This window comes from Streptomyces canus, assembly GCF_001514145.1.
Classification (GTDB): Bacteria; Actinomycetota; Actinomycetes; order Streptomycetales; family Streptomycetaceae; genus Streptomyces; species Streptomyces canus.
The window spans coordinates 195,701-250,424 of sequence record NZ_KQ948672.1 but is presented as its reverse complement, the minus strand read 5'-3'; the positions used below and the strand labels follow the sequence as shown (position 1 = coordinate 250,424).

Sequence of the window (54,724 nt, the reverse complement as noted above, 5' to 3'; positions counted from 1 at the left end):
CTAAGTGCTACACGACATGGGAAGACAGAATCACTACTGTCTTTCACGTGAGGCACCGGTCCTGACGAGCGAAGCCGCGTTCAGAGACGGTCGGCGTCGACCACGGCCTGGGCGAAGACGCTCGGCGCTTCCTGCGGCAGGTTGTGACCGATGTCCGCGATGGTGCGGTGCTCGTAGGCGCCGGTGAAGTGTCCCCGGTACGTGGAGCCGTCGCCGGGCGGCGTGAAGGGGTCCAGGGCCGCGTCGAGGGTGATCGTGGGAACGCCGATGGAGGGCTGTGCCGCCAGCAGCTTCTCGTAGCGGTCGTAGCGGGGTTCACCTTCGAGGAGGCCGATGCGCCAACGGTAGTTGTAGAGCACGACTGCGGCGTAGTCCGGGTTCTTGAATGCCTCGGCGGTACGCGCGAAGGTGGCGTCGTCGAAGTTCCAGTTGGGGGAGACGAGGGTCCACACGTAGCGGCACAGCGCGATGCGCTTGTCGACGTCCTCCATCGTTTCCTTGCCTCGCTCGGTCGCGAAGTACCACTGGTACCACCAGTTGTGCTCCACGGCCGGAATCGCGGGCATCAGCTGTGCCTTGCGGTCGGTGATGAGGTAACCGCTGCTGGAAACAAGGGACTTGACGCGCTCGGGCCACAGTGCGGCGATGATGTCCGCGGTGCGTGAGCCCCAGTCGAAGCCGGCGAGGCCGGCCTTGTGGATCTTCAGGGCGTCCATCAGGGCGACGATGTCCAGCGCGATGGCCGACTGCTCGGCGGTGCGCGGGGTGTGCCGGGACAGGAAGCGCGTGCTGCCGTGGCCGCGCAGGTAGGGAACGATGACGCGGTAGCCCTGGTCGGCGAGCAGCGGTGCGACGTCGGCGAAGCTGTGAATGTCGTACGGCCATCCGTGCAGGAGGAGCACGACCGGGCCGTGGGCGGGGCCGGCCTCGGCGTAACCGATGTTCAGCAGCCCCGCGTTGACCTGCTTGATCGCGCCGAACCCGGTATGGGTGCCCGGGGTGACGGTGGGCACGGTGGCGCTGCTCGGCTCAGCCGAGCCGGTCGCGGCAGAAGCGTTGGTCTGCAGGGCGGACAGCGAGACCGCGGCCGCGCCGGTGCTCAGGCCGACAGCCCTGGTGAAGGTGCGCCGGTTGATCATGTGAAGCCCTCCGTCGTGTGTTTCCGGTGACCACTGAACGCTTTCGACGCGATGACCTTCCCATCGCGTTCGTCACCTGTCAAACCGGTGACGCTCGGGATGGGTGAGGGGTTGGTGGTCGGTCCAGGTCCGCGAGGGCGACGGGTGCTCGCTGAGCTTTTGGCGACCGTGCAGGGACACAGGCCGGGTGAGGACAGAACCGCGGCCCCCGTGCGCGTCCTCGCGGGCCCGGCGGGGGAGAATGAGGGCCGTACCCAACGGTCGACCCTGCGGAGGAGCCGGGAAATGCAGAACGCGCGAGCGGGGCAGGTGGCCGGGCCCGAGGACCTCATCGATGTGGCCCGTCTGGTCACGGCGTACTACACGCTGCACCCCGACCCGGCCGAACCGGGACAGCGGGTGGCTTTCGGCACCTCGGGACACCGCGGTTCGTCCCTGGCGGCGGCGTTCAACGAGGACCACATCGCGGCCACCAGCCAGGCCATCTGCGAGTACCGTGCCGTCCAGGGCACCGACGGGCCCCTCTTCCTCGGCGCCGACACCCACGCCCTGTCCGAGCCCGCCCGGGCCACGGCGCTGGAGGTGTTCGCGGCCAACGACGTGACCGTCCTCATCGACCAGGCCGACGGCTACACGCCCACCCCGGCCGTCTCGCACGCCATCCTCACTCACAACCGGCACCGGACGTCGGCGCTCGCCGACGGAGTCGTCGTCACCCCCTCGCACAATCCGCCCGCCGACGGCGGCTTCAAGTACAACCCGCCGAGCGGCGGCCCCGCCGGATCCGAGGCGACCTCCTGGATCCAGGACCGCGCCAACGAGATCATCACCGGCGGCCTGAAAGACGTACGGCGCATCCCCTACGCCCGTGCCCTGGCCGCGCCCGGCACCGGCCGCCACGACTTCCTCGGGGCCTATGTCGCCGACCTGCCGAACGTGCTGGACCTGGAGGCGATCCGGTCCGCCGGAGTGCGCATCGGCGCCGATCCGCTGGGCGGCGCCTCGGTCGCCTACTGGGGCCGGATCGCCGAGGAACACCGGCTCGACCTGACGGTGGTCAATCCGCTCACCGATCCCACCTGGCGTTTCATGACGCTCGACTGGGACGGCAGGATCCGCATGGACTGCTCGTCGCCGTACGCCATGGCCTCGCTCATCGAGCAGCGCGACCGGTTCGACATCGCCACCGGCAACGACGCCGACTCCGACCGGCACGGCATCGTCACGCCGGACGCGGGCCTGATGAACCCCAACCACTATCTGGCCGTGGCGATCTCGTACCTGTTCTCGCACCGGGACCAGTGGCCCGCGGGGGCCGGGATCGGCAAGACCCTGGTGTCGTCGAGCATGATCGACCGGGTCGCGGCGGACCTCGGCCGGACGCTCGTCGAAGTACCCGTCGGCTTCAAGTGGTTCGTGGACGGCCTGTCCGACGGCACGATCGGCTTCGGCGGCGAGGAGTCGGCCGGCGCGTCCTTCCTGCGCCGCGACGGCTCGGTGTGGACCACCGACAAGGACGGCATCATCCTGGCCCTGCTCGCCTCCGAGATCACGGCGGTCACCGGCAAGAGCCCCTCGCAGCACTACGCCGAGCTCACCCAGCGCTTCGGTGCCCCCGCCTACGCGCGCGTCGACGCCCCGGCCTCCCGCGAGGAGAAGGCCCTGCTCGCGAAGCTGTCCCCGCGCCAGGTCACCGCCGACACCCTCGCCGGAGAGCCGGTCACCCAGGTCCTCACCGAGGCGCCCGGCAACGGCGCCGCCCTCGGCGGTATCAAGGTGGCCACCGCCAACGCATGGTTCGCGGCCCGCCCCTCGGGCACCGAGGACGTCTACAAGATCTACGGGGAGTCGTTCCTCGGCCCGGACCATCTGAGCCGGGTCCAGGAGGAGGCCAGGTCCGTGGTGCTGGCGGCGCTGGGCGCCTGACCCACATGAACGATCGCGACGTGGCGTCGAACGAGGAGGCCGACGAGATCCGCCGCTTCTGGGGCGGGCTCGGTCTGCCGGGCCTGATCGACGTCCACACCCACTTCATGCCCGAGCGGGTCCTGCACAAGGTCTGGGACTACTTCGACACCAACGGGCCGCTGCTCGGCGGGCTGGGATGGCCGATCACCTACCGGAAGGAGGAGGCGGAGAGAACGGCCCTGCTGCGGGGGTTCGGGGTCAGGGCCTTCACCGCCATGCTCTACCCCCACAAGCCCGGTATGGCCAGGTGGTTGAACGCATGGGCGGCCGACTTCGCCCACCGCACCCCCGACTGTCTGCACACCGCCACCCTCCACCCCGAGCCGGACGTCGAGACCTACGTCCGCGAGGCCGTCGAAGCGGGGGCGCGGGTGTTCAAGGCGCACGTCCAGGTGGGCGCGTACGACCCCGCCGACGAGCGCCTCCAACCGGCCTGGGGACTGTTGGCCGAGGCAGGCGTCCCGGTGGTGATCCACTGCGGCTCCGGGCCCGCGCCCGGCAAGCACACCGGCCCCGAACCCATCGCGCGGGTGCTGGCACGGCACCCGCGGCTGCGGCTGATCGTCGCGCACATGGGCATGCCCGAGTACGAGGAGTTCCTCGACCTCGCCGAGCGGTACGACCAGGTGCGGCTGGACACGACGATGGCGTTCACCGACTTCACCGAGGGGTTCATGCCGTTCCCGCGCCGGGCCCTGCCCCGGCTCGCCGCACTGGGCGACCGCATCCTGCTCGGCTCCGACTTCCCCAGCATCCCCTACGCCTACCTGCACCAGCTCCACGCCCTGGAACGGCTGGACCTCGGACCGGAGTGGCTGCGGGCCGTGTGCCATGACAACGCGAGAAGTCTGTTCGACGTATAAGACCGCCACACATGTATGAGTGGGGGAAGGGCCGCCTCGACCTCCCCAGGTGTGACGGCCCTTCCCCCGGGCAAGCATCGTCTCTGCTACCCGGAAGATCGGGACTCATTCCCGGCTGTCAGTGCCTCGCCCTCTCCGGCTCGCGTGAAGATGCTGTCCGGAGGGGTTGACGGGTACGCATGAGGCGGTCACGTTGAACAACGCGAGGGGTGTGGGAGCGCTCCCGTGCCGTACGGAAAGGCCCGGGGCCCGGCAGCGCGTCCCGCGATCCCGTGTCCCGCTCCGACCGTCCCCACTTCCGAAGGATGGCCCCATGCAGCCCCCTCCGCCCCGTCACTTATCCCGCAGAACGCTGGTGACCGCCACCGCTGCCGGCCTGGTCGCCGCCGTCGCCGCTCCCTCGCGGGCGTCCACCGCTGCCCCGACCCGGTTCCACACGGTGGGCAGGGTCAAAGCGGCTACCGACGGGTTCGTGCACTACAGCTGGCCCGGCATCTACTTCGAGGGCCGGTTCCGCGGTACCGGCGTCGGGGTCGTCCTCGACGACTCCGTCAACGACTACGACGTCCAGATAGACGGCAGGACCACGGCCACCCTCGTGACCCCGGGCCGAACCACCGCCTGGGTCAAGGGACTTACCGACACCGAGCACCGCGTGCGGCTCGTCAAGCGGACGGAATGCCCTTGGGCCGAGGGCCGGTTCGGCGGCTTCGTCGCCGCTCCGGGAGGCGCGATCCTCGCCAGGCCGTCCGCGCGGCGCAGGCAGATCGAGTTCATCGGCGATTCCTACACCGCGGGCTACGGCAACGTCTCCGGCACGCGTGACTGTTCGAACAACGGGGGAGTCGACCGGAACACCGACTCCGACCTCTCCTTCGGTGCCCTCACCGCCCGGCGCCTCGGCGCCGACTACCAGATCAACGCCTTCTCCGGCCGCGGCATGGTCCGCAACTACAACGGCAGCAGCCCCGGCACCGACTACCGCACCTACTACGACCGGGCCCTGCTGAACGTGGAGGGCGACGTCTGGCAGAAGCCGGCCGGCTGGCGGCCGCAGGTCGTCGTCATCGGACTGGGTCTCAACGACTTCTCGACACCGCTCAATCCGGGCGAGCGGTGGAGCACGGAGGCCGAACTGGTCGCCGCCTACGAGTCCGCCTACCACGGCTTCCTCGACAAGCTGCGCGCCCGCTACGGCCCCAGGGCGTTCCTCGTCGTCAGCGCCACCAACCTGGCCTCCAGCCCGTTCGCCCAGACCGCCGAACGCATCGTCCGGACCCGCAACGCGCAGGGCGACGAACGGGTGGGCCACTGGTACTACGACGACCCCGCCCTGGACCACCTGGGCTGCGACTGGCATCCCTCCGCGCAGGACCACCGGATCATCTCCGGCCTGCTCGACGACCACCTCACCGCGCTGCCGCTGCGCTGGTAGCCGACGAGCCGTCAGCACACCCTCGCACCGGTCCGGGGTTCAGTTGATGCAGAGCAGGTTGAGCACGCACAGCCCGGACGGATCGGTGGCAGAGGACGAGGAAGTCGACTGCGAGGTCTGCGAGTTGTTGCCGCTCGTGCCCGTGTTCGTGGTCGTCGTGGTGTCCGTGGCCGTGGACGAAGGGGTCTGTTCCGTCGTCGTGGCGGTGGTGCCGGTCGAGCTCGTCGTGTCGCCGGTGCCGGCGCCCGCCGCGACCGACGTCGAGAGCGCGGTCTTCGACTGCGACTGCGAGGCGGTCGTCGCCGTGGGCGTGGGGGTGGCGGCGGAGTCCGTGTGGACCGATGACCGGGTCGTGGTGGACGCCGCATTGCCCGTGCGCCGGTGCGAGGCGACCGACTTGGAGGGCGTGGTCGTGGACTCCTGCTGTGCCTTGGCGGGCGTCGACGCCGGGAGCGCGTCGTCCGAGGTCGGCAACTCCGCCACGCCCATGGACCGGTTGTCCGGCGACGTGGCCGCCTGGGTGCGGACGTTGGACTGCTGGTTCATCGCGGAGACGGTCAGGCCACCACCGACGAGGGCGACGGCGGTCGCGACCACCGCCTTGCGCTGGTTCTTCCGCCAGCGGGCCCGCTGACGTCGGCGCGCTGCCCGGCCCTCCGCCGACACCGGCGCGTCCGTCACGTCGTCGGACGGCACCTCGGCCGGGTCGGACCCGGTCGAGGGCTCCTCGTGGAGACCCGTGTCGTGCCACGTGGGTGCTTCGTCCCATGCCGTTGCCGCCACGCCCGTCGTCGCGTAGAGGTGGGCGGGGGGAGCGATGTCCGGGGCGTAGGCGCCGCATCCGGGACATGCCAGGGCGCCGTTGAGATGCCGACGGCACGAGGAGCAGTAGTCCATCTGGTCTTCCTGAGTCGACTGCACCATCGGCCCAGTGGCCGTGGCCGGTCTCGTTCGCACGGAGGATCGAGCCGGAGGCAAAAGTAGCGAGGCTTTCGAAAGGCGGTGTGCAGCCTGTGTGATGCTCCTGCGCAGATGTCCGAGGGGTGCGGTGGGCAGGAGGGCCGTACGTCGTATTCGCGCCCCTTGTTCCTCGGTCGAGCGGCATCTGCGGGGAGTGCGTCCAGCGGGGCGGACCGGGAAAGCACCAGCTGACGCGGTGTCATACGGCGTCGAGGCCGCGTTCAGCCGCGGCGGACGGCCCAGGGGGTGGCGTGGTGGACGGCGTGGGGAGCGGAGGGTTCGGCCGGGGGCGGCCCTCGTGGCGGTCGACATCGGACGCCGTGGAGTGGACGCCGCCGACGACGGGCAGGAGCGTGAACTCGCCGGTGTCGACCCGGTAGACGCAGCCGAAGGAGCCGGGGTTGGTGTCGCCGACGGCGAACTTTCCGGCCACGCCGTTGATCTAGGTCCAGCCAGGCCCGGGGTCGAAGGGCGACAGCGTCTTGGCGCGCAGGTCGTAGGCGTGTGTGCGATCTTGGCGTTGTGACCGTCCGGCCCCTCCGGTCAACCGCCGCCCCACGGAACGTACGGAAGAACTCATCCGGGTGACGAACCCCCTGTGGACGCCCGGCGCGCCGGTGCACGGGCTGCCAGCGCCTCCAGCAGCAGGTCCACCGCCTCCTCGAACGAGCCGTCCGCCATGCCCGGCAACTCGCGCCGTACCGCGGTGAGCGCCGGGTACGCCACCGGGTCCAGGTCCTGGTAGACGTCCCGCCACGCCCGATGGTCGGCCTCGCGCTGCTGCCGGGGGAGTGCCTGGAACGCCGCGTCGGTGGCCGCGTGGCTGAGCACGGTGTCGATGAAGGCCAGATACAGGCGCGCGGCGGCGGCCCGCTCGAAGCCCGCGGAGAGCAGCAGGCCGATCCCCGTGTCCACCGCCTGGATCTCGCTCCTGCGCCGGGTCACCCGGTGCGCGGCCATGGCCGCCGCCCTCGGATGGGCGAGGTATCCGGCACGGACCCGCAGGGCCATCTCGCGCAGCGAGGCCACCCAGTCCTCCCCGGGGACGAATCCCGCCATCGCGTCACCGATGATCCGGTCCGCGATGGCGAGCACGAGGTCGTCGGTGTCGTGGAAGTAGCGGTAGAGGGCGGTCGGGTCGCAGCCCAGCGCCGCGCCGAGCCGACGCACGCTCAGCGCCTCGGGACCGTGCTCGCCGATCAGCCGCAGGGCCGTCTGCACGATGAGGTCCTCGGACAGCAGGACTCCGGAGCGGGTGGGCCGCCGGCGTCGGCGGTCCTGCGGGACACGGCTGGACATGGGCACGTTCCTCTCGTCCGGGCACGCTCAGTGAACGACCCCCACCCGCCTTACGTCAACAGGGTTGACCCAATGTGGACACCGGCTGTTCCATCACCTCACCGCGCGGCTCTTCCCCGTCTCCCGTCCCCGAGGAGCCCCTCATGTCATCAGCACCGCCCCCGCCCTCCGCGCCGGGCTCGGCCCTGCGCCGTTCCCTCGGCGTCGTCGACGGCGTGGCCATCGCCGCGTCCAGCACCGCGGCCACCACCAGCATCGCCATCGGCATGGGCGCGATCGCGACCATCGTGGGCCTCCAGGCCCCGGCGCTGCTGCTGCTGGCCTTCCTGCCGGTCCTCGGTATCGCCACCGCCTACGCCCGCCTGAACCGCTCGGAGCCGAACTGCGGCAACGGCTACGTCTGGGTCGGCAGGGCCCTCGGCCCCTGGCCCGGCTTCCTGACCGGCTGGGTCACCCTGGTCGGCTCGGTCATCTTCTGCGCCTACACCAGCGCGATCATGGGCTCGGTCGTGCTGGCCTTCGCCAACAAGGCCGGACTGCACAGCCTCGCCGGCATCACCCTCGACCCCACGTCCACCGGTGTCACCACGGCCGTCGGGCTGGTGATCCTCCTCGGCCTCACCGCCCTGGCCGTCACCGGGGTGCGGTCCGCCACCCGCTTCCAGTTCGCCCTGCTGATCTTCGAGTACGCCGTGCTGCTGGCCTTCTGCGGCTGGGCCCTGGTCACCGGCGACCACGCCGTGTCGCTGTCCTGGTTCAACCCCTTCGAGATCTCCAGCGGCACCACCTTCGCCCAGGGCATGGTGCTCGCGGTCTTCTTCTTCTGGGGCTGGGACGCCGCCTTCAGCGTCAACGAGGAGACGAAGAGCCCGGGCGACGCGGCCCGCGGCGGCCTCATCGCCCTCTTCGCCATGCTCGGTCTGTTCCTCTTCGCCTCGGTCGCCTTCCAGCGGGAGATGAGCCTGGCAGAACTCGTCAGGAACGGCCCCCAGGCCCTCCCGTACCTCGGCGAGAAACTGGCCGCCGAACCCTGGGCCACCCTGCCCCTGATCGCGCTGATGTTCTCCGCCGTCGCCTCCGTGCAGGCCACTCTGATCCCCACGGCGCGCGGCCTGTTCGCCATGAGCCGTGACCGGACGATGGGGCCGGTGTGGACCCGGATCCACCCGCGCTACGGCACCCCCGCCGCCGGCACGGTCGTCGTGATGTCCATCGCCGGAGTGATCGCCGTGCTCGCCGTCGCGATCCCCAAGCTGAGCGACATGCTGCTGGCCGCCGTCAACGCCATCGGTCTGATCGTCGCCCTCTACTACGGCCTCACCGCGGTGGCCTGCGCCGTGCGCTTCCGCTCCGCGCGGCACGAGGGAGCACGGGAGGCGCTGCTCGCCATCGGTGTGCCCGCCGTGTCCGGCCTGATCCTGCTCGGCCTCGGCGGCTACCTCGGATACTCGTACCTGACCATGAGCGACCACTTCGAACTCAGCCCGGACAACGGCTGGTTCATGTTCTCGCTGCCCGCCGCGATCATCCTCGCCGGCCTCGGCATGGCCGCCGTCGCCAAGTACGTGAGGCACTCGCCGTACTTCACGACGGGGCGCGGCACCGACGCCGAGTCCCTGACCCTGCCGATGGACCGTACGGCGGTCTGACCTTCTCTGGAGCTCACTCACATGTCACACACCGCGGACCTCGTCCTCACCGGCGGTCCCGTGTACACCGTCGATCCCGCCCGCAGCCGCGCCACCGCCGTGGCCGTGCGCGACGGGCGGATCGCCGCCGTCGGCCACGACGAGGTGCGCGAGCTGATCGGCCCGCGCACCGAAGTCGTCGACCTGGCCGGGAAGTTGCTGCTCCCCGGCTTCCAGGACGCCCACGTCCACCCGCAGGGCGCGGGCCTCGAACTCGGCCTGTGCCACCTCGCCGACACCGTCGACCCGGCCGAGTACCTGCGCAGGATCAAGGCGTACGCCGATCAGCACCCGGACGCCGAGTGGATCACCGGCGGCGGCTGGTCCCTGGAGGCGTTCCCCGGTGGCGCTCCCACCGCCGTCGCCCTCGACGCGATCGTCCCGGACCGACCCGTCTTCCTGCCCAACCGTGACCACCACGGCGCCTGGGTCAACAGCCGGGCCCTGGAGCGCGCGGGCATCGACTCCGGTACCCCGGACCCGGTCGACGGCCGGATCGAACGCGACGGCGACGGCAACCCCACCGGCATGCTCCAGGAGGGCGCGGTCCACCTCGTGGGAAGGCTGGTTCCGGATCCCACGCCGCAGGAGCAACTCGCGGCCCTGCTGCGGGCCCAGGCCGTGCTGCACTCGTACGGCGTCACCGCCTGGCAGGACGCCATCGTCGGCGCGTACGCCAACATGACCGACCCGGCGCCCTCCTACCACGCGGCCCTCGACCGGGGACTGCTCACCGCCCGCGTGGTCGGCGCCCTGTGGTGGGACCGTGAGCGGGGCGCCGAGCAGATCCCAGAACTCGTCGCCCGACGCGAGGAGTTGAACCGCGGCCGGTTCCGTGCCACCACCGTGAAGGTCATGCAGGACGGCATCGCGGAGAACCACACCGCCGCGATGCTCGACCCGTATCTGACCGGCTGCGGCTGCTCCTCGGACAACAGCGGCATCAGCTTCGTCGAGCCGGGCGAGCTGAGGAAGTACGTCACCGAACTCGACGCGTCCGGTTTCCAGGTCCACTTCCACGCGCTCGGCGACCGCGCGGTGCGTGAGGCCCTCGGCGCCGTGGAGTCCGCCCGCGCGGCCAACGGGTGGCGCGGCACACGGCACCACCTCGCACATCTGCAGGTCGTACACCCGCATGACATCCCCCGGTTCCGCGCCCTGGGCGCGAGCGCCAACCTCCAGATGCTGTGGGCCGCCCACGAACCGCAGATGGACGAACTGACCCTGCCCTTCCTCGGCGCGGAACGCGGCACACGACAGTATCCGTTCGGCGATCTGCTGCGCGCAGGCGCGACCCTGGCCGCCGGCAGCGACTGGCCGGTCAGCAGCCCCGACCCCTTCCAGGCCATCCATGTCGCCGTCAACCGGATCGCCCCCGGCGCCCCCGGGGGCACCCCCGAGTTCCTTCCGGAGCAGCGCCTCGACCTGGGCACCGCCCTCGCCGCCTACACGGCGGGCAGCGCCTATGTGAACCACCTCGACGACATCGCCGGCAGCATCACCGTGGGCAAGTCGGCCGATCTCGTCGTCCTCGACCGCGATCCGTTCGCGGGGCCGCCCGAGGAGATCGCCGCCACCCGGGTCCTGGAGACCTTTGTCGACGGGCAGCGAGTTCACGCGGCGCGGGACGCCTGAGCCGATGTGTGCCGGCTCGGCCGACCCTCAGGTGATTTCGATGTCCGGGGACGGGGAAAGCGGAATGGGGCGCTCAAACTCCGCAGCACCCCCCGCCCCTGAAGCCCCTCGACCTGAGGAACGCCATGACAACGCACAACCCCGCCCGTCCCCAAGGAGCGGCCCTGCTCGCCGACCCGCTGCTCAACAAGGGCACCGCGTTCAGCTCCGAGGAACGTGCCGAACTCGGTCTCGACGGGCTGCTGCCACCGGCGACGGAAACGCTTGATGAGCAGGCGGACCGGGCGTACGAGGCGTTCCTGGGGTACGACAAGCCGCTCAACCGGCACATCTACCTGCGCCAGCTCCAGGACACCAACGAGGTGCTGTTCTACAGCCTGCTCACCCGGCATCTGGAGGAGATGCTGCCGGTCGTCTACACGCCGACGGTCGGCGAGGCGTGCCGGCGCTTCAGTGAGATCTACCGCAGGCCGCGCGGTCTGTTCCTGACGTACGAGGACCGCCACCGCTTCCGGGAGATCCTGCGCAACCGGCCCGGCGGCGAGGTCGACGTCATCGTCGTCACCGACGGTCAGCGCATCCTGGGCCTGGGCGACCAGGGCGTCGGCGGCATGGGCATCCCGATCGGCAAGCTCAGCCTGTACACCGCCATCGGGGGCATTCATCCGGCGCGCACCCTCCCGGTCCTCCTCGACGCCGGCACCGACAACGAGCAGCTGCTGGCCGGCGAGCACTACCTGGGCCGCAGGCGGCACCGCGTCACCGGGGACGCCTACGACGAGATGATCGAGGCATTCGTGTCCGCCGTGGAGGCCGAACTCCCCGGCACCCTCCTGCAGTGGGAGGACTTCGCCACCGCGCACGCCCGTCCGATCCTGAGCCGCTACCAGGACCGGCTGCTGACCTTCAACGACGACATCCAGGGCACCGCGGCCGTGGCGCTGGGCGCGCTGTCCACCGCCACGAAGATCGCCGGAACGTCCCTGACCGACCACCGCATCGTGGTCCTGGGCGCCGGTTCGGCGGCGATCGGGGTCGCCGACATGATCCGTACCGCGATCGTGGAGGAAGGCCTCTCCGAACAGCAGGCCGCCGACCGTTTCTGGTTCGTCGACATCGACGGCCTGCTGGTGGGCTCCCGCACCGACCTCACCCCCGAGCAGCGGGTGTACGCACGCGATGATGCGGAGGTACGCCAGTGGGAGGCGCGCGATCTGGCGCGGGTGGTCGGCGAGGTGAAGCCGACGGTGCTGATCGGGCTCTCCACGGCGCACGGCGCGTTCACCGAGGAGATCGTGCGGACGATGGCCGACGCCTGTGACCGGCCGGTGATCCTGCCGCTGTCCAACCCGACCTCGAATGCCGAGGCCGAGCCCGCCGACCTCGCCCGCTGGACCGACGGCAGGGCCCTGATCGCGGCCGGCTCGCCCTTCCCGCCGCTGACGCTGGACGGGCGCGAGGTGCCGGTCGCGCAGGCCAACAACGTCTACGTCTTCCCCGCCGTCGGCCTGGCGGTCACCGCCTGCCGGGCCACCCGCGTGACCGACCGCATGATGGTGGCGGCGGCCCGGGCCGTGGGGGAGTGCGCCGTACAGGCGGGCGCCGACGGGGCGACCCCGCTGCTGCCTCCCCTGGCCAGCATGCGGGACGCTGCCCGCGAGATCGCGCTGGCCGTGGCCAAGGCGGCGGTGGAGGACGGCGTGGCCCCCGAGGCCACGGAGGCCGAGTTGCGCGAAGCGATCGCGACGACTCAGTGGACACCGCAGTACGCGGCCTGACACGCAGCTGCCGTGCCGGGCCGGGCGGCCGCGGACCAGGTGACTCTCAGGGCCTGTGACAGGATCTGCGGTGGGCGCGAGGCCTGCTGGGGTTAAAGGCAGAGGACGAGTGACATGGACCGGCCGCCAGGCATGATGGACGTGGCCCGGGAGGCCGGCGTCTCGCACATCACCGTCTCCCGTGTCATCAACGGCCATCCTTCGGTCCGTCCGGAGACCCGCACCCGGGTCGAGGCCGCGATCCAGAAGCTGGGCTACCGCCGCAACAGCGTCGCCAGGGCCCTCAAGAGCCGGCGTTCCTCGACGATCGGCGTGGTGATCGTCGGGTCGGAACTGTTCGAGCTGCCGCGTATCCTCCTGGGCGTCGAGACGGCAGCCAAGCAGGCCGGTTACTGGGTGAGCCTGGCCAGCAGACAGGGTGAGAGCACCTCCGCCGACCTCATGGAGACGCTGCGACGGCTCACCGACCAGTCGGTGGAGGCGATCGCGGTCGTGGCGGACCGGCCCGTCGTCGTGGAGGCGTTGTCCGGCCTGTCCTTCGGGGTGCCCGTCACCGTGGTGATGTCCGGCAGCGCACCCAACCCCGGTCTGGGTTTCGTCGAGGTCGACCAGGAACTGGGCGCCCGGCTCGCCGTTCGCCATCTCCTCGGCCTCGGGCACCGGGACATCGCCCACCTGACCGGTGCGCTGCGCACCTTCGACGCCCGGGCACGCGTCGACGGCTGGCAGGCCGAACTCACCGCGGCGGAAGCCCAAGGAGCCCTGCTGGAAGGCGACTTCAGCGCGGAAAGCGGATTCCGCCTGGCCCACGAACTCTGCGACGCCGACACCGGCCCGCCCACCGCCGTCTTCGCCGGGAACGACCAGATGGCGATGGGAGCGCTGGCCGCCTTCGCCGAGCGGGGCGTGAAGGTGCCGCAGGACGTCTCCCTCGTCGGCTTCGACGACATGAAGGGCGCCGGATACCTGGTCCCCGCTCTGACCACGGTCCGGCAGGACTTCGCCCACCTCGGCAGGACCGCCATCGAGCAGCTGGTGCGGATGCTGGGCGGGGAGCGGGCGGAACGGCGGAAGATCACGCCGGAACTCGTCGTACGGCGAAGCACCGCCGCGCCTCGCGCCGGTTCCTGAAGCCCGCCGCGGTTTCCACAGCCCTCACCGGAGGGCCTCACCAAGGGAGCACGAACAGCACATGCGTTATCGAGAGCTGGGCCGCACCGGCCTGACCGTGTCCGAGATCGGCTACGGGGCCTGGGGACTGGGCCAGGGCGCCTGGGTCGGCGCCGACGACGACTCCGGCGTCCGCGCCCTGCGCCGCGCCCTCGATCTGGGTGTCACCTTCATCGACACCGCCCGGGCCTACGACCGCAGCGAGCGCGTCGTCGGCCGTGCGCTCAAGGAGCTTCCCGGCGGCGGGGAGGGCGTCCACGTGGCGACGAAGGTCGGGCCGAAGGTGCCCGTCTCCCTGTCGCCGAGCGGACTCGACCCCATGGAGGCGTTCCCGGGCGCGCACCTCCGGGAGAGCCTGGAGACCAGCCTGCGCGAACTCGGCCGCGATCACGTCGACCTCCTGCAGCTGCACACCTGGGAGGACGAGTGGACCGGCCGTGGTGACTGGCTGGAGACGGTGGACGCCCTCAAACAGGAGGGCAAGATCAGGTTCTTCGGGATCTCCGTCAAGGACCACCAGCCCGAGAACGTGCTCACGGTGCTGCGAACCGGAGTGCTGGACACCGTCCAGGTCATCTACAACGTCTTCGAACAGGCCCCGTCCGACGCCCTGTTGCCGGCCTGCGAGGAGTACGGCGTCGGCGTGATCGTCCGTGTCGCCCTCGACGAAGGCGCCCTCACCGGAGCGATCCGCACGGGTGTCACCTTCCCCGAAGGTGACTGGCGCAACTGGTACTTCAGGGACGACCGGCCCGCCCAGGTCGAGCAGCACGTCGACGCGATCCTCGCCGACCTGGGCAGCGCCGCCGAGGAACTCCCGTCCGCCGCCCTGCGGTTCGCCCTCGCAGGACGGGCGGTCTCCACGGTCATCGTCGGAATGCGTTCCCTGCGGAACGTGGAACGCAACGCGGCGATCGCCGACGCGCCACTGCTGACCGAACGGGAACTCGCCGTGCTGACCGAGCACCGCTGGGCGAAGAACTTCTACGGCTGATCCCCGCGAGCGGCGTCAACGGGCCGGGGCGTACTCGAACCAGTGCACGCGCGCCTCGCCCGCGTCGCCGATGCCGTACAGGCCGAGGTGGACCCCGACGAACCCGCCGGCGCGTTCGGTGCTGAAGAAGGGCCGCTCGATGCTGCCCAGGGTCGTCCGGGTGCCGTCCTCGACGTGGAAGGTGTAGCCGGACTCGTCGCTGTCGACCACGAGGACGACCTCGTCGGATGTCACGGCGACTGCCCCGAGCCGGGTGGGGGAGCCCGCCTCGTGAGCGGTGAGTACGACGTGTGGGGTGCCGGAGGCGTCGGCGGTCAGCGCGAGGGTGGCGTGGTGCGCGTGCTGGAAGACGACCAGCCCCGCTTCCCGTGTCGGAGCGGTGGCGGTGAAGCGGACCCGGGCCCTGGCGCGCATACGGAGATGCTGCTGACGGCGGGCGACGAACGCGGGAGTGCCCGTACCGGTGAGGGGCTCGGGGGAGAGGCGGATGGTCAGGCCTCCTTCCTCGGCTCTGGTCGAGACGAGATGGCCGACCGGTCCGCGCAGGCTGCTCCATTCCGGGCCGAGCGCTGTGCCGCCGAAGTCGTCCCGCACCGGCCCGACCGGCGCCACGGCCCCCGCGCCGGCCCCCGCCGGCAACCGCTCCGACAGCCTCACCCGACCCGTGTCCGGAGCGAACACCGGCCCGGCGGCGGTCCATTCGACCGGGACGAGGAACACCTCGCGGCCGAGCGTGTGCGTGCCGTCGAGCGGCCGTACCCCCAGAGCGACGGCCCAGGTCTCCCCGGCGGGCGTGTCGACGAGGTCGACGTGACCGACGTTGTGGATCGGCTCCGCCGCCCCGCGGTGGCGGTGGGTGAGCAGGGGGCTCCTGGGGTCGGTGGAGTAGGGACCGGTGACGGCGTCGGCGCGGGCCGCGGTCACGGCGTGATGACGCTCGGTCCCGCCCTCCGCGCCGATCAGGTGGTAGACCCCGTCGCGTTTGTACAGATGCGGTGCCTCCACCCAGGCGCCGCGCATGGCGCCGTACCAGAGCGCATGGGTCGGCCCGGTCAACGCCAGCCTGTCCAGGTCGAGTTCGCGCATCCACAGCTCGCCGGGGCCCGTCACCTCCGGCTCGGCGGCGTCGCGGCAGGCGGTGAACCAGCAGCGGCCGTCGTCGTCGAAGAACAGTGACGGGTCGATGCCCTCCGCCTCCAGGACGACGGGGTCGGACCAGGGCCCGGCGGGGTCGGACGCGGTGAAGAGGTAGGTGGTGCTGCCCTGACGGCCCCTTGCCAGGGCCACGACCACGTAGAAGGTGCCTTCGTGAGGGCGGATCGTCGCGGCCCAGAGGCCGTCCGACACGTCCAGCCCGGTCAGCGACACCTGGGACGGGCGCTCCACCACGTGTCTGAGCGGCTGCCAGCTCACCAGGTCGCGACTATGGAAGATCGGGATCCCGGGGTAGTACGCGAACGACGACGTGACCAGGTAGAAGTCCTCGCCGACCCGGCAGATCGAGGGGTCGGGGTGACTACCGGCGAGAACGGGGTTGGAGAAGGTCGGCACGGGGCGCACTCCGAGTCGGACGGGAGGGGTGTGCAAACGGGGGCGGGACAGGGGTGTCGGCTGCTTGTTAACGTTAACATCGCCATCGGCCAAGACAACGGAGAGACGTGCATGCCCACTGACGCGAACACCCAGCAGCTGACGTTCCCCGCCGACTTCCTCCTCGGCTCCGCGACCGCCGCCTACCAGATCGAGGGTGCCGCCGACGAGGACGGGCGCGGCCCCTCCATCTGGGACACCTACTCCCACACGCCGGGCAGGACATGGAACGGCGACACCGGTGACGTGGCCGCCGATCACTACCACCGTCTCGACGAGGACCTCGACCTCATGGCGTCCCTGGGCCTGAAGGCCTACCGGTTCTCCATCGCCTGGCCGCGCATCCAGCCCACGGGCCGTGGCCCGGCCAATCCCAAGGGTCTGGACTTCTACAGCCGCCTGGTCGACGGTCTGCTCCAGCGGGACATCGCGCCGGTCGCGACGCTCTACCACTGGGACCTGCCCCAGGCCCTCGAGGACGAGGGCGGCTGGACGAACCGCGAGACCGCGTACGCCTTCGCCGACTACGCCCGTGCGGTCGGCGAAGCGCTCGGCGACCGCGTCGCGATCTGGACCACGCTGAACGAACCGTGGTGCTCCGCCTACCTCGGCTACGGCGCCGGAGCCCACGCTCCCGGCCGCAGTGACGGCGCCGCGGCGCTGACCGCGGTCCACCACCTCAACCTCGCCCACGGACTGGCCGTTCAGCAGCTCAGGGCGGTCACCACCAACGACCCGCGGTACTCGGTCACGCTCAACTTCCATGTCCTGAGGGGCGAGGGCGAGGGTGCCGACGAGGCCGTACGGCGCATCGACGCGCTGGCCAACCGGGCCTTCACCGAACCCCTGTTGCGCGGCCACTACCCGCAGGACCTCCTGGAGGACACCGCGGCCGTCACCGACTGGGCGTTCGTGCAGGACGGTGACCTCGCACAGATCCAGCAGCCCCTGGACCTGCTCGGCGTCAACTACTACGCCACCACGGCCGTCCGCCTGTGGGACGGTGTGACACCGCGTCAGAACAACGACGGGCACAAGGACATGGGAGGGTCCCCCTGGCCCGGCTCGACCCACGTCGAGTTCGTCGCGCAGGAGGGCCCGCACACCGCCATGGGCTGGAACATCGACCCCGACGGACTCGAGGAACTCCTCCTGGACCTGCACACCCGGTTCCCGGACCAGCCTCTGGTCATCACCGAGAACGGAGCGGCCTTCGAGGACCACGTCTCCACGGGCCCCGACGGCGGCCACGCCGTTCACGACCCGGAGCGCATCGACTACCTCCACCGCCACTTCGCCGCCGCCCACCGGGCCCTCACCGCCGGTGTCGATCTGCGCGGGTACTTCGTGTGGTCCCTGATGGACAACTTCGAGTGGGGATACGGCTACTCGAAGCGCTTCGGCATCGTCCACGTCGACTACGAGACCCAGCGGCGCACGCTGAAGGACAGCGCCCTGTGGTACCGGGAACTGGCGACGACGGGAAGCATTCCGCTGCCGGGGACCAAGGTGGCCTGACCGGACACGGGCGCCCGGACATTGGGTGAAGTGTCAACTACGTCTACACTTTGTCCATGGGAGAGACGGTGCGATGGCTGACGCCGGAGGAGCAGCGCGCGTGGCGTGGCTTCGTCCGGTTGCATGAGCGGCTCGGCGGGCGCCTCGGGCGCCTGCTGCAGTCGGAGTCCAATGTGTCGCCGGCCGACTTCGCGGTGCTGGTTCATCTGACGGACACCCCGGAGGGGCGACAGCGGTACCAGGATCTGGCCCGGGCGCTGGAGTGGGAGAAGAGCCGGATGTCCCACCACATCGCGCGGATGGCGGGGCGGGGGATGGTGGTCCGGGAGGACTGCCTCGAGGACGCTCGGGGCGCCTTCGTGGTGATCACGGACGTTGGCCGGGCGGCGGTCGAGGCGGCGGCCCCGCGTCATGTCGAGGCGGTACGTGAACTGTTCCTCGACCATGTCACCCCGGCCGAACTGCGGGTCCTGGCCGAGCTCTCCGAGCGCGTCATCGGCAAGCTGGACGAGGACGTGTCCTGACCGGCGCCGGCCTGCCGCAGGGGTGCTCAATCAGTTGCAGGCGGCCCTGGTGAGGATGCGATGTCCGGCATGATCGTGGACCGGCGTCCGAGCCCGTCGCCGGACGCTACCGCCGCGCGGGTGGGCCGATGGGCCGCGGCCGCCGTGGACGAACCGGCTCAGCTGGGCGTAGCCGCGGTCTTCCGCCGAACCCGCTGGTGTCACTGACCTCGCCGACGGCCGGTGGAGTCCGGCGAGCAGATGGCGGCCCGCCTCTACCCGGCCGGGCCTGGTCGGCGGAGCGAGAGCGCCGATCCTGACCGGCTGTGGTTGACGCATCTGGGCGCCGGGTTCCGCCGGATCCCGATCAACGACCGGCTTCGGCGGGTCAGGCTGGCTGCCACAGCTCGACGCGGTTGCCCTCCGGGTCGGTGACCCAGCCGAATCGACCGACACCCTCCATGTCCTGCGTCTCCTCGGCCACGTCCGCTCCGCCGGCGCGCAATTGCGCGAGCATCGCGTCCAGGTCGCGGACCCGGAAGTTGAGCATGGTTTGCTGGGTGCGGGACCCGAAGTAGTCGGTCCCGGACTCGAACGCCGCGAACACCGTGGGCCCGGCTTCCTGACGCCACAAGCCGTTCTCGTCGGCGTCCAGGCCCAGGCAGTCGCGGTACCACGCGCTCAGGGCAGCCGGGTCGGCGGCCCTGAGGAAGTATCCGCCGATTCCAAGCACACGTTCCATGCCGACCATCCTGCCAGGAGGGCGGGCGGGCGGCGCGGCATCGCCGGGGCGGGCGCCTACGGGGGCGCCTCGCCGGGTCCTTGCGCGGCTGCAGGACGGTGGGGGCTGGTCGCGCCCCGCGGCGGAGCCGCTGATGTCACAGTCCCCCGCCCCTGGGGAGTTGCAGCCGCCCGCGCCACGACGGGCCGGTAGCCGCGTACGGCGCGCAGGGGGCGGGGTGGGGGGTGTCCGCCCGGTGGGGCCCGGGCGGCACGACACACTCAGCGGTCGTGCACCGGTGCCCGCTCGTCCAGGAGTCCTTCGCCCCGCAGGTCGTCCCACAGCTGGGCAGGGATCTCCGCGCCGAACGCCGCCGTGTTGCCGCGTACCTCCTCCACCGTGCGCATGCCGACCACGATGCCCGCGACCGCCGGGTGGCGCAGCGGGAACGCCATCGCCAGCTCCGGGAGGGTCACGCCGTGCGCCTCGCAGACGTCGGCGATGCGGTGCGCACGTTGCAGCAAGCGCGACGAGGCGGGGGCGTAGTCGAAGGTGCTGCCCTCGGCGGGGCGGGCCGTGGCGAGCAGGCCGGAGTTGAAGACCGACGCCGCCAGGACCGACACCCCGCGGTCCGTGCAGGCCGGCAGGAGTTCGTCCAGGGCGCTGTGGTCCAGGAGCGTGTAGCGGCCGGACAGCATCACGACGTCGACGTCCGACTCCCTGACCAGCCGGGTCAGTTTGCCGGGGTGGTACATCCCCGCGCCGATCGCCCCGACCACGCCCTGGGCGCGGAGTTCGGCGAGGGCCGGGTATCCGTCACGCAACGCGTCCTCGAAACGCTCCTCCGCGTCGTGCAGGAACAGCACGTCGACACGGTCCACGCCCATCCGCTCCAGCGAGTCCTCCACGCTGCGCAGCACACCGTCCCGCGTGAAGTCCCACACCCTGCGGTGGGTGGCGGGCACCGCGAAGCTCTCGTCCATACGGCCCGCCGGGTCCTGTGGGACCAGCAGTCGGCCGACCTTCGTCGACAGGGTGAACTCGTCGCGCGGCCTGTCCCGGAGCAGGGCTCCGGTGCGGCGCTCGGAGTGGCCGATGCCGTAGTGCGGGGAGGTGTCGAAGTAGCGGATACCGCTGTCCCAGGCCGCCTCCAGGGCGCCCGCGGCCGTCTCGTCGTCGAGCGGTGCGAAGAGTCCGCCGAGCGGACCGCCACCGAAGCCCAGCTCCGTGACGTGCACATCGGTCTTCCCGAGCCGGTTGCGCCTCATCCACCGTTTCCCTCATCGGACCGACATCGCGCGATCATCCTGCCGTGGCGGGCGCCCCACGACCAAGCGATTTACCGGCGCGGGGCTTCCTCCACCGGTTCGTCGGCCTACCTGTCGTTCCAGGCCTCGTAACCACGGCCGGTGTCCTCGGGGAAACCGTTCTTCGTGAAGGCGGCCAGGGCCATGGTGTCGATGTCGGACTCCGCTCCCGTCCCCCGATAGGTGATCGTGTCCGGGAGCATCGCCAGCGCCGTCGTGCCCTGTCCCCCCTCGTGCGGGCGCAGCTGGACGCGGATGCCGTGCCGGTCCGCCAGGCGGCCGACCACGTACAGGCCCATGCGCTGGGAGATCGCGACGTCCACGGTGGGCGGGTCGGCCAGGTGGTGATTGATGTCGGCCAGTTCCTCCGGCGGCAGCCCGATGCCCCGGTCGTGGATCTCGACCATGATCCGGCCGTCGGGCAGTCGTGCCGCGGTGACCAGGACACTGGAGTGCGGCGACGAGAACGTCGTCGCGTTCTCCAGCAGTTCCGCCAGCAGGTGCACCAGGTCGGTCACCGCACGGCCGTGGATCTGGGCCTCCGGCACACCCGACAACTCGACCCGCTCGTACTGCTCCACCTCCGAGGCGGCGGCGCGGATCACGTCGACCAGGGGCAGCGGCTGGTCCCACTGCTGGGCGGGGGTCTCGCCGCCGAGCACGAGGAGGTTCTCGCCGTTGCGGCGCACCCGCGTGGCCAGATGGTCCAGCTTGAACAGGTTCTCCAACTGCTCGGGGTCGGCCTCCTTGCCCTCGAGACCGGTGATCAGGGCGAGTTGACGCTCGATCAGCGACTGGTTGCGGCGCGCCAGGTTGCTGAAGATGGTGTTGATGTTGGCGCGCAGCAGGGCCTGTTCGGCGGCGAGCCTGACGGCCTCACGGTGCACGTGGTCGAAGGCCCGGGCGACCTCGCCGATCTCGTCCGTGGTGGTGATCGGGATCCGGGCCACCTGGGCGTCGACCCGGCCCGGGATGGCCCGGGTGAGCTGGGTGAGCAGCGCGGGAAGACGCTGCTCGGCGATCTCGAGGGCGGAGGCGCTCAGCCGGCGCATGCTGGTGCTCATCGTCCGGGCCACCCAGGCGGCGAGCAGGAAGGCGGCGAGGACGGCGGCGAGGACCAGCGCGGCGTTGATGACGGCGTCGTTGCGGGCGTCGTCGGCGATGCTGTGGGCGTCCGCGAGGGCGCTGTCGGTGAGGTACACCTCGACGCTGCGGTACGCGTCGAAGCTGAGGGTGGAGGCGGCGAAGAACGTCTCGGGCGTGATGCCCTGCGCGGCGAGCTGCGCGGCCGACTTGCCCGAGGCGATCTCGGCGGCCATCTTGTCCAGGCTCGGCGGGGCCACGAAGGTCTTTCCCGCCGCCTCGGCCTGCGTCTGGGCCTTCTCGGCCTGCTCCTTGCCACGCTTCTCCGCGTCGGACAGGGCGTTGCGCAGCCGCGTCATGTCCTCGTCGGTGCCGGCGCCGGCGTATTCCTGGAGCGCGACCTGTTCGAGATAGACGTACGAGCTGAACGAGCCGAGCTGGACCTGGAGTTCGCCCTTGGCGAGCTTGCCGCGGTCCTCGATGAGGAGGTGGGTGCCGATCGCGCGGATCAGGGATTCGGCGGCCTGGGTGAGGGAGCCGGCGTAGAGGGTGCGGCCGAAGCTCGCCTGGTTGCTGCTGCCGAAGCCGAGCTCGTTGGAGATCTCCATCAGCGGGTGCTGGACGGCGTGGTAGCTCTCCTCGGTCTGCACACCGGTCAGCCGGGAGGTGAAGGCGTTCGCACGGACCGACGCGAGCTGCTTCTCGCCGGCGCGGACCAGCTGGACCCGGCGCTGCAGCCCGGCGGTCTGCGGCATCCGCTGCACCGCCTCGTCGAACGCCTTCGCGTCCGCGTCGGTGATGGCCCGGGCCTTGGTGACCACGCTCGACGTCCGGTCGCCCTTGACCAGGGGAATGACCGAGACATCACGTTCGTCGATGGCGTCGCTGGCGTACTTGTTCGCCGCCTGGACCAGTTCGGCCACGCGGACCGCGTCGTCGGCGTCCTGCCAGGTGTCCACGGAACGTTTGACGCGGATGCCGCCGAGGACGAGGGCCACGATCACCGGGATGAGGAGGATGGCCTGGAGTTTTCTGGCCACGCGCCAGTTGCGGGTTCCCCATCGCCTGCGGGGGGCGGACGGTGTGTTCGACAAGATGGCCTCACGGTTCTGGTTCGCCTCGCGTCCTGCACTCCTAAGAACGTGGCGCACAGGGGTATTTGTTCAGATCCACGCGCCGGGCGATTCGGGGAAGGGTGCGCAGGATGAGCGGTTGTGGCCAATTCCTAGCACCATGTCTTCACTTCTGACCCACCTTTCATCGAAGTGGGCCGCTCTCAGAGGCGAGGGGAGCGGCGGACCGTCAGGACAGCGACGTCGTCGTGCGGGCCACCGCTGCCGGCGAACGCGCGCGCGTCGTCGTGCAGGGCCTGTGGCAGCTCGGTGGGGGAGAGGCCGACGTACTTCGTCAGGCGCTCGTCGACCGGGTAGAACGTGCCGTCCGCGGAGCGGGTCTCCGTCAGGCCGTCGGTGCTCAGCAGCAGCGTCGCGCCCTCGGGGAACTCGAACCAGCCCACGGTCGTGGGCTCGTGGGCGAGCTCGGCCAGGCCGAGCGGGACGCCGGGCTCCAGTTCGGGAGTGGTGATCGTCCCCTCGTACAGCACATGCGGCAGGACGTGTCCGCAGTTGACGGCCTGCACCTCGGTCTCCGCGTCGACGCCGACGACGAGGGCCGTGACGAAGCGTTCGTCGTCACCGGTGTGCATCGCATAGGAGTTGTGCCGCACGACGGCGGCGTCCAGGGCGTCCACGAGCCCGGTGAGGGTGGGCTCGCGGTGGGCCGCCTCCCGGAAGGCGCCGATGACGGCGAACGCGGAGCCCACGGCGGCCAGCCCCTTGCCCTGCACGTCCCCGATCAGCACCCGGGTCCCGAAGGGCGAGTCGACGACGTCGTAGATGTCGCCGCCGACGAGCCGTTCCTCCTGGAGCGGCTCGTACACGCCGTTGACCAGGACGTCGTCGGTGAGCAGAGGGAGAGGGTGCAGGATGTGCCGCTGCATGGCCGCGGCGGTCGAGCGCAGACGCAGCATCGCGTGCTCGCGACTGATCCGCCGGTGGCAGGCGTAGACGGAGGTGGCCGCCAGGGCCAGCGTGAACAGGACCAGCAGGAGCCGGTCGAGCCAGTGGCCCCCGTCGCGGTCCCGCAGCAGCACACTGAGGGTGACGACGATCGCCGTCCACACGGCGACGAACGTCGTCTGCCGGACCGTGCCCAGCGCCGAGGCGGCGCCCGGCAGGAACACCAGGAGCCCCAGGAGCCACACCTCGGAGCCGGACAGCGTGCCGAGGACCTCGACCAGGCCCGTCACGGTCACCACCCCGGCGACCAGCTCGGCGTTGCCCGGAGGCTCGATGGCGTCGAAGGTGTCGCCAGGTCTCTTGCGGCGGCTACCTGTCATGCGTGCTCCCGGGCAGGTGGTGATCTCCCCCTACGTTATGCAGGCCCGCCCCGGCCCGGTGACGCGCCCCGCCGAGCCGGCCGGGGGCTGACGGGAGACATCTCCTGGTTCAACGAGCTGTTCGACCGGCTACCCGCCCAGCTCCTTGCTGATCCGGTCCAGCATGAACGCCGAGGACTCGCGCGCCCGCTCCTCCCAGGCGAAGACACAGGCGGTCGCCACGCCGTCGAAGCCCACCTCGCGCAGGGTGCCGAAGAAGGCCTCCCAGTCGACCTCGCCCTGGCCGATGTCCAGGTGCTGGTGGATACGGGCCGTGGTGCCGGGCGGGTTGAGGATGTAGCGCAGGCCGCTGGACCCCTTGTGATTGAAGGAGTCCGCGATGTGCACGTGCTGGAGCTTGTCACCCGCGTAGCGCATCATCTTCGCGATGTCCGCCCCGGCCTCCGCGGGGCCCGACAGGTGGAAGCTGTGCGGTGCGCAGTACAGGTAGTTCACCCACGGCTTGTCGATGGCCCGGACGAGGTCGACCGCGGGGGTGTTCTCCTCGCAGAAGTCATCGGGGTGGGCCTCCAGGTTCAGAGCGATGCCTTCGCGCTCGAACAGAGGGAGCAGCTCCTCCAGCGAGTTCCAGAACGCGGCCTCGCTCTCGGCGGCGCGCTCGGGACGGCCGTTGAACTCGCTGTTCATCAGCGGGCATTCGAGGTCCGCGGTGATCTCGATCATCCGCTTCCAGTAGCGGACGGCGGCCTGCCGCTCGGCCTCGTCGGGCGATGACCACTTGTACAGCGGCAGCACGGAGGACAGCTTCACGCCGTGCGTGCGCAGGGCGTTCTTCAGCTCCGCGATGCGCTCGCCGTCCGCCCGCGGGTGCAGGAAGAACGGCATGAAGTCGTCGCGTGGCGACAACTCGATGTATTCGTAGCCGAGTTCGGCCACCGTGCGCACCATGTCGTCGATCGGCAGGGAACGGAACATGTACGGGTCGAGGGCGATCTTCACGCGGCACCTCCGTAGAAGGCGGGACGGGGCTTGAGGTCCGTGGCGATGACGCGGCCCGACTCCAGGGCCTCGACGGTCGCGGCGGTGATGACGGTGGCGGCGTACCCGTCCCAGGCGGACGGGCCGGTGGGCTCGGCACCGGCGGCGAGGCCCGCGATCCACTCACGGAACTCGGTGTCGAAGGCGTCCCGGAAGCGCCCCACCCAGTCCGTGAGCACCTCGGTGCTGTGCTGAGCGGCGGTCCGCACACCCACCGTGGCCGGGTCGGGCAGCCGTACGAGACCCTCCTCGCCGACCGCCTCGCACTGGATGTCGTAGCCGTACTGGCAGTTGACGAAGACCTCCAGATCGATGCGGACGCCCTTCGCCGTCTCGAAGAGCATGATCTGCGGGTCCTTGAGGTGGGCGAACCGTTTGCTCGTGGCGCGTGGGGTGAGCACCTGGGTGGAGACGATCTCGTCGTCGAGGAGCCACCGCAGCACGTCCACCTCGTGCACCGCCGTGTCCAGGGCTGCCATGGCGGAGGTGTACGACTCCGGGACGGTCGGGTTGCGGTGGGCGCAGTGCACGATCAGCGGCTCACCGATCCGGCCCGCGTCGATGACCTGCTTCATCTGGCGATAGCCGGCGTCGTAACGGCGCATGAAGCCGACCTGGACCAGGCGGCGGCCGTGGGCCGTCTCCGCCTCGACGATCCTCAAGCAGTCCTCGGCGGTGGTGGCCAGCGGCTTCTCGCAGAACACCGGCTTTCCGGCGGCTATCGCGGTCAGCACGTGCTCGGCGTGGGTGGGGCCCCAGGACGTCACCAGGACGGCGTCCACGTCGTCCGCCGCGATGAGCTCGGCACCGCTCGCGCACACCCGGGCACCGACCGGTGCCGCCGCCTCCTCGGCACGGGCCGCGTCGATGTCGGTGACCGCGGTGACCCGGGCACCGGTCACGGTGTGGGTGAGACGCCGGATGTGCTCGTGGCCGATCCAGCCGGCGCCGATCACCCCTACACGTACAGTCATGGTCGTTTCCTAACGAGTGGTAACTAGGAGAAGCGCGCCCGGAGTTCGGCTTCGAGGGTTTCGAGGGTGCGGCCCTTGGTCTCGGGGACGCAGCGCTTGACGAAGACGATCGAGAAGACGCCCGCCACCACGAAGAGGAAGAAGGTGTTGGAGATCCCGATGCCGGAGACCAGCGACGGGAAGACAAGACCGATCACGAAGTTGGTCAGCCACAGCACCACCGCGGCCACGCCCATGCCGAAGCCGCGCATCCGCATCGGGAAGATCTCCGACAGCATCAGCCAGGTCACCGGCGAGATCGCGCCCTGCTGGAAGGCGAGGAACGTGACGGTCATCGCGAGCACGGCGTAGGCGCGACCGTCGCCCGAGGGCAGCACCAGCGAGAAGACACCGATGAGCAACAGGGCCGCCGTGGTGCCCGCCTGACCGGTCATCAGCATCGGACGGCGGGGCACCCGGCCCAGCAGCCAGATCCCGACGAAGGTCGCCAGCACCGAGATCACACCGTTGGCGATGTTCGCGGTCAGCGCGCTGTCGGCGGCGAAACCGGCGTCGGTGAGGATCTGGGTGCCGTAGTACATGATCGTGTTGACGCCGGTGATCTGCTGCACGATCGCGATGCCGAAGCCGACGAACATCAGCTTGCGGATCCACGGCGTGGACCTCATGTCCTGCCAGCCGCCGAGCCGTTGCTCCTCCTCCTTGACCGCGAGCGCGGACACCTCGGCGAGTTCGGCTTCGGCGCGCTGCCGCGAACGCACCTGCTTCAGGACCTCCAGCGCCTCGCTGAAACGCGCCCGGGAGGCCAGCCAGCGCGGGCTCTCCGGCATTACCAGCATGCCGAACCACAGCACCACGGCCGGGATTGTGGCGATCACCAGCATCCATCGCCACACCCCGCCGGACTCGCCGCCCGCCCGCGCGATGATCGCGTTGGAGGTGAAGGCGAGCAACTGCCCGCTGACGATCATGAGTTCGTTACGGGTGACCAGCGCGCCACGCCGCTCGGCGGGGGAGACCTCGGCGAGGTACACCGGCACGGTCACCGAAGCACCGCCGACCGCGAGACCGAGCACGAACCGCGCGACCACCATCACCGCGGTGGTCGGCGCGAGCGTGCAGCCCAGCGCCCCGACGAAGAACAGCACCGCGAGGGCGAGAATCGTACGGCGCCGTCCGCGCGCGTCCGACAGCCGTCCGCCGATCACCGCGCCCAGCGCGGCACCCAGCAGAAGCGAGCTGGTGACCATGCCCTCGGTGACCGCGGTCAGACCGAGGTCGTCCGTCATGTACGGCAGGGCGCCGTTGATGACGCCGGTGTCGTAGCCGAAGAGCAGTCCGCCGAAGGTGGCGATGACCGTGATGACCCGCAGCCGCCGGGAGACGGCGGGCGGAGCTTCGTCCGTGAGGGTGGGAGCCTGAGTCGCGTCGTCCCTGACGTCCATGGCCACCTCCTATCGGTCGTCGTTCGGGCGTCGGGTTCCGGTGAGGCCGCAGCCGGCCAGGTGTTCCCGCGTGGTCACCGCGATGGGCAGCGGGACCTCGGGAGCGCACGGGTACAGGTCCTGCTCGACGATCACGAACAACTCGGCGTCCAGCTGGGCGAGTTCGGCCACCACGTCGGCCGGGTTCGGCACTCCCGCGGGCGGCGACACGCATACACCCCGCTTGACGGCCTCGCCGAAGGAGAGGTCCTCGGCGGCGACCTGCGCGAGTATCTCCGGGTCCATCTGCTTGATGTGGACGTAGCCCACCCGCTCGCCGAACCGGCGGATGAGATCGAGGTTGTCCCCGCCGCCGTAGGCCACATGCCCGGTGTCCAGGCAGAGGTTGGTGTACCGGCCGTCCGACTCGTTCAGCAGCCGCTCGATCTCCGGCTGGGTCTGGATGTGGCTGTCGGCGTGCGGGTGGATCACCAGCCGGACGTCGTACTCGTCGAGCAGCAGCCTGCCCAGCCGGTCGGCGGCCTTGCCGAAGCCCGCCCACTGGCCGGCGGTCAGCTCCGGGGACTCGGTGAACGCGCCGGTCTTCTCGTCCCGGTACATGGGCGGGATGAGGACCAGGTGGTGGGCGCCCGCGGCCTGGGTCAGCGTGGCCACCTGGCGGACGTGGGCGAGCATCTCGTCCCATGCCTCGGGCCGGTGCAGCGCGCCGAAGGCCGTACCACCGGAGACCTTCAGGCCACGGGCGTCCAGCTCCTCCTTGAGGCGCCGCGGGTCGGTGGGGAGATAGCCGTACGGGCCGAGCTCCAGCCACCGGTAACCGGCCTGCGCGAGTTCGTCGAGGAAGCGGGTGTGCGGCACCTGGTGCTCGTCCTCGGGGAACCAGACGCCCCAGGAGTCGGGGGCGGAGCCCAGACACAGGTTGCCGACGGTGGTGCGGAGCGGGGATGGCGCCGTTGCCATGAAGTGTCCTTCGGGGAGGGGACAGGGGTCAGTTGGAGGTGGGGAAGTCGAAGCCTGCGGCGATCTGCTGGGCCTGCTGCGGCCAGCGGGTGGTGACGACCTTGGGGCGGGTGTAGAAGCGGATGCCCTCGGGGCCGTGGATCGGGTGGTCGCCGATGAGGGAGTCCTTCCAGCCGCCGAAGGAGTAGTAGGACATCGGGACCGGGACCGGCACGTTGATGCCGATCATGCCGACCTTGACGCGGCGCTGGAATCGCCGCGCGGCTTCGCCGGAGGCGGTGAACAGGGCGGTGCCGTTGCCGTAGGGGTTGGCGTTGATGACGTCGATGGCCTGGTCGAGGGTGTCCACGCGCACGATCGCGAGGACGGGGCCGAAGAGTTCTTCCCGGTAGGCGTCCATGGCGGTGGTGACGTGGTCGAGGAGGGAGGGGCCGGTGAAGAAGCCGTCCTCGTGTCCGTCGACCTTGCGGCCCCGGCCGTCGACCACGACGCTGGCGCCCTGTGCCTGGGCGGTGCCGACCGCGTTCTCCACCCGCTCCTGGGCGGCCTTGGTGACCAGGGGACCCATGTCGGTGCCGGGCAGGTCGCCGGGGCCGACGTTGATCTCGCGGGCCTTGCGTTCGAGGACTTCGACGAGTCCGTCGGCCGCGTCGCCGACGGCGACGGCCACGGAGACGGCCATGCAGCGTTCGCCCGCGGAGCCGTAGGCGCCGGCGGTGATGTGGTTGGCGGCGAATTCGAGGTCGGCGTCCGGCAGGACGACGGCGTGGTTCTTGGCGCCGCCGAGGGCCTGGACGCGCTTGCCGGCCGCGGTGGCCTGTTCGTGCACGTACTGGGCGATCGGCGTCGAGCCGACGAAGGAGACGGCCTCGATGCCCGGGTGGGTCAGGATCGCGTCCACGGCGTCCTTGCCGCCGTGGACGACGTTGAACACGCCGTCCGGCAGGCCGGCCTTCTGGTAGAGCGCGGCGACGAAGTTGGCGGCCGAGGGGTCGCGCTCGGACGGCTTCAACAGGAACGTGTTGCCGGTGGCGATGGCGATCGGGTGCATCCACAGCGGCACCATGGCGGGGAAGTTGAACGGAGTGACACCGGCGACCACGCCCAACGGCTGACGGAAGTCGTGCACGTCCACGCCACGCGAGACCTGGTCGGAGAAGGAGCCCTTGAGCACCTCACCGAGGCCGCAGGCGAACTCCACGACCTCCCGGCCGCGGGTGATCTCCCCGCGGGCGTCGTCGACGGTCTTGCCGTGCTCGGCGGAGATGATCCGGCCCAGCTCCTCCTCGTGCTCGACGAGGAGCCGGCGGAAGGCGAACATCACCTGGGTGCGCTGCGAGAGCGAGGACTGCGACCAGGTCTCGAACGCGGCGGAAGCGGCCTGCACGGCGGCGTCCACGTCGGCGGACCCGCCGAGGACGACCCTGGCCTGCTCCGCCCCGGTGGCGGGATTGAAAACCGGGGCGGTGTCCGTGCCGGGGACCGGGGAGCCGTTGATCCAGTGCGGAATGGTGTTCACGGGGAGCGGTTTCCTTACAGGTAGGGGCGCTGGGTCTGCTTGTGGGCGAGGTAGGTGGCGTAGGCGCTCCGGGTGGTGTCGAGGGCGGCGACCTCGCTGACGGGGACGTCCCACCAGCCGTGGCCGGGCGGGTTGGGCCCGTACAGGTCGGTCTCCACGTGCACGACCGTGGTGCGGGTGGCTGCCTTCGCCTTCTCCATGGCCGAGCGGAACTCGTCGACGCTGGTGGCGTGCAGAACGTCCGCGCCCAGGGAGGAGGCGTTCGCGGCCAGGTCGACGGGGAGCACCTCACCGTCGAGGAGGCCCGAATCGCCGTCTCGATAGCGGTACTTGGTGCCGAAGCGCTGCGAGCCGAGCGACTCCGACAGGGCGCCGATGGAGGCGAAACCGTGGTTCTGGACCAGGACGACGATGACCTTGAGGCCTTCGGAGATCATGGTCACGATCTCCTGGGCCATCATCAGATACGAGCCGTCGCCGACCAGAACCACGACCTCGCGGGAGGGGTCGGCCATCTTGACGCCGACGCCGGCGGCGACCTCGTAGCCCATGCAGGAGTAGGCGTACTCGACGTGATAGGCCTTGGGATCCCTGGCCCGCCACAGCTGCTGCAGATCGCCTGGCATGGAACCGGCCGCGTTGATGACCACGGCCCGGTCGTCGAGGACGTCGTTGAGGGCGCCGAGGATCTCGGTCTGCGCGGGCAGCGGGCCATGGCCGACGTGGAAGCACCCCTCCTCGATCTCCCGGGTCCGGGCGATGAGTTGACGGGTGAGCGCGCGGTAATCGGCGGAGACCTCCCAGTCCGTCAGCGCGCCCGCCAGCGCCTGGATGCCGAGCCGGGCGTCGGCGACCAGGGGTTCCGCCGAGTGCTTGACGGCGTCCAGACGTGCCACGTTGAGGTTGACGAAGGTGACGTCCGGGTTGGCGAACACCGTGTGGCTCGCGGTCGTGAAGTCGGAGTACCGGGTGCCGACACCGAGCACCACGTCCGCCTCCCGGGCCAGCTCGTTCGCCGCGTACGACCCCGTCGAACCGATACCGCCGACGGCGCAGGGGTGGTCCCAGGGCACCGCGCCCTTGCCGGCGTGGGTGTCGGCGACCGGGATGCCGGTGGCCTCGGCGAAGGCCCGCAGCGCGGTCTCGGCACCGGAGTAGACGGCTCCGCCTCCCGCGACGATGAGCGGCTTCTTGGCCTGGCGCAGCAACCGCGCGGCCCGTTCGAGGGCGGCCGGCTCCGGCACCGGGCGGCCCACGTGCCACACCCGGCGCCGGAAGAAGGCCACCGGCCAGTCGTACGCCTCGGCCTGCACGTCCTGCGGCAGCGCGAGGGTGACCGCCCCCGTCTCCACGGGGTCGGTCAGGACCCGCATCGCCGCGAGCGCGGCGGGGATGAGCTGTTCGGGACGCGAGATGCGGTCGAAGTACTTCGATACGGCGCGGAAGGCGTCGTTGACGGTGACGTCGCCGCCGCGGGTGTCCTCCAGCTGCTGCAGGACGGGGTCGGCGGCGCGGGTGGCGAACATGTCGGAGGGCAGCAGCAGGACCGGCAGGCGGTTGGTGGTGGCCAGTGCCGCACCCGTGATCATGTTCGTCGAGCCGGGGCCGGTGGAGGCCGTGCAGGCGAAGGTGGCCAGCCGGTCGCGCATCTTGGCGTAGGCGACGGAGGCGTGGACCATGCCCTGTTCGTTGCGGGCCAGGTAGTAGGGGAGGTCGGCCTCACCGGTGGTGGCGGCCTGCAACAGCGCCTGGCCGATGCCGGCGACGTTGCCGTGGCCGAAGATGCCCCACACGCCGGGGATCAGCCGCTGCTCCTGTCCGTCGCGCTCGCTGTACTGATGGGCCAGGAAGCGCACCAGAGCCTGCGAGGTGGTCAGTCGTACCGTGTTCATCGGTGTTCTCCGAAGGGCAGCCGGTCATCGACGTCCTGGGACGCCCAGGTGTCACGGACCCAGCCGTGGGCGGGGTCGTCGCAGATCAGCCAGGCGCGGTCCTGGCCGGGACCGGCCATGACGTTGAGGTAGTAGAGGTCGTAGCCGGGCGCGGCGATGGACGGGCCGTGCCAGCCGTGCGGGATCAGCACCGTGTCGCCCGAGCGGATCTCGGCCAGTACGTCGATCAGCCGCTCGTCGGTGCCGTAGACCCGCTGATAGCCGAAGCCGTTCTCGCCCGCGACGTGGAAGTGGTAGATCTCCTCCAGCTCCGACTCGACGCCCGGGCGGGCTTCGTCGTGCTTGTGCGGCGGGTACGAGGACCAGTTGCCGCCGGGCGTGAGGACCTCGCACACCAGCAGCTGTTCGGCTTCGAAGGTGCCGGGCAGGCAGTAGTTGTGGACCTGCCGCGAACACGCGCCGGCGCCGCGCAGTTCAACCGGGACGTCCTCCTTGCGCCCGTACCGAGCCGAGTGACCTCCCCGCTCGGTACGGGCGGAGGGCAGTGCGTACGTTCCACCGTCCGCACTGCTGATCACGGCCTGCGACTCGCGGGGCAGATACGCGAAGTCGGTGACCGCCGAGAACACGTCCGTCCGGCCGCCGAGTTCGAAGACCCGCCCGGCGACGGCGACGGTGCAGCCGCCGTTCAGGGGCAGGACCAGGAACTCGTTCTCCCCGGTGGACAGGGCGTGCTCCTCGCCCGGCTTCAGGGTCAGGATCCTGAGGCCGGAGTATGACCAGCCCGCCGACTCCGGCGTGACCGCCAGGTCGTAGGGGCCGTCGGCCGAAGTCCCCTTCGGCAGGTGGTACTTGGCCGAGAAGGTCACAGCAGGCTCACCGCCTTGTCCACGGCACCGGCGACATCGCCGCCCGCGGGATAGAGCAGCGAACGGCCCACGACCAGGCCCTGCGCGGTCGGCTGCTTCAACGCCCTGCCCCAGGAGGCGAAGGCCGCCTCGGCGTCCTTGACCTCCCCGCCCAGCAGCAGTGCCGGAAGGGTGGAGGAAGCGAGTACCCGCTCCATCTCGGCGACCACCGGGAGCTTCAGCCAGGTGTAGGCGGTACGGCGGCCCAGCGCCGAGGCAATGGTGATCGACTTGATGACCGCGTCCGTCGACAGGTCGTTGCGGATGCGGCCGTCCTCCCACATCGAGATGAACGGCTCGACCATCGAGATCAGTTGACGGTCGTTGAGCTCGTCCACCGCGCGGGCCGTGTTCTCCAGCGCAGAGGGCGTCGCGGGGTCGTCCAGGGCGATACGGGTCAGCATCTTGCCGCCGTCGAAGCCCATCGCGGCGATCGTGGCGGCGTCGTAGCCGGTGAACCGGTCGTCGATCTCGAACACCGACCCCGCAAGACCGGCCCGGTTCATGGACCCGAAGACGGTCTTGCCGTCCAGTACCCCGAGCAGGAGGAGGTCCTCCAGGATGTCGGCGGTGGCCAGCACGCCGGTCACACCGGGGCGTTCGAGGGCGATGCAGAGCCGGTCCAGCAGCTCGGAACGGTCGGCCATCGCACTCGGATCGCCACCGACGCCGTTGGCGCCACGCGCGGGGTGGTCGGCGGCGATGATCATCGCCTTGCCGTGCTCACCGAGGATCGAAGCCGCCTTCACCCGGCGGGCGGCGGCGGCCGCGACGGCGCCGGGGTCGCCCACGCGGGCGGACACGATCCGGCTCAGCTTCTCAGACGGCACGGGGCACCTCGTCCAGCTTGGCGTGGACTTCCGACTCGATCGGCATGGCGTCGGAGCAGGACAGCCGGCCCGCGACGATCGCGCCGGCGGCGTTGGCGAAGGACACGGCCCAGCGGGTGTCCCAGCCGGACAGCAGCCCGTGGCACAGCGCCCCGCCGAAGGCGTCGCCCGCCCCCAGACCGTTGACCACATCCACCGGAACCGGCGGGATCTCGGCCGTCGCCCCGCCCCGGTCCATCGCCAGCACGCCCTTGGGCCCCTGCTTCACCACCGCCAGCTCCACCCCGGCGGCCAGCAGCGCCTTCGCGGCGGCGTACGGCTCACGCTCACCGGTGGCCACCTCGCACTCGTCGAGGTTGCCCACCGCCACCGTCGTGTGCCGCAGCGCCTCGGCGTAGTACGTGCGGGCCTGGGACGGATCGGCCCAGGCCGTGTCCTTCCAAAACGTCGGCCGCCAGTCCAGGTCGAAGACGGTCGTCCCGGCCTTGGCCCGGTGCGCCAGCGCCGCCAGCGTGGCCGACCGGCTCGGCTCCTCACTGAGACCGGTCCCGGTGATCCAGAAGACCGAGGCCTCCCGCACCGCGCCCAGATCCAGTTCCTCCGCCCGGATGTCCAGATCGGGCGCCTTCGGCAGCCGGTAGAAGTACAGCGGGAAGTCGTCCGGCGGGAAGATCTCGCAGAACGTCACCGGGGTCGGCGCGACGTCCGACGTACCGACGAAACGGCTGTCGACCCCGTAGCCGTCGAGCGCCTGTCGCACGAAGTCCCCGAAGGGGTCCCGGCCCGTCTTGGTGATCACCGCGGCCGAGTGCCCGTACCGGGCCGCCGCCACCGCCACATTGGTGGGACTGCCGCCCAGGTACTTGCCGAACGACATGACCTCCGCCAGCCCGACGCCGGTTTGGAGCGGATACACATCCACCCCCACGCGGCCCATGGTCAGCACATCGAACGGCATCGCTGGATTCCCTTCGCTGTCGCGCTCTACTAGCGCGCTCTAGTGCGAGTACGATGACCCCTGTCCAAATGTCATGTCAATAGCTTGTTGCCGGAAGATTTCGCGGCTGCCCTAGGGTGGGCTCCGTCGAAAGGTGGGTTCACGCGTGGATGCAGCACCGGGTAGGCAGCGGCCGACGATGGCCGATGTGGCCGACAAGGCAGGTGTGTCCCGGGCGCTGGTCTCGATCGTGTTCCGCAATCAGCCCGGCGCGAGCCAGGAGACCCGTGAGCGCGTGCTGAGGGTCGCCGACGAGATCGGCTACCGCCCGGACAGCGCGGCCCGGTTGCTGGCCCGGGGCCGCAGCCGCACGCTCGGCGTGATGTTCACCGTGCACCAGACCTTCCAGACCGACCTGATCGAGGGCATCTACCCCGAGGCCGAGCGGCTCGGATACGACGTCCTGCTCTCGGCGGCGGTCCAGGGGCGCAGTGAGGCCAAGGCGGTCGAGGCCCTCCTCGGGCACCGCTGCGAGGCGCTGATCCTGCTCGGCCCCGACGCGGACGCCGGCTATCTCGACGCGCTCGGTCAGCGGGCCGTGACCGTGTCGGTCAGCCGTCGCGTCCCGCGGGCCCGCGTGGACTTCGTGCACAGCGCCGAGAGCAAGGGGGTCCGGCAGGCCATGGACCACCTGGTCGAACTCGGCCACCGCAGGATCGTGCACATCGACGGCGGCCGGGGTCCCGGGTCCGCCGAACGGCGGCGCTCCTACCGGGCCGCGATGCGTCGGCACGGCCTCGAGTCGGAGATCCGGGTCATCCCCGGTGAGCACACCGAGCAGTCCGGTATCGAGACCGGCAGGCTGCTCCTGGCGGAGCGGGACCGCGGGCTGCCGCTGCCGACCGCGGTGCTCGCGGGCAACGACCGGTGCGCGATGGGCCTGTTGATGCCGCTGGCCCGTGCCGGTGTGGAGGTTCCGCGGGACCTGTCCGTCGTCGGCTATGACGACAGCCACCTCTCCCATCTCATGCCGATCGGCCTCACCACCGTGCGCCAGGACGCGGTGCTGATGGCCGAGCACGCGGTGCGGTTCGCCGTGGAGCGGCTGGAGAATCCGCAACTGGAGCCGCGCGAGGCGGTGTTGGACCCGAAGCTCGTCGTGCGCGGCACCAGTGGGCCGCCGCCGGGGGAAGCGTCCTGAACGACGTGTCCGCCACCCCGGTTACTCGGGTGCCGAGCCCGCTCCTCAGCCCTCGTACTCCCGCAGTTTGCGGTACAGCGTGGCCCGCCCGATGCCGAGTACCGCCGCCGCGCGGGACTTGTTGCCGCCGTGGCGGTGCAGTGTCTCCAGGATCGTGGCGCGTTCGGCGTGTTCCATCGGGCTGAGCGGACGGACGGCGGGCCCTTCCCGCACGGTGTCCGGCAGTTCGGCCCGGCGGACCGGCCCGGAGGCCCGTCGGTGTTCCGCCAACGCCTGGACGACATGAGCGAGTTCGGTGACGTTCCCGGGCCACGGATGCTGTTCGAGCGCGCGCAGGGCGTCCAGGGTCCAGGTCAGCGGCGGACTTCCCGGGGCGGGGCGCGGCGTGAGGGCCGACAGCAACTCCCTGATGTCCTCGGTGCGTTCACGCAGCGGCGGCAGGACGACCATGCGGGCGGCCAGTTTGTCGAGGAGCCGTTGCAGGCAGGGGCCGGGCGGAGTGCCTGGGGTGTGGGTGACCAGCAGCCGGGTGTCCGGGTGCGCGTCGAGCAGCGAGTTGAGCGTGGCCACGGCGGGCTGCGTCAGCCGCTCGGCGTGCCGGAGGATGAGGGGGCTCGCCGCGGCCCATTGCGTCAAGTCCCCTTCGAGTGCGCCGCCTTCGGCCGCGTCGACGGTCTCGATGTCGGCCGGCCCCAGCAACTCCCTGGCCAGCGCGGTCTTCCCCGTCCCCCGCTCACCGGTCAGCAGCACGGGCTCGGGGGAGCGGATCAGTTCGGCGGCGCGCTCCACGGCGTATCGCCACGGAAGGGAGGAGCCGGTCAGGCGGGGGAGCGGGCGCGGCCTCGGCCTCGGCGTGCCCTCGTCCTGCGGTTCCAGGACGGCCACGATCCCCATGACCACGCCCGCCTGCCGCACCAGGTCGATCCGAGCGCTGCACCCTGCTCCCTCGGGCAGCTCGGCTGCGGCCGGCGCGTCTGTGTGCCGTGCCGTCGTCGCCGTACGCTCAAGAACCCGAAGGACCTCCGGCGTCATCAGCCGCTCCGCCGCCGAGTTGATCAGGCGGTTGCGGCCGTCCAACGCGACCACCGCACGGTCCTCTCCCCGCGCGGCTCGCACGTAGGCGTCCAGCAGGACCTGTTCGGCACGTCCCGCCCGGGCGCGGAGTTCGGCCTCCACGGCGGCGGCAGCGGCCTCGGCGAGGGCGGCCTGAGGGTGTGGCGGGCATCCGCCGCACAAGTGGGAGGCGACGGTGAGGGTGCCGAGTGCCTGTCCGCTCTTCGGTGCGAGCACCGGGACGCTGACCGCCGACACGTCCTGCCACACGTCGAGGAAGTGCTCGGGCCCGTGCACCTCGGCCCGGCGCCGACTGCGCAGGGCGAGGGCCGCGCTGTTGTGGCCGACCTCCTGCTCCGACAGTCCCGGGAGCGGGGTGAGCCCGGGCGCGCCCCCGGACGTCCACAGCACGCGCAGGCGCGCGTCGGTGAGGAGGAGGACCGAGCGGCCGGCGCCCAGGGCGGGGGCGATCCGTTCGAGCACCGGACGGGCGGCGCCGAGAAGCGGCGACTCGACCGGCCGGGGCGGACCGGCGGCGGGTTCCTTGAGGTCGTGCGGTACGCCGAAGAACCGGGCCCGCCGCCACGCCGCGAGGACCTCCTCCGGCACACCGTCGGGCAGCGGGCGCCCGGACAGGAAGCGCTCACGCGCCACTCGCAGTGGTGGGAGGGCGTGGACTGCGGGGGAGGGCTCTGTGGTGGTCACGACGTATCCACCGTAGCGGGTTCGGTTGAACGGGAAACGATTGCCCCGTGTGGAGGCGGTGTCCGGCGGAACATGTCCCCCACCCACCGCCCCCGATGGCAGCAGGTGCCTATGTCTCGTATTGAGACACCCGCACACCGCCGTACCGCACCATGATCAAGACTGTCCGTCGTCCGTATGCCCACGCCAGGAGCGCCCCGTGTCCCCCGTCGTCGAGACCGACGTCCTGATCGTAGGCAGCGGCCCGGCCGGAGCCTCGGCCGCGCTCGCCCTGAGCACCTACGGCGTCCCCAACATCGTCGTCACCCGCTACGCGAGCCTCGCCGACACCCCCCGCGCGCACATCACCAACCAGCGCACGATGGAGGTGCTGCGCGACCTCGGCGTCGAACAGGACGTCGTCGCGCAGGCGACCCCGCAGCACCTGATGGGCAACACCACCTTCTGTACGAGCCTGGCCGGCGAGGAGCTGGGCCGGGTGCGCTCGTGGGGCAACGACCCGCTCGTCCAGGCCGCCCACGAACTCGCCAGCCCCACCCGCATGTGCGACATGCCGCAGCACCTCATGGAGCCGGTCCTCGTCGACGCGGCCGTCGCCCGCGGCACCAGCCTGCGTTTCCAGACCGAGTACCTCTCCCACACCCAGGACGCCGACGGCGTGACGGTCACCGTGCGGGACCGGCTGCGCGGAGACACGTACGAGATCCGCGCCAAGTACCTGATCGGCGCGGACGGCGGCCGCTCCAAGGTCGCCGAGGACGCCGGGCTGCCGATGGGCGGCCAGATGGGCGTGGCCGGCAGCATCAACATCGTCTTCGAGGCGGACCTGGCGCAGTACACCGCCCACCGGCCCTCCACCCTCTACTGGGTCCTCGCCCCGGGCGCCACCGTCGGCGGCATCGGCGCGGGCCTGGTGCGCTGTGTGCGGCCGTGGAACGAGTGGATGATCGTGTGGGGGTACGACGTCACGGCGGGCGCCCCCGACCTGACCACCGAGTACGCCGAGTCGGTCGTGCGGCAGCTGGTCGGCGACGACGAGATCCCCGTGACGATCAAGTCGTCCTCGGCCTGGACGGTCAACGAGATGTACGCCGAGACCTACTCGAACGGCCGCGTCTTCTGCGCCGGTGACGCCACCCACCGCCACCCGCCGTCCAACGGCCTCGGCTCCAACACCTCCATCCAGGACTCCTACAACCTCGCCTGGAAACTCAAGCTCGTCATCGACGGCACCGCCGCCCCGAAGCTGCTCGACACCTACACCGCCGAACGCGCCCCCGTCGGCAAGCAGGTCGTCACCCGCGCCAACCAGTCGATCGGCGAGACCGCCCCGATCTTCGAGGCCCTCGACGGACTCTCCCCGCAGACCCCCGAACAGCTGTGGGCCAACATCGCCGCCCGCAAGGGCACCACCGAGGCCGCCGAGAAGCAGCGGGCCCGGCTCCGCGAGGCCATCGCCTTCAAGGTGTACGAGTTCAACGCGCACGGCGTCGACCTCAACCAGCGCTACGCCTCGGACGCCGTCCTCCCTGACGGCACCCCCGCGGAGACCTTCGCGCGCGATCCCGAGCTCCACCACCAGCCCACCTCCCGCCCCGGCGCGCGCATCCCGCACGCCTGGATCACCTCCGGCACCCGCACCCTCTCCACCCTCGACACCGTCGGAAAGGGCCGCTTCACCCTGCTGACCGGCATCGGCGGCGAGGGCTGGGTCCGGGCCGCCGCGGCACAGGACATCGAGATCGCCACCGTGGTCGTCGGTCCCGGGCAGGAGTACGAGGACCCGTACGGCGACTGGGCGCGCCTGAGCGAGATCTCCGACGCGGGCGCGCTGCTCGTTCGGCCCGACGGGTTCGTCGCCTTCCGGCACCCGACCGCCGCGCCGGACGCCGGAACACTCCTGACGGACGCGCTGCGGCAGATCCTCGGCCACGCCTGAGGCCAGGCCCGCACAGACCGGGCGCGCAATCATGGATGAAGCGACACGTCGACGAGGAGGAGCCGGGATGACCACCGACGCGATCGGAACCAGCGTCACCGAGGAGGCCGTCGCCAGCCTCCACGCGACCGCCGATCCCCGCCTGCGCGAACTGCTCGCCGGACTGATCGGCCACCTGCACGACTTCGTGCGCGAAAGCCGGCTCACCCAGGAGGAGTGGGAGAAGGCGATCGCCTTCCTGACGGCGACCGGGCAGAAGTGCACCGACACCCGCCAGGAGTTCATCCTGCTCTCGGACGTCCTCGGCGTCTCCATGCTCGTCGAGACACTCAACGGCGACCGCGTCCAGGGCGCCACCGAGTCCACCGTGCTCGGCCCCTTCCATATGACCGAGTCGCCCGTGCGGGAACTCGGGGACGACATCGACCTGGTGGGCGGTGCCGAGCCGTGCGTGGTCAGCGGCCGGGTGCTCTCGGCGGACGGCATCCCGCTGCCCGGCGCCGTCCTCGACGTCTGGCAGGCCGACGACCAGGGCTTCTACGACGTCCAGCAGCCCGAGGTACAGCCCGCGGGCAACGGACGCGGACTGTTCACCGCCGACGCCGAGGGCCGCTTCTGGTTCCGCACCTGCGTCCCGGCGCCCTACCCGATCCCCACGGACGGCCCGGTCGGCGACCTGCTCGACGCGACCGGACGGCACCCGTACCGGCCCGCCCACATCCACTTCATCGCCGGAGCCGAAGGCCACACCCCCGTCACCACCCACATCTTCGTCGCGGGCAGCGACTACCTCGACTCCGACGCCGTCTTCGCCGTGAAACAGAGCCTCGTGCAGGACTTCGCGACGACCGACGACCCGTCCCTGGCCGCGGAGTTCGGCATCCCGAACCCCTTCCGGCACGCCCGCTTCGACCTCGTACTGGAGCCGAACGCATGACGTTCTCGGCCGACTTCACCCACGAGAGCCGTCCCGTGCGGGTCGTGTTCCGGCCCGGCGCCGCCGTGACCGCGACTCCCGGCGAGGCCGAACACCTGGGCCTGCGCCGCCTGTTGGTGGTGTGCGGCAGCCGGGGCGAGGCCGTGGCGCGGGCGGTCGCGGACGCGCTCGGCGACGCGTGCGCGGGGCTGCACGCCGAGGCCCGTATGCATGTACCCGTCGAGGACGCCGACCGGGCCGTGGCGGTGGCCCGCGCCGCCGGGGCCGACGGGGTCGTCGCGGTCGGTGGCGGCTCGTCCATCGGTCTCGGCAAGGCGATCGCCCTGCGCACCGGACTGCCGCTGATCGCCGTGCCGTCGACCTACTCGGGTTCCGAGATGACCCCCGTGTGGGGCCTGACCGAGGGCGGGGTCAAGCGCACCGGCCGCGACCCGAAGGTCCAGCCCCGCAGCGTCGTCTACGACCCCGAGCTGACCGTCTCCCTGCCGGTGCCGCTCACCGTGACCAGCGGTATCAACGCCCTCGCCCACGCCGTCGAGGCGCTCTACGCCCCGGACACCTCGCCGCTGATCGTGCTGATGGCCCAGGACGGCGTACGGGCGATGGCCGAGGCGCTGCCGCTGCTCGCCGCGCGGCCCGACGACCTGGACGCACGCGGCCGGGCCCTGTACGGCGCGTGGCTGTGCGGGGCGTGTCTGGGGGCGACCACCATGGGGCTGCACCACAAGCTGTGCCACGTCCTGGGCGGCACCTTCGGCCTGCCGCACGCCGACACACACACGGTCGTCCTGCCGTACGCGCTCGCGTACAACGCCCCCGCCGTCCCCGGTGCGTTGACCGTACTGGGACGGGCACTCGATGCCGACGACCCGGCACGGGCCCTGTGGGATCTGGCCGGGCGCCTGGGCGCGCCGCGCTCCCTCGCCGAACTCGGTCTCAAGGAGACCGACGTGGCGGAGGCGGCCGTACAGGTGGCGGGGCAGCCGTACGCCAACCCGCGTCCTGTGACGGCGGAGGCTGTGCGGGAGGTACTCCAGGCGGCCTATGAGGGACGTCGACCATGAGTCCCGCAGCACGACAGCAAGTCCCCGAAGAAAGGTGAACATCATGGCCCTCGCATTGCTCCGGCGCCGGCGGTCCAAGGCTGCCCTTGCCGAGGCGGCGGGCCTCTCCGTCCCCCTCCCGGAAGGCGCGGGCGCGGTGGCCCGTGAGATCGTCGACCCGATGGGCTCGCCCATGGCGGGCGCAGACGTCACCGTCACCGCCCTCGACACGCACCGGGTCGCGGTCCGCGGGACGAGCGACCCCTACGGCTACTTCGTCGCCGTTCTGCCGCCCGGCCGCTACAGCCTGCTGGCCGCGGCCGAAGGGCTCCAGCCGCACCGCGAGACGGTCGAGGTGGGGCCGTACGGGATGACGCCCACCGAGCGGGTCTGGCTCCAGCCCGCCCAGGCGCTGCAACTGCCCACGCCCGGTGTCTGGTTGTTCGATCCGCCGCACACCGCGATCCGCTTCATCGCCAAGCACGTCGGCATGGCCCACGTCCATGGCCGCTTCGAGCGTTTCGAGGGCGGCATCCAGGTCGCGCAGGACATGTCGCAGACCCGTGTCCAGGTCCGTATCGACGCCTCCAGCATCACCACCGGCAACACCACGCGCGACAACCATCTGCGGTCCGCCGACTTCCTCGACGTCGAACGCTTCCCCCACATCGACTTCGTCAGCACCCGCTTCGCCTATCGCGGCGGGAGCAAGTGGACCCTCCAGGGCAGTCTGACCATGCACGGCGTAAGCCGCTCGGTCGCCCTGGACACGACCTACCTCGGCACGGTGAACGGCGGCTACGGCGAGGAACTCCGCTGTGCGGCCCTCGCGACAGCGGAACTCCACCGCGAGGACTACACGCTCAACTGGCGATCCATGCTGGCCCGGGGCATCGCGGTCGTCGGCCCCACGGTCCAGCTGGAACTGGACGTCCAGGCGATGTACCGCACCCACGACACGCCCACCCCGCCGGAGTAGGCGCGCGCGGACAGCCGGTCATTGTCAGACCCGGTCGGTACGGTCGGCCCATGAGAGCCAACGGAACATTTGGCGTGAAGGCGTTCGTCCCGACCGAGCTGAAGCCCGAGCCGGCTGTGACCACCGGGCTTCCGGTCGGCGTCGCGACGATGGAGAAGCACTTCGAGGGCGAGATCGCCGGCCGCTCGGCCACCTTGTTCACCGCCGCGTACGACCAGCAGTCCGGCGTCGGCACCTACGTGGCCATGGAGTCCTTCGAGGGTTCGCTGCACGGCAGGTCCGGCGCCTTCAACTTCGTGCACTCGGCGACGACCTCCGGCAGCGACCGCACCGCGGAGTTCTTCACGATCGTGCCCTCCAGTGGCACCGGGGACCTGGCGGGGATCTCCGGCACCGGTGGCCTCGGGGTCGACGCCGACGGTACCCACCGGATCCGGCTCGACTACGAGCTCGGCTGATTTCCCGGTCAACTCGCCGTCACCGGAGGGCACATCGCATGTTCTCGGGGCCGACAGCTTCACAGAAAGCTCACATAACCCAACTCAAACTTTAGGTTTCAAGCGTTACGCTCACCGGCATCCGAGTGCTCGGGGGAGCGGCTCGTCCGCCATGGCACTCCCTCCCCCCACGGTTTCAGGAGAACTCGGCGTGAGTGACGGCGACGTAGTGGTGATCGGCGGCGGCTATGCGGGCGTCCGGCTGGCGAAACGGCTGGACGCGACGGCACGGGTCACGCTCGTGGACCGCAAGGAGGTCTTCTTCCACCGTATCTCCTCCCTACGGGCGGGTGTGCGCAAGGAGTGGAGCTCGACCCCCTTCATCCCGTACGACCGGCTGCTGCGTCACGGCCAGTTGGTCGTGGGCAAGGTGGTTCGCATCGACACGGCCGAGCGACGAGTGGTGCTGGCCAACGGCACGCGGCTGCCCTACGACGTGGTGGTGATCGCGACCGGCGCCGACTACCCGGAGCCGGCCCGCTTCACCGGGACCACCACCGAGGAGGCGATGAAGTCCTTCGCCGCGCACCAGCAGAAGATCGCCTTCGCCGAGCACGTCCTCGTCGTCGGCGGCGGGCCCTCCGGTGTCGAACTCAGCGCCGAGATCCGGCTGGCCCGGCCGGACGCCCGGGTCACGCTCGCGCACTCCGGTCCCGCGCTGCTCGGCAGCACGGGCAGCCAACGGGCCGGACGGAAGGCGCGCGAGTGGCTGGAGGCCCATGACGTGGAGGTACGGCTCGACTCCTTCATGGCCCCGGGCAACGACTTCGGCACCTACCGCGACGCCCGCGGCGACGTCATCACCGCGGACCTCTCCTTCTGGGCGACGGGTACCACCCCCAACACCCTCTGGCTGCGCCTGGGCGGACACGGCGACCTGCTGACCCCCTCGGGGCATGTGAAGGTCGACCGCTCGCTGCGGGCCGAGGGACACCTGGACGTCTTCGCGGTCGGTGACGTCAACGACGCCACCGAGCTCAAGATCACCCCGGCGGCGCTAGCCCAGGCCGACCTCGCCGCTTGGAACATCCGCGCCCACCTGCACAGTTCGGGCAAGCACCGCAAGGAGCCGCGCTTCTACCGGCCCATCCACCGCACTCCGCTGATCGTGCCCTTCGGCCCTGCCGACGGGGTGACCATGCTGCCCGTGCCGGGTGGCGAGACGGCGGTGCTCGGCAGCCGCACCAGCGCCGTCGCCAAGGCGAAGACCCTCATGACGCCCTATATGAGGCGTCAACTCGGCTACACGGCGGCCTGATCGGTGAAGGCGACCTCGGCGGTGGCGCGCCGGGGTCCCGGCGCGTGGCGAGGTGAAGCCACGCGCCGGCCGCCGGCGAGCACGAACTCAGGTCGAGGAGTGGAAGGTGCCGGGGTCTGTCACGCGTGCAGGACGTGCTGGGTGGGCCGGACCAGTCCCGACTCGTAGGCGAAGACCACCGCCTGGACCCGGCCGCGAGCACCGATCTTGGTGAGGATGTTGCTGACGTGGGACTTCACGGTGGTGGGGGCGATGGAGAGCCGGTCGGCGATCTCGGCGTTGGAGTCGCCGGAGGCGACGGCGGTGAGGACGTCGCGCTCACGTCCGGTGAGGGTGCCCAGTCGGTTGCCCGGTGCGGTGCTCCCGACGGCGCGCTGGTCGCGGACGGCGTCGATGAGCGCACGGGTCAGTCCGGGAGAGACGACCACGTCACCTGCGGCCACGACCCGGACGGCTGCCACCAGTTCGTCGGCGGTGGCGTTCTCGGGGAGGTGTCCGGCGGCTCCGGCGCGCAGGGCGCCGTAGGGGTAGGTGTCGTCGGTCGTCGTGAGGAGCAGGACGTGCGGGGCGTGCCCGTCCGGAGTGTGGGCGATACGGCGGACGGTCTCGGCGGTGTCCGTGTCGGTGGCGCGGCCCTCCAGCAGGACGACGTCCGGCCGGAGCAGGGCGCTCAGCCGGACCGCCTCCGGCCCGTGCGCGGCCTCGCCGACGACGTTCAGGTCGGGCTGGGACTCGAGGAGCATTCGAAGACCGACCCGCTGAAGTGACTGGCCGGTGGCGATGAGGACGCTGGTCATGGGGTGCGTGCTCCATTCCCGTCCAGCGGAATACATGCTGAACGAAACGGTTTCGTTCTCGTGGTTTCAGACTAGCTCGGGAGCTATCGAAACGGGTGCGTATCGATTGTGGGGTGGGTCACATTCCGGTGGTGTTTGGGTCCTCGGCGAGTCGTCGTCGCTGGTGAGGGCGGAGGGCCGGGAAGTGCCCGCGACCGTCAGGGGTGGAGCGGTCTCCGGCAGCCTGGTCTCGCCGCCCGGCGGAATCGCGGTGACGATCATGACGGCGGCCACCGCGGCGGCGACGATCAGGGTCGGCACGGTGAGGAGGCGGGAGCGCGAGTCGCGTGCGGGTCGCTGTGCCGGCTAGGGTGCCGAGGTGAGTGGGGCAGGGGGGCAACCCGGGGCGGACCGGCGGCGACCCAATGGTGAATCCCGGCCCCCACGAAGGGAGTTCACTCCATGCGCACCCGCATCGCGCGTCTCGTCACCGTCCTGGCCGCCCTGCTCGCGGTACTCGCCGCCCCCGCCGTCACGGCGACCCCGGCACAGGCGGCCGACACCTGGAACCCGCCCGCCGGCCTTGTGCAACCGCTGGGCGAGGTGTGGAACCACGTCGAGTCGACCTATCCCGACCTCTACGGCTTCCGCAACTACGGCTGGGACCAGATCGTCGCCAACAAGGGAAGCGTCAACTACTGCGTCCGCTGGGAGTCCGACGCCCCCGTCAGTGCCGCCCTGCGGGACCAGGTCCACGCCGCGCTGAAGAAGCAGTTCGGCAAGTGGATGGCGGCCATGCTCGACAACGGCACCGGCACCAACGCCTGGCCGTACACCACCGTGCCCGTCAACATCGTCGGCTGGGCGGTGAAGAACCGGTCGACCCTCCAGTGGACGGACAACTCGGTCGACATCTACGCCGGAAACCTGGACTCCGGCGGCGCCCCGCAGTGCGCGCCCGACTGCGGCCGCTTCTTCCACCAGGACGGCAACTACTCGAAGTGCCCCGGCGGTGTGGCCCGCCACTACGACCAGTCTCTCTGGCTCACCAAGGGCTTCCAGGGAGGTGCCGGCGGGGACTGGGGCCAGCGCGTCGGCCAGGAGTACTTCACCGGCGCCCTCGCCCAGGAGAACATCCACATCTACCTCCACGAAGTCGGCCACACCTTCGGTCTCGACGACTTCTACGACTGGACCCCGACCGGTCAGTGCTGCTTCCTGATGAAGGCGGGCAGCGCGACCCAGATCACCGACTTCGACAAGTGGATGCTGCGTGACTTCTGGCGCCACCTGAAGAGCCGGTACGGCTACTGAGCGGAGGGGATTGACGCGGCCCGGAGTGGCTGTCACAGTTTTGACTACGTAGTCATCGAGCCGTGGCGCACGTGTGCGGAGGTTTGTGACTACGTAGTCAAAGTTCTACGGCGAGGAGCGCGCACATGGCGGTCACCGGACCCGGACGTCCGCGGCGAGGCCCCGGCATGACCGAGGTCGCGCGGGCCGCCGGTGTCTCGCAGAAGACCGTGTCGCGGGTCGTCAACGGCGAACCGCACGTCAGCCCGGAGGTGCGCGACCGCGTCCTCCGGGCCGTACAGGAGCTGGGGTACCGCCCGAACAACGCGGCGCGCGCCCTGCTGCTCGGCCGCTACCGGCGGATCGGCGTCGTCTCGCTCGGCAGCGCGCTCTACGGCCCCTCCACCCTGCTCCTCGCCCTGGAACGGGCCATGCACCGGGTGGGCTACTCCTTCGCCCTGGCCGGAACGCTGGAGGGGCAGCCGGTCCAGGTCGCCGTGGAGGCGCTGCTGGAACAGGGTGTGGACGGGATCGTCCTGTCCGAGCCGATCGACGACGGCGCCCCGCTCCGGCTCAGCGCGGACGTGCCGGTGGTCAGCCTCGGCGAAGGCGTCGAGGTCGGCCAGGGCAGGAGTGCCGTCGTCGGCGCCGACGGGCTCGTGGCCGCCCGGATCGCCACCGAACACCTGCTGTCCCTGGGTCACCGCACGGTCTGGCACATCCCGGGACCGCACGACTGGTGGGCCGCGCGTGACCGCGTGCGCGGCTGGCGGGAGGCCCTCGCCGCGGCCGGCGCCCCCGAGCCCCCGCTGCCGGTCGAGGGCGACTGGAGCCCGGCCTCCGGGTACGCGGCCGGACGGCAACTGGCCGGGCTCTCCGACGTCACCGCCGTGTTCGCCGCCAACGACGACATGGCGATCGGGGCGCTACGGGCGTTCGCCGAGGCGGGCCTGTCCGTCCCCGGTGACGTCAGCGTCGTCGGCTTCGACGACATCCCCGCGGCCGCCTATCTCTCCCCGCCCCTGACCACCGTCCGCCAGGACTTCACCGCGGTCGCCGACCGGGCCGTCGACGTGCTCATCGCCATGATCGAAGGCGGCCCGGCACCGGCCGAACGTACCGACATCCCCGTCGAGTTGACCGTACGGGCCTCCAGCGGCCCGGTACGCGAACCCGCACCACCCCTGCGCTGAACCGTCGGCGCGACGGCCCGCGGCACCCCATGCCGCAGGCCCGCTCCGCCCTGCCCGCGGGTGCCGCCCGGGACGGCCGCACCCGCGCTCCCCGTAGCCGCACCACGTGAGGAGTCACGTGTGTTCCCCGCATCCCCGACCCGCCGCACCCTGTTGCGTGGCGCCCTCGGCCTCGGCGCCGCCACCGCCCTCACCGCCTGCGGAGGCGGCAGCACCACCGCCCGCACCTCCGGAGACGTGACCCTGTCCCTGTGGACCCACGACCCCGGATACGAGGACTTCTTCCGCAAGGGCATACCGGAGGCCGACCGGCTCACCGACTTCCGCTACCACCTCGACGTCACCCGCGCCGGACCCGCCGACCTCGTCACCAAACTGCTCGCCCAGGCCGTCGCCGGACGCGGCACCCCCGACGCGATCGGCTTCGAGATCGGCAGCTTCCCGCGCATGCTGCGCGGTGACATCGCCCCGCGGCTGCTGCACGACCTGACCCCCGACATCGCCGCCGTCCCCGGCCTGAAGGACGACCTGCTCCCCGCCCGCCTCGCCCCCTACAGCAAGGACGGCAGGCTCTACGCCCTCGACTCGGACACCCCGATGGTCGTCTACTACTACCGCGACGACCTGTTCTCGCAGTGGAACCTCCCCACGGACACCGCCACCTGGGAGGAGTACGCCGAACTCGGCGCCCGCGTGCACAAGGACCACGGCGCCTCCCTCTGCGTCGTCTCCACGGTCGGCAGCGACACGGGACAGGTCGTCCAGTCCTTCCAGATGCTGCTCTACCAGCGCGGCGGCGCCTTCTTCGACGCCGACGGAAACCTCGTCCTCGACTCCCCGGAGGCCGAGGAGACCCTGCGCTTCCTGTGCGAGGGACTGCGCACCGGCTTCGTCATCGACATCTCCGACTACTACGGGGCGGCCATGCAGACCGCCCTGAAGACGAACAGGGTCGTCGGGCTGCCGATGGCCATCTGGTACAAGAACTACGGTCTGATCCCCAACGTGCCCGAACAGAAGGGCAGATGGCGGGTACGGGGACTGCCCCGGTTCACCAAGGGCGGCGGGGTGACCGCCGCACTGGGCGGCACCGGCTTCGGCGTCGTCAAGGACAAGGCCAACACCGAGGCGGCCGTCGACTTCCTCCTCAACACCTGGCTCACCCACGAGGGACAGGTGCGCCGCTTCACCGAGACCGGCTATCTGCCCACCCGCCGTTCCGTGTACGAGGATCCGCAGCTCAACGCCACGAAGGACGACTTCTGCGGCGGCCAGCAACTCTTCCGGCTCTACCGGTCGTTGCTGCCCGACGTCCCGGCCTTCTACCAGAGCCCCGACCAGTCGATCCTCTTCGACGTCCTCGCCGGCAACCTCCTGCGCGCCTACCGCGGCGATGTCAGCCCACGCCAGGCGCTCAAGCAGACCGCAGCCGACTACCGCGACCAGGCCGGACGTTAGGAGGCCCCGCTGTGACCACCGTTGTCGCGGGCCGTGCCCGCACCGCCGACGAACGCACCGGCGACCCCGGTACCGCACAGCGCCCACGCCGCACCTGGGCGCCGTACCTCTTCATCTCGCCCTTCTATCTCCTCTACGTCCTGTTCATGCTGATCCCGATCGCGGTCTCGCTGTGGCTGAGCCTGACCGAGTGGGTCGGCCTCGGCACCCCGCACTGGGTGGGCCTGCGCAACTACCGCAACCTGCTCACCGACATCAGTTTCCACCGCGCCCTCGGCAACACGGCCGTCTTCGTCCTCGTCGCCGTCTGTGTCGTCGTGCCGCTCGCCCTGCTGATCGCGCAGGCCCTCAACACCCGCGGCCTGCGCGCCCGGGACCTGTGGCGCACCGCCTACTTCGTGCCGATCGTCGTCTCCCCGATCCTTGTCGCACTCATCTTCGGCCTGCTCTTCGACCGGCAGTTCGGCCTGATCAACTCGATCCTGCGCGCCCTGTTCGGCACCGGCGGCGTCGACTGGCTCGGCGACCCGAGCCTGGCCAAGGTGAGCATCGCCCTGGTCATGCTGTGGCGCTGGACCGGATACCTCACCGTGTTCTTCCTGGCCGGACTCCAGAACGTGCCGAGGGAGTTGTACGAGGCGGCCGCCCTGGACGGCGCCGGACGCGTCCGCACCTTCACCACCGTCACCCTCCCGGCGCTGAAGCCGGTCACGGCCTTCGTCGTCGTCACCTCCTTCATCGGCGCCGCCCAGATCTTCGAGGAGCCCTACCTGCTCACCGGCGGCGGACCGGCCGAATCCACGCTCTCCGTGACGATGTTCATCTACCGGGCCGCCTTCCAGCGCCAGCAGTTCGGCTACGCGGCCGCCGCGGCCGTCGTGCTGTTCGTCCTGGTCTTCGGCCTCAGCCAGCTCTTCAACCGGCTCCTCGGCATCGGGAGGGCGTCCGCATGACACGCACCCGCATACCCCTCTACGGCACGCTCGTCCTGCTGCTCCTGGCCTTCCTGGCCCCGCTGCTGTGGGCGCTCAGCGGTTCGTTCAAGCCGCGCGGCGACATCTTCGCCTACCCGCCCCGACTGCTGCCAGACCCGTTCACCCTCGACAACTACCAACGCCTGCTGTCCGGGCAGCCGTTCTGGCGCTGGTTCCTGATGAGCACGGTCGTCGCCCTCGTCGCCACCACCGTGTCCGTGTTCGTCTGCGCCCTGGCCGGCTACGGCTTCGCCAAGTTCCGCTTCGCCGGCAGACGCCTGCTGTTCGGCGTGATGTTCAGCTCGCTGTCGGTCCCCTTCGCGGTGATCCTGGTGCCGTTGTTCGTGATCCTCGTCAAGAGCGGCCTCGGCAGCCCCTGGTTCGCGCTGATCGTGCCGTGGGTGGCGCCCGCGTTCGGGATCTTCATGATGCAGCAGTACATCGTGCAGTCCGTCCCGGACTCCGTCCTCGAGGCCGCCAGGATCGACGGGGCGAGCGAGTTCGGCATCTTCCGCACCATCGTGCTGCCCCTGCTGCGGCCCTCGCTGGGCGCGCTCGCCGTCTGGCAGTTCCTGCAGAGCTACAACAGCTTCCTGTGGCCGCTGGTGCTGGTCTCCGACAGTTCCCAGTACACCCTGCCGCTCGGCCTGCAGACCCTGTTCGTGTCCGAGCAACGGCAGTACGACCTCGTGCTCGCCGGAGCCGTCATCGCCGTCGTGCCCGCGGTCGCTCTGTTCGTGGTCCTGCGCAAGCAGCTCCTCGAAGGCCTGTCCACGGGTGCAGTCAAAGGCTGACCCAACCACCGTATTGGAGAAGGATGTTCGAGCTTCCACCCCGCGTTCTTTTCGGCGCCGCCTACTACCACGAGTACCAGCCGTACGAACGCTTGAAGGACGACCTCGACCTGATGGCCGAGGCACGCTTCACGGTGATCCGGGTCGGCGAGTCCGTGTGGTCCACCTGGGAACCGGAGAACGGCCGCTTCGACCTCGACTGGCTCCAGCCCGTCCTGGACGGCGCCCACGAGCGGGGCATCTCGGTGATCCTCGGGACACCGACATACGCCGTACCGCCGTGGCTGGCCCGCCAGTACCCGGAGATCGCGGGGGAGTCACGCACGGGTGAGCGCATCGGCTGGGGTGCCCGGCAGGAGGTCGACTTCACCCACCCGGCGTTCCGCTTCCACGCCGAACGGATCACCCGGAAGATCGTCGCCCGGTACGCCGACCACCCCGCCGTGATCGGCTACCAGGTCGACAACGAACCCGGCCCCCATCTCCTGCACAACCATGGCGTGTTCCAGCGTTTCACCGACGAACTCCGCGCGCAGTACGGCGATGTGGAGACCCTCAACCGCGAATGGGGCCTGGTCTACTGGTCGCACCGGCTCTCCACCTGGGCCGACCTGTGGACCCCCGACGGCAACGCCCAGCCCCAGTACGACCTGGCCTGGCGGCGCTTCCAGGCCCGGCTCGTCACCGAGTTCATCGCCTGGCAGGCGGACATCGTCCGCGAGTACGCCCGCCCCCGCCAGTTCGTCACCACCTGCATCTCCTACGACCGCCAGGGCGTGGAGGACGACAAGCTCACCGAACGGCTCGACGTCACCGCGGGCAACCCGTACTACACGATGCAGGACGCCCTCGAACTGCCCGACCCGGGCGTCGGCGGACAGGACTGGACGACCAACGGCACCTGGGCGCTGTACCGCAGCGCCGACCGCATGTACTCCTCCCGCCAGGAACCGTTCCTGGTCACGGAGACCAACGCCCAGGCCATCAGCTACCCGTGGAACAACCGCCCCGCCTATGACGGCCAGTGGCGTCAGGCAGCCTGGGCGTTGATCTCGCGCGGTGCCTCGATGATCGAGTACTGGCACTGGCACACCCTGCACTTCGGCACCGAGACCTACTGGGGCGGCATCCTCCCGCACAACGGCCGCCCCGGCCGCGTCTACCGCGAACTCGCCACGCTGGGAGCGGAGTTGGAGAAGGCGGGCGACCTCACGGCGGCGCTCACCCCGGACGCCGATGTCGCCTTCCTGTACGACGGCCCCAGCAAGTGGGCACTCCAGGCTCAGCCGCCCCTCGCCCTGGCGGACGGGGGTGCGAACGGGCGGTCGTACGAGACGGTCTTCGACGCCTTCTACCGGGGCGCCTTCGACGCGGGGCTCCAGACCCGCATCCTCCACCCCGGGCAGCTCTCGACGGCCGCACTGCCCGAAGTTCTCGTCGCCCCCGCCTTCTACGCCGCCGACGACGAGACCCTCGACCGCCTCAGGGCCTACGCCGAGGCGGGCGGGCACCTGATCGTGGGTCCCCGCACCGGGTACGGCGACACCGAGGCGAGGGCCCGCACCGAAGCGCAGCCAGGAAGGCTGGCGGAGGCGGCCGGGGTGACGTACGACGAGTTCAGCAACCTGGGCGCCCCACTGCCGGTCACCGGCACGGAAAGTCTCCCCCTGCCGCCCGAAGCGTGCGCCCGGCACTGGGCCGACGGTCTCCAGCCGCAGGGAGCCGAGGAGCTGGCGACCTACGACCACCCCCACTTCGGGCGCTGGCCGGCGGCCACGACACACCGTCATGGCGCGGGCCGTATCACCTACGTGGGTACCGTTCCCGACCCCGCCTTCGCCCGGGCCGTGTTCGAGTGGGCCGCCCCGGCCACCTGGCGCCCGGCCCGTCCGAGCGTCACCGCGACCTCGGCCACCGCCCGCGACGGCCGCCGGGTCCGCTTCCTGCACAACTGGTCGTGGGAGGCGGTGTCGGTCGCCGTGCCGACGTCCCTGCGGAACGCTCTGACGGACGAGGTGTACTCGCAGTCCGTGCCCCTGGGGCCCTGGGACGTGAAGATCCTCACGGAGGACGAGACGAAGGAGTAGCTCCGCTAGCTTCTCTCGACCAGGCTCTGCGTGCCCAGCACCGAGATCAGCCGCAGCTTCTCGGCGGCCTCGGTGCCGGGCTCGGCCGAGTACACGAGGATGTGCAGGTTGTTCTCCTCCACCCGGAGGAGGTCGCAGTCGAGCGTGAGCGTGCCGGCCTGCGGATGCTCGATCGTCTTGTGCGAGCCGGCGAGACGGCCCACGACCCCCGCGTCCCACAGTTCGGCGAACCGCTGGCTCCTGGTGCGCAACTCCGCCACGAGGGCTTGGAGTTGGCGGTCGGCGGGATAGCGGGCGGAGGTCGTGCGCAGTTCGGCGACCATGCCCGCCTCGAAGTCCCGCCGCTCCTCCGGCGTGTGCCGCACTCTGGTCGGCATGCCCGTGAAGTTGCGCCACACACCGTTGCGTTCGAAGCCCCGCAGGACCGACGGATCGCCCATCAGAGCCGCGTACGTCGGGTTGGCCAGCAGCAGCGTCATGGCCGCGTCGGAGACCGCGACGGCGGTGTCGACCAGCCGGTCCAGCAGCCGCTGCACGCTGGGCGTGATGAATGCGGGCACGACATCCGGTCCCGGCGGCACCAGTTCCGCGAGACCGAAGAGGTACGTCCGCTCGTCCCCCGAGAGCCGCAGCGCCCGGGCCAGCGCCTCGACGACCTGCACGGACGGGTTGACCGCCCGGCCCTGTTCGAGACGGGTCACATAGTCGACCGAGATGCCGGCCAGCAGGGCCAGCTCCTCGCGCCGCAGCCCGGCAGCCCGCCGATGGCCGCCGGAGGGCAGCCCGGCCGCGTCCGGGGGCACCCGGTCGCGCCAGCGCCGCAGCGCCTGTCCCAGTTCTGTCACCGCCATGCTCCTCAGTGAACACCGGCGGCCGCGGATGTGCCTGGTACCGCCAGTCCCAGGACGAAGGGTCTTCTGGCTGACCGGGCCTCGGCGCAGCAGGCTGGACGGCATGACGACAACACTCATCACCGGAGCGAACAAGGGCCTCGGCTTCGAGACCGCCCGCCGCCTCATCGCCGCAGGACACACCGTCTACGTCGGCGCCCGTGACGCCGAGCGCGGCCGCCGCGCCGCCGACGAGCTCGGCGCGCGGTTCGTCCAGCTCGACGTCACCGACGACGCCTCCGTCGAGGCCGCGGCCAAGACCCTGGACGCCGCGGGCGGCCTCGACGTCCTGATCAACAACGCCGGAATCGAGACCCGCACCGAGGACAACAGCGTGCCGGTAGCGGCGACCGTGACCGCCGACCAGATGCGCACCACCTTCGAGACGAACGTCTTCGGCGTCGTCCGCGTCCTGCACGCCTTCCTTCCGCTGCTCCAGCGCTCGGCCGCGCCCGTCGTGGTCAACGTCAGCAGCGGCCTGGGCTCCCTGACCCATCTCTCCGACCCCGACCACCCCGCGCACTTCTACCCGGGCATCGCCTACCCGACGTCCAAGACCGCGGTCAACATGCTCACCGTGCAGTTCGCGAAGGCGTTCCCGGCCATGCGGATCAACTCCGTGGAGCCCGGATTCACCAAGACCGACCTGAACGGCAACACCGGCACGCAGACCGTGGCCGAGGGCGCCGAGATCATCGTCCGCATGGCCCAGGTCGCCCCGGACGGCCCGACCGGCGGCTACTTCGACGCCAAGGGGCCGCTGCCCTGGTGACCCCGGCAGCCGTCCAACAGACTCACCCCTTGCGGGTGTTGATCTCTTCGGTGAGGGCGGGGACGACGTCGAAGAGGTCGCCGACGACGCCGTAGTCGACGAGGTCGAAGATGGGGGCCTCGGCGTCCTTGTTGACCGCCACGATCGTCTTGGAGGTCTGCATGCCGGCGCGGTGCTGGATCGCGCCGGAGATGCCGTTGGCGATGTACAGCTGCGGGGAGACGGACTTGCCGGTCTGGCCGACCTGGTTGGTGTGCGGGTACCAGCCCGCGTCGACGGCGGCGCGGGAGGCGCCGACGGCCGCGCCGAGGGAGTCGGCGAGG

47 protein-coding genes are annotated in these 54,724 nt (G+C 70.7%); 25 read left to right on the top strand and 22 right to left on the bottom strand.

What is annotated here, in order from left to right; all coding sequences use genetic code 11:
* Positions 1-80 precede the first annotated feature (80 nt).
* The gene (locus AQJ46_RS40560; protein ID WP_059210335.1) at positions 81-1,139 is read right to left on the bottom strand and encodes an alpha/beta fold hydrolase; all 1,059 of its coding nucleotides are present in this window, start codon (positions 1,137-1,139) and stop codon (positions 81-83) included.
* Positions 1,140-1,424: 285 nt separating this feature from the next.
* On the opposite strand from AQJ46_RS40560, the gene pgm reads away from it, so the two are divergent.
* The 3 genes from pgm (at position 1,425) to AQJ46_RS40545 (ending at position 5,405) form a co-directional block, all read left to right on the top strand.
* Positions 1,425-3,065, top strand: coding sequence for a phosphoglucomutase (alpha-D-glucose-1,6-bisphosphate-dependent) (gene pgm, locus AQJ46_RS40555; protein ID WP_059210334.1), 1,641 nt, complete (start codon positions 1,425-1,427; stop codon positions 3,063-3,065).
* A 5-nt stretch (positions 3,066-3,070) separates the two neighbouring features.
* On the top strand, positions 3,071-3,970 hold the full coding sequence (locus AQJ46_RS40550; protein ID WP_107117415.1) for an amidohydrolase family protein: 900 nt from the start codon (positions 3,071-3,073) through the stop codon (positions 3,968-3,970).
* 313 nt (positions 3,971-4,283) lie between these two features.
* Positions 4,284-5,405 carry an SGNH/GDSL hydrolase family protein gene (locus AQJ46_RS40545; protein ID WP_208617068.1) on the top strand — a complete coding sequence of 374 codons (1,122 nt, stop codon included), beginning with the start codon at positions 4,284-4,286 and terminating at the stop codon, positions 5,403-5,405.
* Positions 5,406-5,444: 39 nt separating this feature from the next.
* Here AQJ46_RS40545 and AQJ46_RS55670 read toward each other — a convergent pair whose 3' ends face one another.
* The 3 genes from AQJ46_RS55670 to AQJ46_RS40530 all read right to left on the bottom strand — a co-directional run bounded on the left by AQJ46_RS55670 (position 5,445) and on the right by AQJ46_RS40530 (position 7,664).
* Positions 5,445-6,329, bottom strand: coding sequence for an SCO2400 family protein (locus AQJ46_RS55670; protein WP_159064112.1), 885 nt, complete (start codon positions 6,327-6,329; stop codon positions 5,445-5,447).
* 235 nt (positions 6,330-6,564) lie between these two features.
* Positions 6,565-6,798, bottom strand: a complete 234-nt coding sequence (locus tag AQJ46_RS40535) for a hypothetical protein (RefSeq protein ID WP_059210332.1) — start codon at positions 6,796-6,798, stop codon at positions 6,565-6,567.
* A 143-nt stretch (positions 6,799-6,941) separates the two neighbouring features.
* Complete coding sequence (locus tag AQJ46_RS40530; protein WP_059210331.1) at positions 6,942-7,664, bottom strand: TetR/AcrR family transcriptional regulator; 723 nt, start codon at positions 7,662-7,664, stop codon at positions 6,942-6,944.
* 143 nt (positions 7,665-7,807) lie between these two features.
* Between AQJ46_RS40530 and AQJ46_RS40525 the strand changes: the two genes are divergently transcribed.
* From AQJ46_RS40525 to AQJ46_RS40505, 5 genes are all read left to right on the top strand, one after another.
* Positions 7,808-9,313, top strand: coding sequence for an APC family permease (locus tag AQJ46_RS40525; RefSeq protein ID WP_059210330.1), 1,506 nt, complete (start codon positions 7,808-7,810; stop codon positions 9,311-9,313).
* Between the two features lie 21 nt (positions 9,314-9,334).
* The gene (locus AQJ46_RS40520) at positions 9,335-10,987 is read left to right on the top strand and encodes an amidohydrolase (RefSeq protein ID WP_059210329.1); all 1,653 of its coding nucleotides are present in this window, start codon (positions 9,335-9,337) and stop codon (positions 10,985-10,987) included.
* A gap of 125 nt (positions 10,988-11,112) precedes the next feature.
* Positions 11,113-12,765 carry an NAD-dependent malic enzyme gene (locus tag AQJ46_RS40515; protein WP_059210328.1) on the top strand — a complete coding sequence of 551 codons (1,653 nt, stop codon included), beginning with the start codon at positions 11,113-11,115 and terminating at the stop codon, positions 12,763-12,765.
* Between the two features lie 114 nt (positions 12,766-12,879).
* A complete protein-coding gene (locus AQJ46_RS40510) occupies positions 12,880-13,896 on the top strand; it encodes a LacI family DNA-binding transcriptional regulator (RefSeq protein WP_059210327.1) in 1,017 nt (338 codons plus the stop codon).
* 61 nt (positions 13,897-13,957) lie between these two features.
* A complete protein-coding gene (locus AQJ46_RS40505) occupies positions 13,958-14,929 on the top strand; it encodes an aldo/keto reductase (protein ID WP_059210326.1) in 972 nt (323 codons plus the stop codon).
* A gap of 15 nt (positions 14,930-14,944) precedes the next feature.
* On the opposite strand, the gene AQJ46_RS40500 is transcribed toward AQJ46_RS40505, so the two are convergent.
* A complete protein-coding gene (locus AQJ46_RS40500) occupies positions 14,945-16,480 on the bottom strand; it encodes a glycoside hydrolase family 43 protein (RefSeq protein WP_059210325.1) in 1,536 nt (511 codons plus the stop codon).
* Positions 16,481-16,591: 111 nt separating this feature from the next.
* Here AQJ46_RS40500 and AQJ46_RS40495 point away from each other — a divergent pair, with 111 nt between their 5' ends.
* On the top strand, positions 16,592-18,037 hold the full coding sequence (locus AQJ46_RS40495) for a GH1 family beta-glucosidase (RefSeq protein ID WP_059210324.1): 1,446 nt from the start codon (positions 16,592-16,594) through the stop codon (positions 18,035-18,037).
* 56 nt (positions 18,038-18,093) lie between these two features.
* A complete protein-coding gene (locus AQJ46_RS40490) occupies positions 18,094-18,561 on the top strand; it encodes a MarR family winged helix-turn-helix transcriptional regulator (protein ID WP_059210323.1) in 468 nt (155 codons plus the stop codon).
* Positions 18,562-18,928: 367 nt separating this feature from the next.
* Here AQJ46_RS40490 and AQJ46_RS40485 read toward each other — a convergent pair whose 3' ends face one another.
* The 13 genes from AQJ46_RS40485 to iolC all read right to left on the bottom strand — a co-directional run bounded on the left by AQJ46_RS40485 (position 18,929) and on the right by iolC (position 34,573).
* Entirely contained in the window at positions 18,929-19,282 is a 354-nt protein-coding gene (locus AQJ46_RS40485) for a VOC family protein (protein WP_059210322.1), read from the bottom strand.
* Between the two features lie 260 nt (positions 19,283-19,542).
* A complete protein-coding gene (locus tag AQJ46_RS40480) occupies positions 19,543-20,529 on the bottom strand; it encodes an aldo/keto reductase (protein ID WP_059210321.1) in 987 nt (328 codons plus the stop codon).
* 107 nt (positions 20,530-20,636) lie between these two features.
* Positions 20,637-22,691, bottom strand: a complete 2,055-nt coding sequence (locus tag AQJ46_RS40475; RefSeq protein ID WP_225887516.1) for a nitrate- and nitrite sensing domain-containing protein — start codon at positions 22,689-22,691, stop codon at positions 20,637-20,639.
* A 236-nt stretch (positions 22,692-22,927) separates the two neighbouring features.
* Positions 22,928-24,049, bottom strand: coding sequence for a PP2C family protein-serine/threonine phosphatase (locus AQJ46_RS40470; RefSeq protein ID WP_059210319.1), 1,122 nt, complete (start codon positions 24,047-24,049; stop codon positions 22,928-22,930).
* 129 nt (positions 24,050-24,178) lie between these two features.
* Positions 24,179-25,048, bottom strand: coding sequence for a sugar phosphate isomerase/epimerase family protein (locus AQJ46_RS40465; protein ID WP_059210318.1), 870 nt, complete (start codon positions 25,046-25,048; stop codon positions 24,179-24,181).
* On the bottom strand, positions 25,045-26,061 hold the full coding sequence (locus AQJ46_RS40460; RefSeq protein WP_059210317.1) for a Gfo/Idh/MocA family protein: 1,017 nt from the start codon (positions 26,059-26,061) through the stop codon (positions 25,045-25,047). The genes AQJ46_RS40465 and AQJ46_RS40460 overlap by 4 nt, the downstream gene beginning before the upstream one ends.
* A 23-nt stretch (positions 26,062-26,084) precedes the next feature.
* Positions 26,085-27,506 carry a sugar porter family MFS transporter gene (locus tag AQJ46_RS40455; protein WP_059210316.1) on the bottom strand — a complete coding sequence of 474 codons (1,422 nt, stop codon included), beginning with the start codon at positions 27,504-27,506 and terminating at the stop codon, positions 26,085-26,087.
* Positions 27,507-27,515: 9 nt separating this feature from the next.
* Complete coding sequence (locus tag AQJ46_RS40450) at positions 27,516-28,466, bottom strand: TIM barrel protein (protein ID WP_059210315.1); 951 nt, start codon at positions 28,464-28,466, stop codon at positions 27,516-27,518.
* A gap of 28 nt (positions 28,467-28,494) precedes the next feature.
* Positions 28,495-29,985 carry a CoA-acylating methylmalonate-semialdehyde dehydrogenase gene (locus tag AQJ46_RS40445; RefSeq protein ID WP_059210314.1) on the bottom strand — a complete coding sequence of 497 codons (1,491 nt, stop codon included), beginning with the start codon at positions 29,983-29,985 and terminating at the stop codon, positions 28,495-28,497.
* Positions 29,986-29,999: 14 nt separating this feature from the next.
* Positions 30,000-31,877, bottom strand: a complete 1,878-nt coding sequence (iolD, locus tag AQJ46_RS40440) for a 3D-(3,5/4)-trihydroxycyclohexane-1,2-dione acylhydrolase (decyclizing) (RefSeq protein WP_059210313.1) — start codon at positions 31,875-31,877, stop codon at positions 30,000-30,002.
* Positions 31,874-32,746: a 5-deoxy-glucuronate isomerase gene (gene iolB / locus AQJ46_RS40435; RefSeq protein WP_059210312.1), complete on the bottom strand. Its 873-nt coding sequence runs from the start codon at positions 32,744-32,746 to the stop codon at positions 31,874-31,876. The genes iolD and iolB overlap by 4 nt, the downstream gene beginning before the upstream one ends.
* Positions 32,743-33,615, bottom strand: a complete 873-nt coding sequence (locus AQJ46_RS40430) for a Cgl0159 family (beta/alpha)8-fold protein (protein WP_059210311.1) — start codon at positions 33,613-33,615, stop codon at positions 32,743-32,745. The genes iolB and AQJ46_RS40430 overlap by 4 nt, the downstream gene beginning before the upstream one ends.
* Positions 33,605-34,573, bottom strand: coding sequence for a 5-dehydro-2-deoxygluconokinase (gene iolC / locus AQJ46_RS40425; RefSeq protein ID WP_059210310.1), 969 nt, complete (start codon positions 34,571-34,573; stop codon positions 33,605-33,607). The genes AQJ46_RS40430 and iolC overlap by 11 nt, the downstream gene beginning before the upstream one ends.
* 178 nt (positions 34,574-34,751) lie before the next feature.
* Here iolC and AQJ46_RS40420 point away from each other — a divergent pair, with 178 nt between their 5' ends.
* Positions 34,752-35,753 (top strand): LacI family DNA-binding transcriptional regulator, encoded by a 1,002-nt coding sequence (locus AQJ46_RS40420; protein WP_059210309.1) that lies wholly within the window; start codon positions 34,752-34,754, stop codon positions 35,751-35,753.
* 45 nt (positions 35,754-35,798) lie between these two features.
* On the opposite strand, the gene AQJ46_RS40415 is transcribed toward AQJ46_RS40420, so the two are convergent.
* A complete protein-coding gene (locus tag AQJ46_RS40415; RefSeq protein ID WP_059210308.1) occupies positions 35,799-37,511 on the bottom strand; it encodes a helix-turn-helix domain-containing protein in 1,713 nt (570 codons plus the stop codon).
* Positions 37,512-37,710: 199 nt separating this feature from the next.
* Between AQJ46_RS40415 and AQJ46_RS40410 the strand changes: the two genes are divergently transcribed.
* The 6 genes from AQJ46_RS40410 (at position 37,711) to AQJ46_RS40385 (ending at position 44,164) form a co-directional block, all read left to right on the top strand.
* Positions 37,711-39,450, top strand: coding sequence for an FAD-dependent oxidoreductase (locus AQJ46_RS40410; protein ID WP_059210307.1), 1,740 nt, complete (start codon positions 37,711-37,713; stop codon positions 39,448-39,450).
* A 67-nt stretch (positions 39,451-39,517) separates the two neighbouring features.
* Positions 39,518-40,387: an intradiol ring-cleavage dioxygenase gene (locus AQJ46_RS40405; protein WP_059210306.1), complete on the top strand. Its 870-nt coding sequence runs from the start codon at positions 39,518-39,520 to the stop codon at positions 40,385-40,387.
* Positions 40,384-41,451 carry a maleylacetate reductase gene (locus AQJ46_RS40400; protein WP_059210305.1) on the top strand — a complete coding sequence of 356 codons (1,068 nt, stop codon included), beginning with the start codon at positions 40,384-40,386 and terminating at the stop codon, positions 41,449-41,451. Before AQJ46_RS40405 ends, AQJ46_RS40400 begins: the two co-directional genes overlap by 4 nt.
* A gap of 43 nt (positions 41,452-41,494) precedes the next feature.
* A complete protein-coding gene (locus AQJ46_RS40395; RefSeq protein WP_059210354.1) occupies positions 41,495-42,409 on the top strand; it encodes a YceI family protein in 915 nt (304 codons plus the stop codon).
* Between the two features lie 50 nt (positions 42,410-42,459).
* The gene (locus AQJ46_RS40390; RefSeq protein WP_059210304.1) at positions 42,460-42,867 is read left to right on the top strand and encodes a DUF3224 domain-containing protein; all 408 of its coding nucleotides are present in this window, start codon (positions 42,460-42,462) and stop codon (positions 42,865-42,867) included.
* Positions 42,868-43,057: 190 nt separating this feature from the next.
* The gene (locus AQJ46_RS40385) at positions 43,058-44,164 is read left to right on the top strand and encodes an NAD(P)/FAD-dependent oxidoreductase (RefSeq protein WP_059210303.1); all 1,107 of its coding nucleotides are present in this window, start codon (positions 43,058-43,060) and stop codon (positions 44,162-44,164) included.
* A gap of 119 nt (positions 44,165-44,283) precedes the next feature.
* Here the strand turns inward: AQJ46_RS40385 and AQJ46_RS40380 are convergent, their stop codons facing one another.
* Positions 44,284-44,961: a response regulator transcription factor gene (locus AQJ46_RS40380; protein WP_059210302.1), complete on the bottom strand. Its 678-nt coding sequence runs from the start codon at positions 44,959-44,961 to the stop codon at positions 44,284-44,286.
* A gap of 184 nt (positions 44,962-45,145) precedes the next feature.
* On the opposite strand from AQJ46_RS40380, the gene AQJ46_RS56650 reads away from it, so the two are divergent.
* The 7 genes from AQJ46_RS56650 (at position 45,146) to AQJ46_RS40350 (ending at position 52,739) form a co-directional block, all read left to right on the top strand.
* Complete coding sequence (locus AQJ46_RS56650; RefSeq protein ID WP_208617067.1) at positions 45,146-45,310, top strand: hypothetical protein; 165 nt, start codon at positions 45,146-45,148, stop codon at positions 45,308-45,310.
* Between the two features lie 92 nt (positions 45,311-45,402).
* Positions 45,403-46,254, top strand: a complete 852-nt coding sequence (locus AQJ46_RS40375) for a hypothetical protein (protein ID WP_059210301.1) — start codon at positions 45,403-45,405, stop codon at positions 46,252-46,254.
* Positions 46,255-46,379: 125 nt separating this feature from the next.
* On the top strand, positions 46,380-47,426 hold the full coding sequence (locus AQJ46_RS40370; RefSeq protein WP_225887515.1) for a LacI family DNA-binding transcriptional regulator: 1,047 nt from the start codon (positions 46,380-46,382) through the stop codon (positions 47,424-47,426).
* 120 nt (positions 47,427-47,546) lie between these two features.
* Entirely contained in the window at positions 47,547-48,884 is a 1,338-nt protein-coding gene (locus AQJ46_RS40365) for an ABC transporter substrate-binding protein (RefSeq protein WP_079072630.1), read from the top strand.
* A gap of 11 nt (positions 48,885-48,895) precedes the next feature.
* On the top strand, positions 48,896-49,837 hold the full coding sequence (locus AQJ46_RS40360; RefSeq protein WP_059210300.1) for a carbohydrate ABC transporter permease: 942 nt from the start codon (positions 48,896-48,898) through the stop codon (positions 49,835-49,837).
* Positions 49,834-50,652 carry a carbohydrate ABC transporter permease gene (locus AQJ46_RS40355; protein ID WP_059210299.1) on the top strand — a complete coding sequence of 273 codons (819 nt, stop codon included), beginning with the start codon at positions 49,834-49,836 and terminating at the stop codon, positions 50,650-50,652. Before AQJ46_RS40360 ends, AQJ46_RS40355 begins: the two co-directional genes overlap by 4 nt.
* 23 nt (positions 50,653-50,675) lie before the next feature.
* The gene (locus AQJ46_RS40350) at positions 50,676-52,739 is read left to right on the top strand and encodes a beta-galactosidase (protein WP_059210298.1); all 2,064 of its coding nucleotides are present in this window, start codon (positions 50,676-50,678) and stop codon (positions 52,737-52,739) included.
* A 5-nt stretch (positions 52,740-52,744) separates the two neighbouring features.
* Here AQJ46_RS40350 and AQJ46_RS40345 read toward each other — a convergent pair whose 3' ends face one another.
* Positions 52,745-53,590 (bottom strand): helix-turn-helix transcriptional regulator, encoded by an 846-nt coding sequence (locus AQJ46_RS40345; protein WP_059210297.1) that lies wholly within the window; start codon positions 53,588-53,590, stop codon positions 52,745-52,747.
* A 103-nt stretch (positions 53,591-53,693) separates the two neighbouring features.
* Between AQJ46_RS40345 and AQJ46_RS40340 the strand changes: the two genes are divergently transcribed.
* Complete coding sequence (locus AQJ46_RS40340) at positions 53,694-54,401, top strand: SDR family oxidoreductase (RefSeq protein WP_059210296.1); 708 nt, start codon at positions 53,694-53,696, stop codon at positions 54,399-54,401.
* A gap of 22 nt (positions 54,402-54,423) precedes the next feature.
* Here the strand turns inward: AQJ46_RS40340 and AQJ46_RS40335 are convergent.
* Positions 54,424-54,724 (bottom strand): electron transfer flavoprotein subunit alpha/FixB family protein (locus tag AQJ46_RS40335; RefSeq protein ID WP_167368221.1); only part of this gene is annotated, 301 nt, incomplete at its 5' end.

Bases quoted from the DNA above. Each gene is read 5' to 3' on its own strand.
- AQJ46_RS40395 (WP_059210354.1), top strand. From the start codon at position 41,495: ATGGCCCTCGCATTGCTCCGGCGCCGGCGGTCCAAGGCTGCCCTTGCC.
- AQJ46_RS40380 (WP_059210302.1), bottom strand. From the start codon at position 44,961: ATGACCAGCGTCCTCATCGCCACCGGCCAGTCACTTCAGCGGGTCGGT.
- AQJ46_RS40340 (WP_059210296.1), top strand. From the start codon at position 53,694: ATGACGACAACACTCATCACCGGAGCGAACAAGGGCCTCGGCTTCGAG.
- AQJ46_RS40545 (WP_208617068.1), top strand. From the start codon at position 4,284: ATGCAGCCCCCTCCGCCCCGTCACTTATCCCGCAGAACGCTGGTGACC.
- AQJ46_RS40355 (WP_059210299.1), top strand. From the start codon at position 49,834: ATGACACGCACCCGCATACCCCTCTACGGCACGCTCGTCCTGCTGCTC.
- AQJ46_RS40375 (WP_059210301.1), top strand. From the start codon at position 45,403: ATGCGCACCCGCATCGCGCGTCTCGTCACCGTCCTGGCCGCCCTGCTC.
- AQJ46_RS40370 (WP_225887515.1), top strand. From the start codon at position 46,380: ATGGCGGTCACCGGACCCGGACGTCCGCGGCGAGGCCCCGGCATGACC.
- AQJ46_RS40495 (WP_059210324.1), top strand. From the start codon at position 16,592: ATGCCCACTGACGCGAACACCCAGCAGCTGACGTTCCCCGCCGACTTC.
- AQJ46_RS40400 (WP_059210305.1), top strand. From the start codon at position 40,384: ATGACGTTCTCGGCCGACTTCACCCACGAGAGCCGTCCCGTGCGGGTC.
- AQJ46_RS55670 (WP_159064112.1), bottom strand. From the start codon at position 6,329: ATGGTGCAGTCGACTCAGGAAGACCAGATGGACTACTGCTCCTCGTGC.
- AQJ46_RS40460 (WP_059210317.1), bottom strand. From the start codon at position 26,061: ATGACTGTACGTGTAGGGGTGATCGGCGCCGGCTGGATCGGCCACGAG.
- AQJ46_RS40505 (WP_059210326.1), top strand. From the start codon at position 13,958: ATGCGTTATCGAGAGCTGGGCCGCACCGGCCTGACCGTGTCCGAGATC.
- AQJ46_RS40510 (WP_059210327.1), top strand. From the start codon at position 12,880: ATGGACCGGCCGCCAGGCATGATGGACGTGGCCCGGGAGGCCGGCGTC.
- AQJ46_RS40520 (WP_059210329.1), top strand. From the start codon at position 9,335: ATGTCACACACCGCGGACCTCGTCCTCACCGGCGGTCCCGTGTACACC.
- pgm (WP_059210334.1), top strand. From the start codon at position 1,425: ATGCAGAACGCGCGAGCGGGGCAGGTGGCCGGGCCCGAGGACCTCATC.
- AQJ46_RS40450 (WP_059210315.1), bottom strand. From the start codon at position 28,466: ATGGCAACGGCGCCATCCCCGCTCCGCACCACCGTCGGCAACCTGTGT.
- iolC (WP_059210310.1), bottom strand. From the start codon at position 34,573: ATGCCGTTCGATGTGCTGACCATGGGCCGCGTGGGGGTGGATGTGTAT.
- AQJ46_RS40455 (WP_059210316.1), bottom strand. From the start codon at position 27,506: ATGGACGTCAGGGACGACGCGACTCAGGCTCCCACCCTCACGGACGAA.
- iolD (WP_059210313.1), bottom strand. From the start codon at position 31,877: ATGAACACGGTACGACTGACCACCTCGCAGGCTCTGGTGCGCTTCCTG.
- AQJ46_RS40390 (WP_059210304.1), top strand. From the start codon at position 42,460: ATGAGAGCCAACGGAACATTTGGCGTGAAGGCGTTCGTCCCGACCGAG.
- AQJ46_RS40420 (WP_059210309.1), top strand. From the start codon at position 34,752: ATGGCCGATGTGGCCGACAAGGCAGGTGTGTCCCGGGCGCTGGTCTCG.
- AQJ46_RS40530 (WP_059210331.1), bottom strand. From the start codon at position 7,664: ATGTCCAGCCGTGTCCCGCAGGACCGCCGACGCCGGCGGCCCACCCGC.
- AQJ46_RS40345 (WP_059210297.1), bottom strand. From the start codon at position 53,590: ATGGCGGTGACAGAACTGGGACAGGCGCTGCGGCGCTGGCGCGACCGG.
- AQJ46_RS40525 (WP_059210330.1), top strand. From the start codon at position 7,808: ATGTCATCAGCACCGCCCCCGCCCTCCGCGCCGGGCTCGGCCCTGCGC.
- AQJ46_RS40350 (WP_059210298.1), top strand. From the start codon at position 50,676: ATGTTCGAGCTTCCACCCCGCGTTCTTTTCGGCGCCGCCTACTACCAC.
- AQJ46_RS40515 (WP_059210328.1), top strand. From the start codon at position 11,113: ATGACAACGCACAACCCCGCCCGTCCCCAAGGAGCGGCCCTGCTCGCC.
- AQJ46_RS40485 (WP_059210322.1), bottom strand. From the start codon at position 19,282: ATGGAACGTGTGCTTGGAATCGGCGGATACTTCCTCAGGGCCGCCGAC.
- AQJ46_RS40470 (WP_059210319.1), bottom strand. From the start codon at position 24,049: ATGACAGGTAGCCGCCGCAAGAGACCTGGCGACACCTTCGACGCCATC.
- AQJ46_RS40480 (WP_059210321.1), bottom strand. From the start codon at position 20,529: ATGAGGCGCAACCGGCTCGGGAAGACCGATGTGCACGTCACGGAGCTG.
- AQJ46_RS40560 (WP_059210335.1), bottom strand. From the start codon at position 1,139: ATGATCAACCGGCGCACCTTCACCAGGGCTGTCGGCCTGAGCACCGGC.
- AQJ46_RS40490 (WP_059210323.1), top strand. From the start codon at position 18,094: ATGGGAGAGACGGTGCGATGGCTGACGCCGGAGGAGCAGCGCGCGTGG.
- AQJ46_RS40550 (WP_107117415.1), top strand. From the start codon at position 3,071: ATGAACGATCGCGACGTGGCGTCGAACGAGGAGGCCGACGAGATCCGC.
- AQJ46_RS40405 (WP_059210306.1), top strand. From the start codon at position 39,518: ATGACCACCGACGCGATCGGAACCAGCGTCACCGAGGAGGCCGTCGCC.